At 39.6% G+C, this 57,377-nt stretch carries 64 protein-coding genes (2 of these 64 only partly in view); 14 read left to right on the plus strand and 50 right to left on the minus strand.

The features are described 5' to 3' along the window. The 7 genes from MHI18_RS05055 to spoIIM form a co-directional block, all read right to left on the minus strand. Positions 1-808, minus strand: the 5' portion of a protein-coding gene (locus MHI18_RS05055; RefSeq protein ID WP_340846307.1) for a pyrimidine-nucleoside phosphorylase. Its footprint begins 497 nt before the window's first position; only the first 808 of its 1,305 coding nucleotides appear in the window; its start codon is at positions 806-808; the stop codon falls past the left edge of the window. A 51-nt stretch (positions 809-859) separates the two neighbouring features. Further along, on the minus strand, positions 860-1,672 hold the full coding sequence (locus tag MHI18_RS05060; RefSeq protein WP_340846308.1) for a purine-nucleoside phosphorylase: 813 nt from the start codon (positions 1,670-1,672) through the stop codon (positions 860-862). Positions 1,673-1,684: 12 nt separating this feature from the next. Further along, the gene (gene deoB / locus MHI18_RS05065) at positions 1,685-2,872 is read right to left on the minus strand and encodes a phosphopentomutase (RefSeq protein WP_340846309.1); all 1,188 of its coding nucleotides are present in this window, start codon (positions 2,870-2,872) and stop codon (positions 1,685-1,687) included. Between the two features lie 223 nt (positions 2,873-3,095). Beyond that, positions 3,096-3,986 (minus strand): site-specific tyrosine recombinase XerD, encoded by an 891-nt coding sequence (gene xerD / locus MHI18_RS05070; protein ID WP_340846310.1) that lies wholly within the window; start codon positions 3,984-3,986, stop codon positions 3,096-3,098. Positions 3,987-3,991: 5 nt separating this feature from the next. Further along, on the minus strand, positions 3,992-4,219 hold the full coding sequence (locus MHI18_RS05075; protein WP_040375289.1) for a YqzK family protein: 228 nt from the start codon (positions 4,217-4,219) through the stop codon (positions 3,992-3,994). A 145-nt stretch (positions 4,220-4,364) separates the two neighbouring features. Continuing rightward, positions 4,365-4,835, minus strand: a complete 471-nt coding sequence (gene fur / locus MHI18_RS05080; RefSeq protein WP_340846311.1) for a ferric iron uptake transcriptional regulator — start codon at positions 4,833-4,835, stop codon at positions 4,365-4,367. Between the two features lie 104 nt (positions 4,836-4,939). Further along, a complete protein-coding gene (gene spoIIM, locus MHI18_RS05085) occupies positions 4,940-5,584 on the minus strand; it encodes a stage II sporulation protein M (RefSeq protein WP_340846312.1) in 645 nt (214 codons plus the stop codon). Positions 5,585-5,734: 150 nt separating this feature from the next. On the opposite strand from spoIIM, the gene MHI18_RS05090 reads away from it, so the two are divergent. Next, the gene (locus MHI18_RS05090) at positions 5,735-6,301 is read left to right on the plus strand and encodes a GNAT family N-acetyltransferase (RefSeq protein ID WP_340846313.1); all 567 of its coding nucleotides are present in this window, start codon (positions 5,735-5,737) and stop codon (positions 6,299-6,301) included. Between the two features lie 49 nt (positions 6,302-6,350). On the opposite strand, the gene MHI18_RS05095 is transcribed toward MHI18_RS05090, so the two are convergent. Together MHI18_RS05095 and MHI18_RS05100 are read right to left on the minus strand one after the other, a co-directional pair. Then, positions 6,351-7,523, minus strand: coding sequence for an endonuclease Q family protein (locus tag MHI18_RS05095; RefSeq protein WP_340846314.1), 1,173 nt, complete (start codon positions 7,521-7,523; stop codon positions 6,351-6,353). 1 nt (position 7,524) lies between these two features. Then, positions 7,525-8,076, minus strand: a complete 552-nt coding sequence (locus MHI18_RS05100) for an NUDIX hydrolase (protein ID WP_340846315.1) — start codon at positions 8,074-8,076, stop codon at positions 7,525-7,527. Positions 8,077-8,151: 75 nt separating this feature from the next. Here MHI18_RS05100 and mciZ point away from each other — a divergent pair, with 75 nt between their 5' ends. From mciZ to MHI18_RS05115, 3 genes are all read left to right on the plus strand, one after another. Next, positions 8,152-8,292, plus strand: coding sequence for a Z-ring formation inhibitor MciZ (gene mciZ, locus MHI18_RS05105; RefSeq protein ID WP_340846316.1), 141 nt, complete (start codon positions 8,152-8,154; stop codon positions 8,290-8,292). Between the two features lie 387 nt (positions 8,293-8,679). Beyond that, positions 8,680-9,156, plus strand: a complete 477-nt coding sequence (locus tag MHI18_RS05110; RefSeq protein WP_340846317.1) for a DUF559 domain-containing protein — start codon at positions 8,680-8,682, stop codon at positions 9,154-9,156. 111 nt (positions 9,157-9,267) lie between these two features. Further along, positions 9,268-9,411 carry a hypothetical protein gene (locus MHI18_RS05115; RefSeq protein ID WP_340846318.1) on the plus strand — a complete coding sequence of 48 codons (144 nt, stop codon included), beginning with the start codon at positions 9,268-9,270 and terminating at the stop codon, positions 9,409-9,411. Positions 9,412-9,455: 44 nt separating this feature from the next. Here MHI18_RS05115 and MHI18_RS05120 read toward each other — a convergent pair whose 3' ends face one another. Next, positions 9,456-9,578 carry a hypothetical protein gene (locus MHI18_RS05120; RefSeq protein WP_340846319.1) on the minus strand — a complete coding sequence of 41 codons (123 nt, stop codon included), beginning with the start codon at positions 9,576-9,578 and terminating at the stop codon, positions 9,456-9,458. Between the two features lie 347 nt (positions 9,579-9,925). Between MHI18_RS05120 and MHI18_RS05125 the strand changes: the two genes are divergently transcribed. After that, positions 9,926-10,891, plus strand: a complete 966-nt coding sequence (locus MHI18_RS05125; protein WP_340846320.1) for a hypothetical protein — start codon at positions 9,926-9,928, stop codon at positions 10,889-10,891. Between the two features lie 209 nt (positions 10,892-11,100). Here MHI18_RS05125 and MHI18_RS05130 read toward each other — a convergent pair whose 3' ends face one another. The 9 genes from MHI18_RS05130 to MHI18_RS05170 all read right to left on the minus strand — a co-directional run bounded on the left by MHI18_RS05130 (position 11,101) and on the right by MHI18_RS05170 (position 22,096). Further along, entirely contained in the window at positions 11,101-11,355 is a 255-nt protein-coding gene (locus MHI18_RS05130; RefSeq protein WP_340846321.1) for a hypothetical protein, read from the minus strand. Between the two features lie 1,030 nt (positions 11,356-12,385). Beyond that, on the minus strand, positions 12,386-13,213 hold the full coding sequence (locus tag MHI18_RS05135) for a hypothetical protein (RefSeq protein ID WP_340846322.1): 828 nt from the start codon (positions 13,211-13,213) through the stop codon (positions 12,386-12,388). 13 nt (positions 13,214-13,226) lie between these two features. Continuing rightward, positions 13,227-14,297: an extracellular solute-binding protein gene (locus MHI18_RS05140; RefSeq protein WP_340846323.1), complete on the minus strand. Its 1,071-nt coding sequence runs from the start codon at positions 14,295-14,297 to the stop codon at positions 13,227-13,229. A gap of 21 nt (positions 14,298-14,318) precedes the next feature. Then, positions 14,319-15,989 (minus strand): ABC transporter permease, encoded by a 1,671-nt coding sequence (locus MHI18_RS05145; protein WP_340846324.1) that lies wholly within the window; start codon positions 15,987-15,989, stop codon positions 14,319-14,321. Then, entirely contained in the window at positions 15,952-17,076 is a 1,125-nt protein-coding gene (locus tag MHI18_RS05150) for an ABC transporter ATP-binding protein (RefSeq protein WP_340846325.1), read from the minus strand. Before MHI18_RS05150 ends, MHI18_RS05145 begins: the two co-directional genes overlap by 38 nt. 89 nt (positions 17,077-17,165) lie before the next feature. Then, on the minus strand, positions 17,166-18,194 hold the full coding sequence (locus MHI18_RS05155; protein ID WP_340846326.1) for an ABC transporter substrate-binding protein: 1,029 nt from the start codon (positions 18,192-18,194) through the stop codon (positions 17,166-17,168). A gap of 78 nt (positions 18,195-18,272) precedes the next feature. Then, positions 18,273-19,403: a response regulator transcription factor gene (locus MHI18_RS05160; RefSeq protein ID WP_340846327.1), complete on the minus strand. Its 1,131-nt coding sequence runs from the start codon at positions 19,401-19,403 to the stop codon at positions 18,273-18,275. Positions 19,404-19,407: 4 nt separating this feature from the next. Beyond that, positions 19,408-21,183 carry a cache domain-containing sensor histidine kinase gene (locus MHI18_RS05165; protein ID WP_340846328.1) on the minus strand — a complete coding sequence of 592 codons (1,776 nt, stop codon included), beginning with the start codon at positions 21,181-21,183 and terminating at the stop codon, positions 19,408-19,410. 31 nt (positions 21,184-21,214) lie between these two features. Further along, positions 21,215-22,096 carry an endonuclease/exonuclease/phosphatase family protein gene (locus MHI18_RS05170; RefSeq protein WP_340846329.1) on the minus strand — a complete coding sequence of 294 codons (882 nt, stop codon included), beginning with the start codon at positions 22,094-22,096 and terminating at the stop codon, positions 21,215-21,217. A 206-nt stretch (positions 22,097-22,302) separates the two neighbouring features. On the opposite strand from MHI18_RS05170, the gene MHI18_RS05175 reads away from it, so the two are divergent. Further along, complete coding sequence (locus tag MHI18_RS05175; protein WP_340846330.1) at positions 22,303-23,220, plus strand: aldo/keto reductase; 918 nt, start codon at positions 22,303-22,305, stop codon at positions 23,218-23,220. A 157-nt stretch (positions 23,221-23,377) separates the two neighbouring features. Here MHI18_RS05175 and MHI18_RS05180 read toward each other — a convergent pair whose 3' ends face one another. Further along, positions 23,378-23,626, minus strand: coding sequence for a YqkE family protein (locus tag MHI18_RS05180; RefSeq protein WP_340846331.1), 249 nt, complete (start codon positions 23,624-23,626; stop codon positions 23,378-23,380). 136 nt (positions 23,627-23,762) lie between these two features. On the opposite strand from MHI18_RS05180, the gene MHI18_RS05185 reads away from it, so the two are divergent. Beyond that, positions 23,763-24,671, plus strand: coding sequence for an alpha/beta hydrolase (locus tag MHI18_RS05185; protein WP_340846332.1), 909 nt, complete (start codon positions 23,763-23,765; stop codon positions 24,669-24,671). A 40-nt stretch (positions 24,672-24,711) separates the two neighbouring features. Here MHI18_RS05185 and MHI18_RS05190 read toward each other — a convergent pair whose 3' ends face one another. The 3 genes from MHI18_RS05190 to MHI18_RS05200 all read right to left on the minus strand — a co-directional run bounded on the left by MHI18_RS05190 (position 24,712) and on the right by MHI18_RS05200 (position 26,722). Then, positions 24,712-25,041, minus strand: coding sequence for an iron-sulfur cluster biosynthesis family protein (locus tag MHI18_RS05190; protein ID WP_340846333.1), 330 nt, complete (start codon positions 25,039-25,041; stop codon positions 24,712-24,714). A gap of 71 nt (positions 25,042-25,112) precedes the next feature. Further along, on the minus strand, positions 25,113-25,445 hold the full coding sequence (locus MHI18_RS05195; RefSeq protein WP_340846334.1) for a YolD-like family protein: 333 nt from the start codon (positions 25,443-25,445) through the stop codon (positions 25,113-25,115). Positions 25,446-25,462: 17 nt separating this feature from the next. After that, positions 25,463-26,722 carry a Y-family DNA polymerase gene (locus MHI18_RS05200; RefSeq protein ID WP_340846335.1) on the minus strand — a complete coding sequence of 420 codons (1,260 nt, stop codon included), beginning with the start codon at positions 26,720-26,722 and terminating at the stop codon, positions 25,463-25,465. A 368-nt stretch (positions 26,723-27,090) separates the two neighbouring features. Between MHI18_RS05200 and MHI18_RS05205 the strand changes: the two genes are divergently transcribed. Continuing rightward, positions 27,091-27,747, plus strand: a complete 657-nt coding sequence (locus tag MHI18_RS05205) for a C40 family peptidase (RefSeq protein WP_340846336.1) — start codon at positions 27,091-27,093, stop codon at positions 27,745-27,747. 42 nt (positions 27,748-27,789) lie between these two features. On the opposite strand, the gene MHI18_RS05210 is transcribed toward MHI18_RS05205, so the two are convergent. From MHI18_RS05210 to MHI18_RS05230, 5 genes are all read right to left on the minus strand, one after another. Beyond that, positions 27,790-29,088, minus strand: coding sequence for a DUF4179 domain-containing protein (locus tag MHI18_RS05210; protein ID WP_340846337.1), 1,299 nt, complete (start codon positions 29,086-29,088; stop codon positions 27,790-27,792). Next, positions 29,081-29,596, minus strand: a complete 516-nt coding sequence (locus tag MHI18_RS05215) for a sigma-70 family RNA polymerase sigma factor (protein WP_340846338.1) — start codon at positions 29,594-29,596, stop codon at positions 29,081-29,083. The genes MHI18_RS05210 and MHI18_RS05215 overlap by 8 nt, the downstream gene beginning before the upstream one ends. A 95-nt stretch (positions 29,597-29,691) precedes the next feature. Then, positions 29,692-30,225, minus strand: a complete 534-nt coding sequence (locus tag MHI18_RS05220; protein WP_340846339.1) for a hypothetical protein — start codon at positions 30,223-30,225, stop codon at positions 29,692-29,694. A gap of 112 nt (positions 30,226-30,337) precedes the next feature. After that, entirely contained in the window at positions 30,338-31,132 is a 795-nt protein-coding gene (locus tag MHI18_RS05225) for an SDR family NAD(P)-dependent oxidoreductase (protein ID WP_340846340.1), read from the minus strand. A gap of 20 nt (positions 31,133-31,152) precedes the next feature. Next, the gene (locus MHI18_RS05230) at positions 31,153-32,115 is read right to left on the minus strand and encodes an MBL fold metallo-hydrolase (RefSeq protein WP_340846341.1); all 963 of its coding nucleotides are present in this window, start codon (positions 32,113-32,115) and stop codon (positions 31,153-31,155) included. A 352-nt stretch (positions 32,116-32,467) separates the two neighbouring features. Here MHI18_RS05230 and proC point away from each other — a divergent pair, with 352 nt between their 5' ends. Beyond that, the gene (proC, locus tag MHI18_RS05235; protein WP_340846342.1) at positions 32,468-33,322 is read left to right on the plus strand and encodes a pyrroline-5-carboxylate reductase; all 855 of its coding nucleotides are present in this window, start codon (positions 32,468-32,470) and stop codon (positions 33,320-33,322) included. Between the two features lie 73 nt (positions 33,323-33,395). After that, positions 33,396-34,412: an NADPH dehydrogenase NamA gene (gene namA, locus MHI18_RS05240; RefSeq protein ID WP_340846343.1), complete on the plus strand. Its 1,017-nt coding sequence runs from the start codon at positions 33,396-33,398 to the stop codon at positions 34,410-34,412. A gap of 66 nt (positions 34,413-34,478) precedes the next feature. On the opposite strand, the gene MHI18_RS05245 is transcribed toward namA, so the two are convergent. Further along, entirely contained in the window at positions 34,479-35,333 is an 855-nt protein-coding gene (locus MHI18_RS05245; RefSeq protein WP_340846344.1) for a manganese catalase family protein, read from the minus strand. A 188-nt stretch (positions 35,334-35,521) separates the two neighbouring features. On the opposite strand from MHI18_RS05245, the gene MHI18_RS05250 reads away from it, so the two are divergent. Continuing rightward, entirely contained in the window at positions 35,522-36,040 is a 519-nt protein-coding gene (locus MHI18_RS05250) for a MerR family transcriptional regulator (RefSeq protein ID WP_340846345.1), read from the plus strand. Positions 36,041-36,046: 6 nt separating this feature from the next. Here MHI18_RS05250 and MHI18_RS05255 read toward each other — a convergent pair whose 3' ends face one another. The 5 genes from MHI18_RS05255 to rnz form a co-directional block, all read right to left on the minus strand. Next, positions 36,047-36,841, minus strand: coding sequence for an ABC transporter ATP-binding protein (locus tag MHI18_RS05255; RefSeq protein WP_340846346.1), 795 nt, complete (start codon positions 36,839-36,841; stop codon positions 36,047-36,049). After that, positions 36,816-37,847, minus strand: a complete 1,032-nt coding sequence (locus MHI18_RS05260; protein ID WP_340847579.1) for an ABC transporter permease — start codon at positions 37,845-37,847, stop codon at positions 36,816-36,818. Before MHI18_RS05260 ends, MHI18_RS05255 begins: the two co-directional genes overlap by 26 nt. 88 nt (positions 37,848-37,935) lie before the next feature. Next, entirely contained in the window at positions 37,936-38,928 is a 993-nt protein-coding gene (locus MHI18_RS05265; RefSeq protein ID WP_340846347.1) for an ABC transporter substrate-binding protein, read from the minus strand. 153 nt (positions 38,929-39,081) lie between these two features. Then, positions 39,082-39,897, minus strand: coding sequence for a phytoene/squalene synthase family protein (locus MHI18_RS05270; protein WP_340846348.1), 816 nt, complete (start codon positions 39,895-39,897; stop codon positions 39,082-39,084). Positions 39,898-39,977: 80 nt separating this feature from the next. Beyond that, positions 39,978-40,901, minus strand: coding sequence for a ribonuclease Z (gene rnz / locus MHI18_RS05275; RefSeq protein ID WP_340846349.1), 924 nt, complete (start codon positions 40,899-40,901; stop codon positions 39,978-39,980). Between the two features lie 211 nt (positions 40,902-41,112). On the opposite strand from rnz, the gene zwf reads away from it, so the two are divergent. Further along, positions 41,113-42,612 carry a glucose-6-phosphate dehydrogenase gene (gene zwf / locus MHI18_RS05280; RefSeq protein WP_340846350.1) on the plus strand — a complete coding sequence of 500 codons (1,500 nt, stop codon included), beginning with the start codon at positions 41,113-41,115 and terminating at the stop codon, positions 42,610-42,612. Between the two features lie 39 nt (positions 42,613-42,651). Here zwf and MHI18_RS05285 read toward each other — a convergent pair whose 3' ends face one another. Beyond that, positions 42,652-42,828, minus strand: coding sequence for a hypothetical protein (locus MHI18_RS05285; RefSeq protein ID WP_340846351.1), 177 nt, complete (start codon positions 42,826-42,828; stop codon positions 42,652-42,654). 1,212 nt (positions 42,829-44,040) lie between these two features. On the opposite strand from MHI18_RS05285, the gene MHI18_RS05290 reads away from it, so the two are divergent. Then, entirely contained in the window at positions 44,041-44,214 is a 174-nt protein-coding gene (locus MHI18_RS05290) for an asparagine synthase (protein WP_340847580.1), read from the plus strand. A 32-nt stretch (positions 44,215-44,246) separates the two neighbouring features. Here MHI18_RS05290 and MHI18_RS05295 read toward each other — a convergent pair whose 3' ends face one another. The 7 genes from MHI18_RS05295 to mce all read right to left on the minus strand — a co-directional run bounded on the left by MHI18_RS05295 (position 44,247) and on the right by mce (position 50,980). After that, the gene (locus MHI18_RS05295; RefSeq protein ID WP_340846352.1) at positions 44,247-44,399 is read right to left on the minus strand and encodes a hypothetical protein; all 153 of its coding nucleotides are present in this window, start codon (positions 44,397-44,399) and stop codon (positions 44,247-44,249) included. 77 nt (positions 44,400-44,476) lie between these two features. Further along, positions 44,477-45,889, minus strand: coding sequence for an NADP-dependent phosphogluconate dehydrogenase (gene gndA / locus MHI18_RS05300; RefSeq protein ID WP_340846353.1), 1,413 nt, complete (start codon positions 45,887-45,889; stop codon positions 44,477-44,479). Positions 45,890-46,006: 117 nt separating this feature from the next. Further along, complete coding sequence (locus tag MHI18_RS05305; RefSeq protein WP_340846354.1) at positions 46,007-47,245, minus strand: DNA polymerase IV; 1,239 nt, start codon at positions 47,243-47,245, stop codon at positions 46,007-46,009. A gap of 51 nt (positions 47,246-47,296) precedes the next feature. After that, positions 47,297-47,752 carry a chemotaxis protein CheW gene (locus tag MHI18_RS05310; protein ID WP_340846355.1) on the minus strand — a complete coding sequence of 152 codons (456 nt, stop codon included), beginning with the start codon at positions 47,750-47,752 and terminating at the stop codon, positions 47,297-47,299. A gap of 65 nt (positions 47,753-47,817) precedes the next feature. After that, on the minus strand, positions 47,818-48,939 hold the full coding sequence (locus tag MHI18_RS05315; RefSeq protein WP_340846356.1) for a tripeptidase T: 1,122 nt from the start codon (positions 48,937-48,939) through the stop codon (positions 47,818-47,820). 73 nt (positions 48,940-49,012) lie between these two features. After that, entirely contained in the window at positions 49,013-50,563 is a 1,551-nt protein-coding gene (locus tag MHI18_RS05320; RefSeq protein ID WP_340846357.1) for an acyl-CoA carboxylase subunit beta, read from the minus strand. 12 nt (positions 50,564-50,575) lie between these two features. Further along, a complete protein-coding gene (gene mce, locus MHI18_RS05325) occupies positions 50,576-50,980 on the minus strand; it encodes a methylmalonyl-CoA epimerase (protein ID WP_340846358.1) in 405 nt (134 codons plus the stop codon). Positions 50,981-51,144: 164 nt separating this feature from the next. On the opposite strand from mce, the gene prli42 reads away from it, so the two are divergent. Further along, complete coding sequence (gene prli42, locus MHI18_RS05330) at positions 51,145-51,240, plus strand: stressosome-associated protein Prli42 (protein WP_340846359.1); 96 nt, start codon at positions 51,145-51,147, stop codon at positions 51,238-51,240. A gap of 37 nt (positions 51,241-51,277) precedes the next feature. On the opposite strand, the gene MHI18_RS05335 is transcribed toward prli42, so the two are convergent. The 8 genes from MHI18_RS05335 to meaB form a co-directional block, all read right to left on the minus strand. Then, positions 51,278-51,811, minus strand: a complete 534-nt coding sequence (locus MHI18_RS05335) for a dihydrofolate reductase family protein (RefSeq protein WP_340846360.1) — start codon at positions 51,809-51,811, stop codon at positions 51,278-51,280. Between the two features lie 60 nt (positions 51,812-51,871). Beyond that, positions 51,872-52,348: a L,D-transpeptidase gene (locus MHI18_RS05340; RefSeq protein WP_340847581.1), complete on the minus strand. Its 477-nt coding sequence runs from the start codon at positions 52,346-52,348 to the stop codon at positions 51,872-51,874. A gap of 57 nt (positions 52,349-52,405) precedes the next feature. Next, entirely contained in the window at positions 52,406-53,401 is a 996-nt protein-coding gene (locus MHI18_RS05345; RefSeq protein WP_340846361.1) for an aromatic acid exporter family protein, read from the minus strand. Positions 53,402-53,533: 132 nt separating this feature from the next. Next, positions 53,534-54,256 (minus strand): amino acid ABC transporter ATP-binding protein, encoded by a 723-nt coding sequence (locus MHI18_RS05350; RefSeq protein ID WP_340846362.1) that lies wholly within the window; start codon positions 54,254-54,256, stop codon positions 53,534-53,536. After that, the gene (locus tag MHI18_RS05355; protein ID WP_340846363.1) at positions 54,249-54,908 is read right to left on the minus strand and encodes an amino acid ABC transporter permease; all 660 of its coding nucleotides are present in this window, start codon (positions 54,906-54,908) and stop codon (positions 54,249-54,251) included. The genes MHI18_RS05350 and MHI18_RS05355 overlap by 8 nt, the downstream gene beginning before the upstream one ends. 110 nt (positions 54,909-55,018) lie before the next feature. Further along, positions 55,019-55,828, minus strand: a complete 810-nt coding sequence (locus MHI18_RS05360; RefSeq protein WP_445669983.1) for a transporter substrate-binding domain-containing protein — start codon at positions 55,826-55,828, stop codon at positions 55,019-55,021. A gap of 272 nt (positions 55,829-56,100) precedes the next feature. After that, entirely contained in the window at positions 56,101-56,538 is a 438-nt protein-coding gene (locus tag MHI18_RS05365) for a BrxA/BrxB family bacilliredoxin (protein WP_340846366.1), read from the minus strand. A 197-nt stretch (positions 56,539-56,735) separates the two neighbouring features. Further along, positions 56,736-57,377 carry the 3' portion of a methylmalonyl Co-A mutase-associated GTPase MeaB gene (gene meaB / locus MHI18_RS05370; protein WP_340846367.1) on the minus strand. It continues 474 nt past the right edge of the window, so the window shows 642 of its 1,116 coding nt (coding positions 475-1,116); the start codon falls outside the window, past its right edge — the gene reads right to left on this strand; its stop codon occupies positions 56,736-56,738.

The following is a 57,377-nucleotide window of genomic DNA, read 5'->3' on the forward strand; positions in this document are numbered from 1 at the left end:
CAGTTAAATCTTCTGGACCTTCACCTTTTAAAGTATCAATCGCTTCTTTCACTTCTAGCGCGTTTCCGATAGCATATCCAAGCGGTTGGCTCATATCAGAGATAATTGCCATAGTTTGACGACCGACATTGTTACCAATGCTCACCATCGCTTTTGCTAGTGCTACTGAATCATCAATCGTTTTCATAAATGCTCCTGCACCTGTTTTAACATCAAGAACAATTGCATCTGCACCTGCAGCAATTTTCTTACTCATGATTGAGCTTGAAATTAAAGCGATACTATCAACTGTCGCAGTAACATCGCGTAATGCATAAAGTTTCTTATCTGCAGGCGTTAAGTTACCACTTTGGCCAATTACAGCTAGTTTATTTTTGTTTACTAAACGAATGAATTCATCATTTTCAATTTCAACATGGAAACCTTCAACTGATTCAAGTTTATCAATTGTACCACCTGTATGCCCAAGTCCACGGCCAGACATTTTAGCTACCGGTACACCAACTGCTGCTACCAACGGTCCAAGTACTAACGTTGTTGTATCACCAACTCCGCCTGTACTATGTTTATCTACCTTAATACCTTCAATTGCAGTTAAATCGATAGTATCTCCAGAATTAACCATCGCCATTGTAAGGTCTGCACGCTCTTGTTCGTTCATTCCTTTAAAATAAATAGCCATGGAAAGAGCACTCATTTGATAATCTGGAATTGTACCTTCAGTGAAACCATCAATAATGAACTGAATTTCTTCTTTAGTTAATACATATCCATCACGTTTTTTTGCAATTAAGTCTACCATTCTCATTAGTAAGCCACCACTTTTTCTTTAAATTTGTATGTCTGATTTTGAAAGGACTTAAATCTTTTCTACAATTTGTTTAATAAAGCTCTTGAAACTAACTTTTACTAGTTCAGTCGTTTCAATCACCTCTTCATGTGACAACGGTTGATCAAGGATTCCTGCAGCCATATTTGTGATACAGGAAATTCCTAATACTTCCATACCACAATGCCCGGCTACAATTACTTCAGGAACAGTGGACATTCCCACTGCATCTCCGCCAATTGCACGTGCAAAGCGGATTTCAGCAGGGGTTTCATAAGTTGGCCCCGTGTTACCAACATACACGCCTTCTTTTAACTTTAGTTCAAGATCAGCGGCTACTTCTTTCGCTTTCATACGCAGTGATTTACTGTAGGCCTCTGACATATCCGGGAATCGTGGTCCAAATCGTTCATCATTGGCTCCGATTAGCGGATTCGTTCCCATATTATTAATATGATCTGTAATAATCATTAAATCTCCCGGCTTAAATGCTTCATTTACACCACCGGCAGCATTCGTAACGACTAATTTTTCCACACCGAGCAGCTTCATAACCCGGACTGGGAAGGTAACCATGTCCATATTGTAGCCTTCATAGAAATGAAAACGACCCTGCATTGCTACAACTTTTTTCCCGCTTAGCTCACCAATAATTAGTTTACCGGCATGTCCTGAAACAGTTGAAACCGGAAACTCAGGAATCTCTTCATAAGCTAGAACAACTGGGTTTTCGATATCGTCTGCTAAAACACCGAGTCCCGACCCTAAAATCAGGCCAATTTCAGGCGTTCCATTGATTTTGCTCCGTATAAAGGATGCAGCTTTTTCAAGGTTTTCATACATAGCAACCACTCCTTATTTAAGATCAGTTAAGATATTCTTACCGTATACAGGCATCTTCACATTGAAGTTAGCTGCAACCGTTGCACCGATATCTGCAAAGGTATCTCTAATCGGCAATTCTTGTCCTTGCTCAAAACGTTTTGAGTACATAAGTAACGGAACGTATTCTCTTGTATGATCTGTTCCTGCATGGGTTGGATCGTTCCCATGATCGGCAGTAATGATGACTAAGTCATCTTCGGTTACTTTTTCCATCACTTCGGCCATTCTCTCATCGAATTCTTCTAGTGCTTTACCATAACCTTCTGGATCGCGACGATGTCCAAATAAGGCATCGAAATCAACTAAATTCAAGAAGCTTAAGCCAGTGAAGTCCTGATCGATGGTCTGTAACAATTTGTCCATACCATCCATATTAGAGACTGTTCTCAACGATTCAGTTACACCTTCACCATCAAAAATATCAGAAATCTTCCCAATCGCTAATACGTCAAATCCACTGTCTTTCAGCTCGTCCATAACCGTACGATTGAATGGTTTCAAGGCGTAGTCATGACGATTTGATGTCCGTTTGAAGTTACCCGGTTCACCAAGGAATGGTCTAGCAATAACCCGTCCCACTTTGAATTGATCCTGCATGGTAAGTTCTCGAGCTATTTCACAAATTTTATATAGTTCCTCTAATGGGACTACTTCCTCGTGCGCAGCAATCTGTAATACAGAGTCAGCCGACGTATAGACAATCAGTGCTCCCGTTTTCAGATGTTCAGCACCCATTTCATCAAGAATTTCTGTACCACTTGCAGGTTTATTTCCAATAACCGGGCGACCTGTTTTTGCTTCAAGCTCGTGAATCAATAATTCTGGAAAGCCATCAGGAAATACTTGAAACGGCGTGCTGATATTAAGACCCATAATTTCCCAATGACCAGTCATCGTATCTTTTCCATTAGAGGCTTCCTTCATTTTGGTAAAGTAAGCTTGCGGAGCAGCCGCTTTTTCGATCCCTTTGATTTGACGGATATTACTTAAGCCAAGCTTGCCTAAATTCGGCATCTTCAACCCATTCATTCTCTCCGCAATATGACCTAATGTATCAGAACCTTTATCTCCAAATTCTTCAGCATCTGGAGCTTCGCCAATTCCTACTGAATCCATTACGATTACAAATATCCGTTTAAACGCTTTGTCTTCTCTCATTATTAATTGACCTCCTAATAAAATAAAACAACTTATAGAATTCATATTCCCCTTAAGACAGGTGAATTAACCTTAAAAAACTTTCAACCGATTTTTGATGTCGGAAGTCTGACATCTCCATTGTAAACGGTTTCGATTGGTTCTTCAATGATTATCTCCTATCCATTAAAAGAAATAGAAAAAACATTTTATTTCTTTCTATTCCTTCTAAACTATCATCCTATCAGGCACGAGGATGAAACTTCTTGTACACATCCTTTAACCGAACATTGGATACATGGGTATAAATTTGTGTGGTTGAGATATCAGCATGACCTAACATTTCCTGTACGGCGCGTAAATCCGCTCCATTGGTTAACAAATGAGTAGCAAAAGAATGACGCAAGGTATGCGGAGTCAACTCTTTCTCTATACGAGCATCCTTAGAAAGTTTTTTAAGTATTTTCCAGAATCCTTGTCTCGTTAACCGATTTCCATGATGATTTAAGAAAAGCGAATCTGTTTTATGCACACTTTGTAACTTAACTCGTCCATTAAGTAAATATTCCTCAATTGCTTCGAGTGCTGTATGCCCAATTGGAATAATCCGTTCTTTATTTCCCTTACCTATACAACGGACAAATCCCATTGTCGCATGAATATCACTCATATCTAAATTGATTAATTCACTCACACGCATGCCTGTGGCATAAAGGAGTTCAAGCATAGCTTTATCCCTATATCCATACTCATTCGTAAGTTTCGGAGCTTCGAGCAAGGCTTCCACTTCTTCCATACTAAGAACTTTTGGAAGGCTTCTTTCCTGTTTAGGTGATTCTATATGTATGGTAGGATCTTGGTCAGTAATCTTTTCACGGATAAGAAACTGATGAAAAGACCGCAATGAAGCAATGTGACGAGCCAGTGTCTTTGGTGATTTTCCCTGATCCTTTAATCTTGCTAGGAATTGAATGATTGAGGCCCGACGGACTTCATTCCAGGTATTCAGCTGTTCAACATTCTTCATATAAGCAAAATATGATTTTAAATCCCGCTCATATGAGATGAGCGTGTTTTTTGCCAAGCCCTTCTCGACTGTTAGAAAGTGGATAAAATCTCTTATATGATCTATCATTTACATTACTCCCCGTCTAAATAAAGCAACATCAATCTGCTCAGCCAGGTTTCTTCTTCAGAATCCCCAGCCTTCATCACTTTTATTGCTGCACCTTTAGGTTCGCTATAACGCTGGTACCCTTCATATTCCTGATTTAACCATACCATTCCTAAATAAAAAAGAACAGTAAAGCACACAAAAAGTAACAAAACCTTCATAATTTGAAAAAATAAATTAACCGAGGTTTTCATCCCTACATCCCCTTATAAACCCTTTTCTACAATCTATGCCCGATTGGTCCAAGTTTATACATGAAGAAAAAGGAACCTCTCTCTTATAAGCTTAAAGAACGTTAAAAAACAAAAAACCTTCTCCACGTGGAAAAGGTCAAGTGTATTATTCAGTATCCGATTCTGATTCAATATCCGGTTTATCGTGACATCTATGGCAAATGCCATGAAAGGTCAATCTATGATCTTTTATCTTGAAGTTCCAATCACGTTCAACTATCGCTTCGACATCTTCAAGTAAATCGTCTTGAATTTCATCCACAGCTCCACACTCAACACAAACAAGATGGTGGTGAAAATGAGCTGCTCCTTCTTGTCTTAAATCATAACGGGATACTCCATCACCAAAGTTAATTTTATCAACAATTTTCAATTCAGTTAACAGTTCTAAAGTCCGGTATACAGTTGCTAAACCAATCTCCGGCGACTTTTCTTTGACCAAGAGGTAAACGTCTTCAGCGCTTAAATGATCCTCTTCGTGTTCAAGTAAGACGCGGACGGTCGCTTCTCGCTGGGGTGTTAGTTTATAACTGGACGAGTGCAACTGCTTTTTAATTCTCTCAATTCTATTTTCCATTGTATTTCCCTCCCGCGCCGCTATCCTTACCATTATATCAAAAGAGGGAAAAGTGTCAAAATACAATTAGAGTTCAGCGATTTTTTTTACACCACCCACTTCTCTTATTTACTTAGAAGACTAACAACACTTTTCATAAGTGGAGGTGACAGATAAGCTTCAATCGCTCCAGCTGCAACCAAAAATAAAACAGCAGTAATAAAAGAATACATGTACCGGTAAACAAACGGCTTTAGTGGTTCCCTAGACTGCTTCAAAAAAATTCGGCGGGTCATTTTTATTGATAAGGAAACCGCCATTGCAGCAATAACGATAAAGACAGGAACAATGAAAATGTTTTGAGGAAGAATCGAAACGAATGATAACAAAAATCCGCTCCATCCCATTTGATTCACTAAGAATCCCACCGTAAACCCGACCACTACACCTTTTAAGAATAAAAGAATGAGGATAACCGGCAGCCCAATGACTGAAATACCTAGAATCCAGATTAAAGCAATATACTTTATATTATGAGCCGCACTCTGTACGAACATATCTTGGCTGCTGGCCATATTGTTTTCCGAAACTTGTCCGAAAAATTGAGATAAATAATAAAACAAATCTTCTTTTTGAGTAAAACTAAGACTATTCACTAGAATTGCCCCAAAGATTACCCCCATTAAAAAGAGGACGGTAATGAACAGATAAAGTGAGGAATGATCAGTTACATGTTTTACGGCGAATTTGGCTGCAGTTTTTTTCTTCATTTATCTTCCTCCCATTGATTGCTTACTAAATAGTATGTAAATTCCTTTTCTTTATGACAGTGAACTTTTCTACATACGATTTTCTGTTCAACCCTTTCAATCTATATGGTATAATTTTCATACTATTTAGTTAAAAGAGAGGGAATATAAATGAATGCCATTTTAAAAGAATTTCCAGAAGTAATTGAATCGGATCGAATCTATCTTCGTCCATGCCGGCGTGAAGACAGCTTCGCCGTCCATGCAGCAATCCACGCATCACAGCAGGAATTAAAGCAATGGCTTGCATTTGCCAAAACCCTAGCGACCATTGAAGAAACTGCCGAGAATCTTATTCAGTCACAAGCGGATTTTATCCTGCGCAAAGATTTGCGCTTCCTTATCTTTCGCAAAGAAGATGATGTGTTTATCGGATCAACCGGTCTTCACCGCATCAATTGGGACATCCCTAAATTTGAAATAGGCTACTGGATTGACACCCAATATAGTAAGCAGGGCTATATCACAGAATCTACAAAGGCACTGACCAATTTTGCTTTTGAACAGTTAGGCGCCAAACGAATTGAAATCCGCTGCGATTCAAAAAACACAGAAAGTCGTCGGATCCCCGAGAAATTAGGTTTTTCCCTTGAAGGTATCCTCCGCTCTGACAGTCTAGCTGTAGATGGATCCGTTCGTGATACATGTATTTTTGCAAAAACAACCGCAGGCAGTTAAATCACTCCAAAAAGGCTGTCGAGTATGTCGACAGCCAAGCATTGGTACTTTATGTTGATTTAATTTTTCCATATTTACCGCCGCCCCCGGCTGTAAAGGTCAAAAGGCCTTTTCTGGCGAGATCAATAAAAACGGCTGTTTTTTCTGGAACGACTTGCTGTAACTCATTTAGCGTTACTTTATGAAGAATATTCATTTCCGTACCAAATACTGCAAGCAGTCGTTCGAACGTTTTTGGACCAAGTCCTGGAATAAAATCGAGTGGGACTTGATGCACATAAGTTGGGCGATTCCGATGTGATTTTTCCAATGATAAACCCGCGATTTCTTTTATTCGATTCGCCACACCATTAATAATGCTCTTACTTCCACAGGACGAACACGGTGAACCCACAGCTCCCGGCTGCAAGCATTTACTGCAGACCGTTTGATGGTATTTTCCCAGTTCAGGATTTAACCCGTAATTAACCGCAATTTTCCGTCCCTCTATTTCCTTTAAGGCCTTTTCTAATTCAAAAAAGCTTGGCTGCTTCAACTCCATCTTTTGATATTCTCTGGCAATTTTCGCTAGTGAATGTGCGTCAGAATTCGTTAGAAAAACATAGGGATCCAACTCAATAATTTCCCGGGCCATAGTCGTATCAGAACTTAATCCTAATTCAATCCCATCAATTAGGTTCGGATTAAACACTTCAGTAAGGCTGAATTCGACACCTTTCCCATATAAACTTTTAAATGGGGTAAATACATGTGCTGGAATGAAAAGCCCGCCCAGCTCTTTTGTTTTTTCCTGCAGCGTGATGCCCTCACAATAAATCCTCTGTGAACTCAAATGAATATTTTTCATATAGTTGCTCATCCAAACGGATAATTCCTTCATTGCGTCTAATGTAGGCATATAAACAAGAACATGAATTGGACCTTGGCAGTACTGGTCATAGATTTCTATCTCTGAACCAAGAATCAATACCGTTTGTCCAAATTTTAAACCGCCCTCTTCAAGCTCTACCATCTCTTCTTTATCAATGAGCAGCTCTAGTTCTTCGATGACTTCAGGAGAATGGCAGTCAATAATCCCTACCATATCGAGACCCTTCCGCTCACTAGCCGTTTTTAAAACATTACGGAGTGTCAGTGAACGAGCTCCTGTAATTTTCACCGCTCTTCCCCGATGTGTCCTGCCAATATGAATATGAAGATCGACGTAATAGTCCTTCAGCATTTTAGTGTTCTAACGCTTTTTTCAGCTGTAAATACTGCACAGCATAAGCGGTTTTCGCATCTGCAATTTTTCCTTCCTCAATAAACCGCTGGGCTTCTTCAACCGTAAGCTCAATGAGTTCAACAAACTCATCCTCATCACAGGCCGCTGGATTTTCCTTTTTAGCCAAACCCGTTGCTACAAACAAATGGACCAATTCATCAGCAAAACCTGGTGATGTATAGAAAGAGATTAAATGCTTCATTTCGGCACTTTCATACCCAGTTTCTTCCTCTAATTCTCTTTCAGCACTCCGAAGTGGTTCCTCTCCCGGTTCCAATTTCCCTGCAGGGATCTCAACGAGACTCCTCTCCATCGCCTTTCGATATTGCTCAACCATAATCATTTTTCCTTCATCAGTAATCGCAATGACGGCGACTGCTCCGGGGTGCTTGATTATTTCCCGTTTACCCCTTTTTCCGTTTGGCAGTTCCACTTCATCAACCTGAAGACTAATCACTCTTCCTTTAAAAAGCATGTCACTCGACACTGTTTTTTCTTCAAACTTTTTCATTGTAGCCACTCCTTGTTCTAAAAATAGATATTTTTCCATACATTTTATCACATTAGGACTAGGAGGTACCTGTTTATGAAGGTGTATGTCTTAGAAAAAAGCATTGTCCTGTCGGGAAAGTGTTGGGAAGTACAGCAAAAGCTGAAGGAATATCAGAAACATTATTACTATGTCCATGACTGGATAACTGCAATTCATTCAAACAAAGAAAAATAACGAAAACAAAGACACCATCAGCGTCTGTCTACAGTACATTTCTTTTAAATTGCATAAATCAATTACAACAAAATATCGACCAGCAAATAAAAAGCTATACTAAGAAGATATAAATACGAAGAGGAAGATGCATAGGCCTCCTTCTCTCTACTGTTTTGTATATATAATTACTGAAATTACGGAGAAAATACCAATTGTCGAAAAGAATTGGTATTAAAAACTCACTCGGATCAATCTCAAAAACCAGCAAAAAAAGAAACAATAAAAGTTTTAACGGCATAATCTCCTAATATATTCATATATTTAGATTAGGAGAAACCGTGTGGAGAATTATAAAGGAAATAGTCCTTCAAATTCAAACCGTGTTTGGATATAGAAAGGATAAATATGTTTAATTCATCAAAGATTTTTAGATGGGGAAAAATTCACGATTTCATGGATAAAAATAAGATTAAACAACCCACCGATCATGCGATACTTCTAGGTGGGGAACTAATAAGTCAAGGTCATAAAGTGATATTTGAATGTCCAATTAGTAATATGCATACTGACTTATATGTCCCCACCTTGAATGAAAAAATTTTCATTGAAGTTGTCGGTGATATTAGGACTAAAGAACAATTAATTAAAGATCGGAATCGTGATGCATTTTTATCGTGTGAAGGATTCACTGTACTTCGATTCAACAATGAAAAGATTGAGAATTATGTTCAAGATCAAATTAACAAGTATTTTCTCGGAATCAATGCGTTCGAAAAACACTTAAATTATTGGCGGTTGAATGGAATTCCCAAAATACTAACAAAAAAAGAAGAACAAATGCAAGGTACCAGAAATGCGATTCTAGATTTAAAAGCTACTTGAGCTCTTCATAACGTCAATTTCATCCATGCTAGTAATTACAACTGGATACAAATGGATAATCTTGATATACTAATTATATTTCCATCTTGGGCGGAGGAGTGGTTCTTCTCCATGACGAAAAACCCTTTCTTTAAAGAGAGGGTTTTTCGCCGTTCAGCCAAACATCCTGTGCCTACATCATTTGTAGAGGCAATGATTGCAGGTGGGTTAGGATTCCATGATTCCATTGTGCCGACGATATTGCTGCAGTTATAGCAGCTGTATGGTATGTATAATAGGAAGTGTATAAAAATCATCACTTAGACTTCACCAAGTCCACCACAATTATCACATTGACCACCATCTCCAAAATCGTAACCACTACCATTACAATCTGGACAATCCTCTAATTCTTCATCTTCTGGACCTGAAAATCCGATCATACCGTCAACTCCTTCAACAGATTCTGCCCATCACAAAACATAATCATACTTATTACCCTTTAATCTACTTCCCCTTTTCAAAAAAATAATTCCAACATAACTTTCAAACACTAAAATAATTACCAAAATACTAATTTAGCAACAAATCAAACGAAATATATGGCAAAAGTATTATATTGATGTTATAAATAGAATAGTTAACCAGATATATAGGTTTTTAGGTTTATTTCCAGAGTGTGAGTAAACTACCACATTAAAAATCTTTTGAATCTGTTTTACAGGTGGAGGGTATTCTTCCACCTGTAGTTTTGTGTCAAAAAAAAAAAAAAAAAATCAGAGGTGGACAAATGAAAAAAATATTAAAGATACAAGTCTTATTATCAATTGTTATTATCTTATTTTTCTTCAATTTTAATGTAAGTACTACTAAAGCAGCATTCAGCGATAAGGATAATGGATTGTACCATAAACTATCAGAAATCGTTTATGATGCAGATAATCTAAAAAAAGTGAAAAAAAAATTAACCGACGCACATTATCCAGAACCAAAATTTAAAGTACTTGATGTACTGGATATCGATAATGACAAAACCCATCCTATAGGTAAAACAGCTAACGGTAAGGGAATTTATGGACTCCAGAGCACAGGGTTTAAAGCTATGGCTGTATTGGAAAAAAGTTCTAATAATGTGATTATAGCCTTTGCAGGAACTCAAAAAAATAATCCGAATGATGTTTTAACTGCTATAAATTCACTTACTAGCACCACCAGTGGTCAGAGTTTCCAAGCTCAACTCTATATGAATTACATTTTTAAAGCGAAGCTGGATAAGGATAAAAAATATAAGTTCTATCTTACAGGACATTCATTAGGTGGCTGGGTATCTACTAAACTGTATTTAGATATCCGTTCAGCAAATTGGTTAACCTCTAAGACAAAGTTTGAATATGGTGGTGCGATCATACCATCCATTAGTGGTGTTTACACATTCAACCCATTACCAATATCTAAAAAAAGTATATCTTCGGAACAATGGAAGGCGAACAAAAATAGGGTTTATGACAAGGATGTAAAAAACTTGTACATTAAAAATGAATGGTTAAATAGTACTCAACAGGGCCATTCAGATTCTTTGGCATATATAGGTACTCAAGGGGCCATTAATAAAAAGATAACCAGAAAAAATTATGTAACTACAGGAATCAAAGATACACTAATCCACTACTACACAAAGGATGACATGTCCGAATCACACAAAATTTGTAAACTAAAGAACTCTGTAACTCCTATTAACCAATCATGTGGGCAATAGGAGCAATAAAAAAAGCCAATGATCAAAATAAAATGTACCCTATAAGACGGACACTTTGAAAAATGTCCTCTTGTAGGGTACATTTTAAAAAAGGTGTGGTCTTTTGGTTTTTTATCGTTTTCGTTTGGCGTATCAATCAAAGTAATTTCCATAAGGAAGTCACTTAATTATAATCACTCACCATAAACCGAAGAAACGAAAGATAGAAACTAAAAAACTTTTACAGCCGTACGTTTGGTATTGATAATCATCTTCTTAGAAAAAACATATACCTTTTCTTGCGGCAGCTGTTTTTTCATCTTCTTGACAAGTTGATCCTTCATCTTGATTTTTTGACTAACAATGCCTCCCCAAGACGGCAAGCCGTTCAGGTTGTTAAATGTATTGATATATCCCCGTGATACTAGGTGTTGAATCTGTTGAACAAAACTAACCCAGTTACCTATTAAATACTTCTCGCTCATTTCGCGTCACCTCCCGATGATTAAAAAACAATGAACATAGCTCCCGCCATTCGGTTTCATTCCCCCAGGCTACCACGCCTGAAAGTCCCCCGTCAGGCTAAACCAGTTGAAAAAAACACATTTTGATGCCACCACAGCATCATCCATTTTAACGTAACCCTTCTCCCTTTCGACCACCCAAAACACGACACCACTCGTTTGTTTTATAAGGTTCACCTCACCACTACCGCAGCAGTTCAGTTCAAAGTCTAATCAGGTCTGCTCCCACCGTTGGCATTCTTTTATTTGTCTGGTACCACCCAAACAAACAGAGAACCCAGTACGACTTCCCACATTAGTACATTAAAGTTAATCATCACGTCACGTTTTCTCGTTACAGTCCCTACAGGTCTCTAAAAAGACCAGTGGTAGAATATAGAAAACCCACCTTACTACCCGATTTATCGGTTTCAGTTGGAAACTGTAAGTCATTGAAATTACGGTCTGAATACGTCTCGTGAATCATTTAGGAGTAAGAATCTTTTAATTATTTTTATAGCCAGTCAGACCCCTTTCAGTAAGACCTATCTTACTGTTGTAACGGTTGAGCTTTTTAGGCTATCCCTTTCGGAATATTAACCAATATGCCACATGGTATTTCTCCCATAAGACAGTGATTAGCGACCATCCCCGCACTCCAAAACGTCGTGGTATTTCTGCCACCCCGTTTTATGGATTTGTCCCAAAGGACTTACCACTTCTATAACATTCTTTGTATTATTACCTTATTTACAAATTATCGTTTCGTTATGCTATAACCTAATAGCTTTTAGACAAACGAACAACAATTTGAGGCAATGAAGGAATAAACCAAAATGCCCTCAAGAGATATATTAATGCTCGAATGATAGTAACGTTTAACCATAAAAGGATGAAGAAAAGATTCAGGAGGAAATCAATCAATAGGTACATTCTAAGAACTGTGAGGTTCGGAATGACCTCCCCTCTTTATCTACAAACTGAAAAGACAGCCATCAAAGGCTGTCTTCTTTCACCTTATCCGTATTTTTAAATAAAGTCGATCATCAAAGGACTGATTCCCTTTGATCAGTCCTTTTGACGATTTATATTGCCGAAAACATAAGGGATCTTCTTGTAGTATTTTTCGTAAACACTCTTCCGTTTCCTCAAGTGTAGATTTTAGCAAGGGGTATCCATCTGAAGCTAAAATGAGTTCTTCGGTTTCAGCAGGTACGTTGATGACTTTTACAGCCGAAGGGTCAATTGGATACCCATTGACGACTGCAAATCCATATTGATTGGCTGAATCATTTTGCAAATAATATTGCTGTTGAATAAGCGGCTGAATATATTCCCATCCCGTATCATGGACCAGCAGCTCGTCTATCGTTTTTCCCTTCTTCATTTCTGCTTCCAAGTACATGGATCTAGCATTTGCACTAATGCTGTCGATTTCCTTTTCATTTTTATATAGCTTACCATTCATCAATAATTGGCAATCACCGATCTGCCAGACTTCATGAAAAAAGCTGCTATAAACAAGCAGGCTTGCGGACGGTGCCATCCATCTCTCTTTTTCAATTTCTTGAATAAGGTCATATTCATTATAAGCCTGCTGCATATTTTTATTAATTGCCTCCAGCATCTCCTCAAGATTCGTTTGTGGTGGCAGGGTACTAACTGTCTCTTTAATGATCTCAGCGGCAAACCGGCCAGGTGCTTTTCCATGGATCAGTTTTCCTGTTACATTGGTTGCACCGTCCACTACCATGGCAAAATGGTCATTACAAAAAAATAAATCTTCACATTTCTCAGGATTCCCCAATTTCCCTTCGCTAAAGTTCACTAGTATTCTCATAAATGTCACCTCTTCATTCATCAGTGACTTGATTCCATCTCTTTTCGTCCTCAGATGTTAAATCAAAGCCCTGTTTACCTATGCTTTGTTTGATGCTAAGTTGATAAGCTGGATATTGCCGAAAATGACTAATATATTGCTCGGACTCAGCGACAGTCTTTATTGGAGGAATTAACGTTCCTTCCACTGACATTTTAAGTATGACATCCTTTTCTTGTACATAGGAGAAAAAGCTTTGTATTGTTTCTTTTGACGCATCCCTGTTTTGAAATACCGAAAGTCCGCTTCCATTGACCAGTAACCGTTCTGAGGAACTCGGAAATGCCATAGGCTCCCATGTAAATGTGCTGCCTATCAATTTCTCCAGTAGATGCAGTTTACTGGAAGAACTAATCAACACGCCAGCATGTCCATTCACAAAATCAGTTAAAGCCATCATTGATGAGTATTCCGAAAAAAACAGATCTTCGTCCTTCGATTGATCCGTTTCACTGAGATCAGGAGGGAGCATATTCAACTTATACCAAGGATACATAGCATCCGCTAAGATAATTTTTTTTGAATCCGACTTCTCCCATAGATCCTGCAGTGTCTGGATGTTCAGCTTATCTTTATACTTATTACGATTAACGTAAAGAATGGGTACTTCATATCCAAGCGGAAGGGCGTACAAGTTTTCATTAGTCGAAAACCGGACCTTGATCACCTCTATTAAACTTGCGGCGAATTCCTCTTCTACATATTCATCAACAGGCATAATAGACTGGTCCTCAACGAATGGAAAGATTCCATGTAGAGAGGGAATCTCCGCCATATCCGGTGTATTCCCTGATGAGTTCGCTAGTTTCAGTTCCTCTACTAAATGTTCAGCAGATTTCATTTTTTTCATAAAGATCACAACTTCAGGGTTTTCTTTCTTATACTCTTCAACACGGTTACTCAGCATAGAAGAATACACCCAAATGGTAAGTGTGCTGCTCCCATTCTCTTGCGATTGTATGGCTGGTTTTGGTTTTAATCCGAATAGATAGATCCCTATTAAGAAAATCACGATGATGCTGCTAATAAATAACGTTCTCTTCATAGAGGCCTTCCCTTCTGATTATTAAATTGGAATCCCCTTTTTTCCAGAAATAATTGTCACAATTATTAATGAAGCAATTGTACTTAAGGACAAAATAGAAGCCAGCGCTGCTGCAGTACCGTAGCTTGACGTAAAAACTTGTGAATAGATGGCAACCGTGATGGTTGAAGTAGCTCCTGTATAAAGAACAATCGTCGAACTCAGTTCATTAATGGTCGTCACCCAGCTTAGAATCGCTCCAGACAATACACCAGGCAGCATGAGGATTGCTGTAGTTTTAAAGAATGTTTTCATTGGCGGGACGCCTAAGCTGATAGACGCTTCCTCCACACTGCGGTCAATTTGGTAAAGGATGGCGGTACTTGACCTCATCGTATATGGCAGCTTTCTAATACTATAAGCAATGACCAGGATAATCCAGGTTCCTGTTAATTCAATCGGTGGCTTATTAAACGCTACAATAAAACTAATCCCTAACACCGTACCTGGTATAACATATGGAATCATGATCAGCGTATCTAACAGTGCACTGATTTTCGAGCTTCTTCTTACCACGATATAGGATAAGAGTAGTCCAGATATTACCATAAAAACAATGGCTAATGCCGAATAGCTGAATGTATTAATAATCGCTTGAGGCACTCTAAACAGTACTTCTCGATAACTATCTAAACTAAATTGATTGGTAAACACAGGGCCGTTTGTTTTCAGGAAAGAGGTTGTAATGACAGTGATTTGCGGAATTAAAGAAACTGCCAATACAAGCCAGACAAACAGCATGGCAAAGAATTTTTGAAGAGGTCTTAATTTAATAACCTTAGGTGGTCGCATGGAACTCATTGAATAGGATTTCCTCGTTACGAGATAGCGCTGTAAAAACAAGATACCCGTGCTGACAGACAGCAGGATCATACTTAATGTACTGGCCATCGCAGGATTTGATCCCATTTCATTGATAAATTGTTCATAAGCGAGAATGGGCAGCAACTTGATTCCTTGACCCAATAACATGGGTGTACCGAAATCTGCAAAAGAGGCCATAAACACCATTAAGGCTCCTGTAGATAAGGTTGGGAAGATCAACGGAAGCGTAACGGTGCGCAGTTTTCTCAGCTTATTGCTCCCTAAACTTTCCGAAGCTTCTTCAAGAGAGCTGTCCATCGTCTTTAAGGCTCCTGAAACGTACAAATAAATATGCGGATAAAATTGAACAGTAAATACCCAGATCATACCATGCAATCCATAAATGGACGGCGTATTTAAGCCGATACTATGTAAAAAATTCGTAAGAAACCCATTATTCCCAAGGATTAAAATCCAAGAATACGCACCAATAAAAGGGGGTGACAGTAACGTCAATATAATTAAAATATGGATGGTCTTCTTAAATGGAAGATCAAATCTAGTTAATAAATAGGCCATTGGGAAACCAATACAGATAGCGAAGATTGTCGCTAGTCCACAGACTAGTAAACTATTGGTCAATGAGCTGTAATAATACTTTAACGTGAAAAAGTCCTTATAATGCGAGAAATTAAACGACCCTTCGTAGAAAAAACTGTTGAGAAAAATATTGAATAATGGGTACACCATAAAAAGAATAATAAAGATAAACGCTATAATCGTGATAATATCCCAGGAATTCCATCTAAGTTTAAACCGGCTCGTAGACAGTGCTCGAGTAGTTGTCATGGATGTTTAAAACCTCCTCCCCATCTTCACTAAACAGAACGGCTTCTTCAGGATTCAAATACAGCTCTACATGCTCTCCTTTATTCATTAATAAATCATAATGAACCGCGTGTTCATTTACCTGAATGATTTCTGTCGTATTATTTAGTTGAACGTTGTACTCAACTTTTTCCCCTAAAAAGGTAGCCTCTACAATGACTCCTTTTACAAAGGGTCCGGCGCTGCTAGTTCGCTTTATTTTAATTTGCTCCGGCCTCACCGAATAAACAGCAGGACCGCTGTATGGTTTCTTTAACACAATCGGATATTCTTTATTGGCAACCGTAACAATGGATCCTTTGTTTACATCTTCACTTATCCTGGCTGTTAGGAAGTTAGTTGAACCAATAAAGTTGGCAACAAACTGGTTAACAGGACTTAAATAGATTTCATGAGGCTTGCCGATTTGTTGAATTTTCCCCTTTTTCAGAACGGCAATTCGATCTGAAACGGCTAATGCCTCTTCTTGATCATGCGTAACATAAATCGTTGTAATATTTAGTTTCTTTTGCAGATCACGAATGTCCGCCCTCATCTTTAAACGAAGCTTTGCATCCAAATTAGATAGAGGTTCATCCATTAGGAGTATTCCTGGATGGATAACAACCGCTCTTGCTAAGGCAATCCTCTGCTGCTGCCCGCCGCTTAATAAAGCAGGCTGACGATCTTGATAATCCTCAAGTTCAACCATTCTTAACGCCTCTAGGACTCTTTCTTTCATTTGGATTTTATTTACCTTCCGAGCCTTCAACCCATAAGCAACATTCTCAAAAACCGTTAAGTGGGGGAAAATCGAATAACTTTGGAAAACCATCCCGATATTTCTCTTGTAAGTGGGCAAATCATTTATACATTGATCACCGAAATAGACATTTCCTTCTTCTTGTTGATAAAATCCTGCTAAGGTTCGCAGTAAGGTTGTTTTACCGCAGCCGCTTGGACCGAGTAAGGTGAAAAATTCACCATCTTCTATTGTAAGATCTGCATTGTCTACTCCTTTTACTTCACCAAAGTACTTAGACACGTTTTCTATTCTCACCTTTGTCATTTTGACACATCCTTTTATGAAGTGAATAGAAGTATTAAATAGAAGGTTTCCCTTCTGTTTAATACTCCCAGTCAAGTATCACTCTTTACTTACTTTCCAATTAAAATATCTTGGAACTTCCCTAAAATATCTGTTTGATTACTAGATGCCCACTCAAGGTCATAATCGACCAATTTAATATCTGTTGTTTTAATCAGTCCCTCTGGGGGTTCTACATCGGTTCTTACTGAACGGCGATTAAATTCTTTTACCAGCATTTCCTGCACATCTTTTCCGGCAAGGAAGTTCATTAATTGCTGTGCATTGTCTACGTTTTTGGCTCCCTTGATAATCGCCATCCCATCCGGTACTGCTGAAGTTCCTTCTGTAGGATAAGATACCCCAACATTTGCTCCGCCCGTAATATATTGATATGCCCCTTGTTCATGCGTAAGGCCAATCGGGAACTCCCCATCCGCTACACCTTTTGGAGCCATACTAGAGCTGCTTAAAACTTTGCCGTCCATATTTTTTTGCAGCTTTTTAACAAAACTCCAGCCTTCTTCTCCTGCGTCCCCTTTTGCTTTAAGGATGGTGACCAATTGTGTAAAGGATGAGCCTGATTTAGCGGGATCCGCATACGCAATTTTCCCTTTCCACTTCGCATCCAGTAAGGATTCCCATGAATCTGGCACATCTGTTTCTTTTACCATATCTTTGTTATACATAATGACCATCGGCAACGCTGAAAAACCTGTCCAACTATTATCAGAACTCTTGTACACATCTAATATATTTTCGCTTTCACTCACTTCAAATGGTTCAAAGTTCTCTTTAAAAGCTTCCAGAGATTCAGCACCTCCGCCCCATAGTACATCTCCTAATGGTTTGCCTGATTCAGCCTTAATTCGATTGAGAAGTTCACCGCTTCCGCCAGTTACCAGCTCAACAGTGATCCCTGTTACTTCTTGAAACTCTTTAATAATAGGATTAATCAAGGTTGTTTCATGCGGAGAATATACCGTAACTTTCTTGCTGGTCGATTTCGTTCCATCGTCATTACTGCTTGTGTCCTCGGAGCAGGCAGCTAGTATAAAAACGAGCGCTATGATCCAAGTTAACAGGATATTTTTTTTCATAGTCAATCCCCCTTTAAAATCTATTTTCAGTATATAAAAACGAGGGTAAATAACAATAAACCAAAATTTCCGAAATGTTTAAATATTTTCATGCTTCAAGCTCTTCTTTTTAAATTCCGAGGGAACAAACCCTGTATACCTTTTGAAAATTTGACTGAAGTATCTTGCATTTGGATAACCAACGCTGCTACTCACTTCATTTGTTTTTAAATCGGTATGTTCAAGCAGCTGTTTGGCTTTATCGATACGTATCTCGGTTAGATAATCGATAAATTTCTTTCCTGTTTTCTCTTTGAAAATTCGACTAAAATAGCTATCCGATATATAGATACTTGATGCCAAATCATGAAGAGTAAGCGCCTTATGGTAATGATGGGTAATATACTGAATAATATCCGTTATATCTATATTTCCTGCTAACTCACTGAATTTTAAACACCCCTCTTGGCCCAGTGATTTATAATGATCTTTTGCTAGCTGCGCTTGGGCATAGAGCTTAGCTATGACTGAGAAATCAGAAGAATAGTCGCTCGCACCTCCAATAAATGATGACTTTATAAATTGTTGATGAATGGCTTCTAAACTAGCTGCTTCCTGCTCTTCAAAACCAATAAAATAACCAAGGTTTTTTTCATTTTGACCGTACACATTTTGCAAACCGTTACCAGTAAGAATCTTTTCAGGAGTCATTCCCGCGGCAGATTCCCATACCACTAAGAAATAACGAGAATATTGTTTCATTAAGTTTTCTAAAGACTGCGGAATCTCGTTGGATAGGTCTTTAACAAACTCATCGATTTTTCTTTTTTCTTTTTCAAGACCCGCAATTTGTTCCTCGTTAATTTCTTCTACGACTCTTTTAATGGTTATGTACAGCTCCTGATCATCTAATGGCTTTAATAAAAAATCCTTCACTCCTAACTTAATTGCATCCTGCGCATATGAAAAATCATTGTAGCCAGATAGGATAATCGTTTTAATATTCTTTTTTGCTTGATTGGCATGTTTGATTAATTCTAGTCCATTCAAACCTGGCATTCTGATATCAGTAAATAACAGATGCGGCTGATGTTTCTCTATCATTTCCAGCGCTTCTCTTCCGGTAGCTGCTTCTCCTACAATTTCAATTCCGAGCCTGTCCCACTCAATGCCATACTTGATCCCTTCTCGTATAAGCCTTTCATCATCAGCAATTACTAACTTGATCACGTATTCACTCCCCCTCTTTGGTTTCAGGCAGCTTCAAGGTAATGATCGTACCTTTATTTTCCTGACTTTTAATGGTGAGCCCATATTCTGCACCATAGTACAGGTTCAGCCTCTTCCTAACATTGGCTAATCCCACGCCTGGTCTTTGATTTTGGATGGTCTCCTTCTCATTCAGAACTTCTTGGATTCTATCCTCTGACATACCTAACCCGTCATCTTGTATTTTTATCCAGAGCGTTTTCTTAATACAATAAATGTTGATCTGTAGATGTCCCTGTGTTTCTTTTAATTCCAATCCATGAGATAGAGCGTTCTCCACCAACGGCTGAATTAAAAGAACTGGAATCATACATTTCCCTGCTTCTTCTTCCATATCAATCGTAACGATTATCTTATCCTCAAAACGAACTTCCTGAATAAATAAATAATGTCTTAGTAGTTCAACCTCTTCCTCTAATTTGACAAACTCCTTATCCTTATTTATTGAAAAACGAAAAATTTTTCCTAATGCTAGAGAAATATCACTGACAATTTTCACGCCTCTTAATTTAGAGATTGTGCTGATTGTTTCGAGAGTATTGTATAAAAAGTGGGGATTGATTTGTGCTCGTAATGTATGTAACTCCGCCTCTGTTAACCTAGTCTGTTTTTCAACGCTTTCATGGATTAAGGTATTCATTTGTGTCAGCATATGATTAAAGCGATTTCCTAAATTCCCAATTTCATCTGAATATTTAAAATGAAACCGAACAGACAGATCGCCCTTCTCTACCTTTTCCATTAAATGAATTAATTTATTTATTGGATTAGTCAGTGTTTTTGCAAAAAAGTAGGCTAGCCAAAGGCCAATTATTAAACCAATAATAAGTAAACTAATCGTTACATATCCAAATATCTTATTTTTCTCAATCACTTCATCTTCCGGGATAAAAGTTACCATTTTATATTGTGTTTCGAGTCCCGTATCGTAAACCATAATAGACGGTTCGTCTTGAAAAGTTGTTTTGGTAAATCCTTTTTCATTGGCAAGAACTGTTTCTGTCGACGAATGTTGAAATTTAAGCCCAACTGTTGATTTACTCGGATAACTTGAGATTACGTATCCTCCTTCATCTAGTAAAAACATATTCTGCGAAAACTGGCTCTCTTCCTGTTGGTAGATTCTAGAAATATCTGATTCTGTTATATCGATGATTAAATAGCCAAGAGGCTTGCCTGTCGAAGGCTCCTTTAGCAGTTGTCCCGCACTAAGTACCACTTCATTGGCATCAACTTTCCGAATCGTGTAATTCGTTTCCCAAACCAATGCGCCATTGGCTGCTTTAACTTTACGAAATATCCCCCAATTCTCCATATACTGATCATACTGTTTGGACAAATATTCACCAGTGAAATATCTATCATCATTTAAACCAATTAAGTAAATATCCAGATCCCAATTTTTTGAATCGGTTAACGTACTCAGCAGCTCTCTTACTTGTATAAAATCTTGATATTTTTCTTTCTCACTTCTCGTTTTTGGTTTTTCCAACGCATTCTGGACAATTTCACTGCGGTAAATAAAATGACTCAGCTGCTGGATATCTTGATTAAAAAATGTAAGATTGCGATTAATTTGGGTCATTCCCTCAAGAACCTGTTGACTGACTTGTTCTTTAGAAAGTTCAGAAGACTTTTGGTAGGTGAACACCCCTAATACAATAAGAGGAACGAAAGCTGAAATAATAAAAAAAATCATTAACCGCGTTTGAAAGGATAGATTCATAAATTTTGCATACATGGATATCACCTTTTCTATGACGTTCTACTAATTATATCATCCAAAATAAGTAAAAAACGGTTCCTTGGTAGGAAACCGTTTTAACTTTACTCAATTCAATTGTTGTAATGATTGGCAAGTGATCAGAGGCTTCTGTGAATAATACTCGTTGATTCGCAATGTTTATAAAATCACTGGTGAAAATATAGTCAATTTGCTTAATCGGGTTTGGGACTGGAAACGTATAGGGGTCATCTATTCCAGAAAAACTATCGATAAATTTAGATCCAGTTAAAAGCTTCTGGATTTCAGCCGTTTCGGGTGTTGTATTAAAATCTCCCATTAAAACAGATGGTCCTTCAAATTTATTGCTCTCTGTGATAATCTCTTCAATCTGGGTGGTTCTGCTCGCTTCATCCAAGCCTAAATGTGTATTGTAGATTTGAACATGATATCCTTTTACATTGACTGTCGCATGCAGCAGTCCGCGCTGTTCACCTACACTAGTGAGAAATGTATTCGTTGATTTAATAATTGGGTATTTACTTATAATAGCTGTCCCATATTCTCTTCGCTTTGTATCCCCAATATTCGGATCCAAATTTAAATTCGCTCCATATACATAGTGATTGTAGCCCAGTAATTTCGCGATTTTTTTTGTTTGGTCCTCAAAGTTACTCCGAGCACCATAATGTTTATCAACTTCCTGTAAACCGATGATTTCTGCCCCATTCTCTTTGATTACATTGGCTATTCGCCCTAAATCAAGCTGACTATCTGTGCCTACCCCATGATGAATATTATAAGACATAATATTTACTGGGATCGTCTCTTTTCCCTTTACTGAAGGATTTGTTTCTGCACCTGCAGGTGGTACAAGCGGTGTGAAGGTAAATAAAAGGCTGAATACGATTAACATGAATAATTTTTTCATTTCTAATCTCCTTTCCCCTAATTATTTTTATCTTATCTATCTTCTCCATTCCTATCAATACACTATTATTGATAGATTGTTCTATATTTTTCTGAATATACACAAAATTCATGATTCATCTTCTTTATATACGGCAAATTCTTTGAGTGTATCGCTAAACTCCTTTACAATGAACGTATAGATACATATTAAAGGAGTGAGTGTTTGTGAAAAAACGTCAGTTAGGAAATTCAAGTCTCCAAGTATCAGAAATTGGACTCGGCTGTATGTCACTTGGTAAGGATGCTGCACACGCGGAAACGATTATCTCTGCTGCTCTCGAAGAAGGCATCAACTATTTTGACACGGCCGATCTTTATGACTTTGGTGTCAATGAAAAAATCGTAGGTCAGGCTTTGAAACACGTTCGAGACGAAGTGATCATTGCCACGAAGGTCGGAAATCGCTGGAATGAAGCGAAGGATAACGTGAAGTGGGATGCCTCAGCTGCTTACATCAAAAGCGCAGTTAAGGACAGCTTAAGCCGGCTCGGAACGGATTATATCGATTTTTACCAGCTTCATGGCGGAATGATTGAAGATAATATAGAAGAAAGTATATCAGCTTTTGAGGAATTAAAAAAAGAAGGCTTGATTCGCTATTACGGAATCTCTTCCATTCGTCCCAATGTGATCAAGAAATATGCAGCTGACTCAGCTATTCAAGCAGTCATGATGCAGTATAGTCTCCTTGATCGCCGGCCAGAGGAATGGCAGCACCTGCTTGAAGAGAACCAAATCAGCCTTATTGCCAGAGGCCCAGTTGCTAAAGGTCTTCTCAGCAAAAAAATGTTGACGAAAGCATCCAACAACGTCAAAGAAAAGGGCTATCTTGATTACAGCTATGAAGAATTGGCTGCCTTGCTTCCTACTATTCAAGAAACGCTGCCGCGGCCGCTTACGGAAACCGCCCTGCAATATGTACTTGCCCATCCATCGGTCGCAACTGTAGTTGCTGGAGCCAGCTCCGTTGAACAGCTTCGCGAAAACTGCCAAGCTGTCCGCAGCCTTCCACTCACGGAGGAAGAACTTGCTGCTCTTAAAAAGCTAACGAAGGAAAGCGTCTATACCGCACACAGGGAATAATAATACCTGCCCTAAGGCTGTCGAGAAACCTCGACAGCCTTATTTAAACAGTAACTTTCAACACGATCTTTCCCTTCCGCCTTCATAGGTCCACCGTTATACATATACTACCCCCAAACAAAAAAATTGCAGAGAAAAATTCTCTACAATCTTAGGATTATTTATATTTTTTCCAGTCTAAATTACTCTCTCCAAGCAGCTCTTCAAACGATTTGTTTTTCTCGCGCAATCTACGCTCTTCTCGTTTTTTTTCTTCTTCAGCTTCTTTTTTTACTTGTTCTGCCTGCGATAGTTCTTTTTGTGTTTCACGAAGTTTTGCTAGGATATCTGAATTAATCATATCACCGAGTTTTGGAGACGTGTCTTCCTGTTTTTTTTGCGGTATCCGTTGTTGTTTTTTCTTCATATTTCGCCCCTCCTTGCCTTCTATTCTTTTATTATATCATGGCAGCAGTAAGACGATTCACCACTTTTTCTCGATTTGGAGTTTCGATTCTCAAATGGTAGGATAAGGTAAAATAACTTTTTTCAGGAGGATCATCATGAAGAAATGGTGGATAGCAGCTGCTGGCCTTACGGCTGCTTATACAGTCGGTATTGGTGTTTATTTTTCAAATCAAATTATGTACATGAAGAAAAAGGAAGATGACTTTATTAAAAACCGTGAAATCACGGCAAAGAGACTTGATCTTGCTGCTTTTACAAGGTTGCCGCAAACAGAGCACCTTATCTTTTCTCCAGCAGGCTATACGGTTAAAGCCATTTTTGTCGAACCCTATCAACATAATAAATGGGTCATTATTTGCCATGGAGTGACTGAAAACAAAACCAATTCCATTAAATATATGAACCTTTTTCTAAAATTAGGATTCAATGCGGTCATTTATGACCATCGCCGTCATGGAGAGTCAGGCGGAAAGACTAGCTCCTATGGTCATTATGAGAAAGATGATCTTAAAGCGGTTATTGATGAACTGAAGAAACAAAAAGGAGATCATCTTATCCTTGGCATACATGGAGAATCAATGGGTGCCGTCAGCATGCTGCTTTACGCAGGAATGATTGAAGACAGCGCCGATTTTTACATTGCCGACTGTCCGTTCTCAGATTTCGAAGAATTGTTGACCTATCAGCTTCAAGAAAAAATCCCGTTTCCACACAGGACCGTTCTTCCTATCGGCCGATTCTTTATCCGGCTGCGTGACAGCTACTGGACAAGTGAAGTCTCACCGCAACAGCATATCCAAAAGATAAAAAAACCAGTTCTCTTTATTCACAGCGAACCGGATACCTTTATTCCACCATCCATGACAAAAGAATTGTACGAGCTAAAGCTAGGACCTAAGCAGCTCTACCTCGCTCCCCGTGGAGCACATGCCCAGTCCTATATTGAAAACACGGAGGAATACGAAAAAGTTGTTTCGCAATTTATTGATCAGTATGTATTGTAATATAGCGCCGTGCCTAATTCTTGGCCGGCGCTCTTTGACATTATTTCGTACGATTCATAAAGCTTAACCGCGGATTCAACATTTGATTAGGACTTTTAAGCTGAAAGCTGTTAACTGCTGGTACGAAATCAATTTTCAACTCGTCATCCATAAATATCATCTTTGATTTTTCTACATACACCGGCATGAGATTCGTTGAGATTTCTATGTCTTCCTTTTCATCAAGTTCATCCATGAGCCATAAGGCTGTTACTCCGTTCATTACACATCCGTTACCTTCTGTATCATATTTCAATAGAAGATAACCTTCTCTATCGGCAATCTTCTCTGTTATCTTTTCAATAGCTGATTCTGTCCATTCAATTTTCATATGCATACCTCCTGTAATTTCTTAAGTATAAAGGAAGTATTCCTCACTGTTAACTTTTCAGCCTGCTCCAGCTAATCTGTAAACCGAATATCAACCATCCTGTTGAGGGCAATGTAGTGAGGCTGCTCAAAACAGTCGATGACATGCAGTTTTTGCTGTGTTTCATTATAGTAGTGGATAGTGCCAATCAGCAGCTGATAACGCCGCTGCTCATAATACGTAATCGTCACGGTCTTTCCCGTTTCCATTGCTTCTCCCATTGTCATATTCATTTCTTCGAGCTGTTGTTCGTCAAGCAGCCGTTCACTTTCATAGGAGTCTTCATGCGCCCATTCCCGGAGCATTGTAACGTGTTCTGGCAGCATCATTGCTGTCCATTTCATTCGTCCACGATCTTTCAGCATGGTGTATCCTCCTCCTTTTATGCCTTATGTCCGCCGAGCAGTTTACTTCGGTATACAGCCGTTCCTGCATCTGTATATGACACAGCCCGCAGTAACGCTTTTGAGCCGTATTTCGAGCGAATTCGGTCAACCGTATAGCCCAGCTCTCGTTTTTTCCAGCGCGATTTATCGAATAAACTAAGTTGCATTTCATTATCATCAACGATACTAGAAAGCGTAACTGCAATACTCCGTACCGTTTTACCACAGTAATTTTCTTTAAACAGCTGCAGGCAGACCCTATATAAGTCCATGGTGATATTTGTCGGGTCATCAATGGATCTCGAGCGCTGAAAACCGCCGCCGAATTCATCTTGACTATACCCAATCCCAAGACTAATCGTTCGCCCGGCTTTTGAGTGTGTACGTGCTCGTCTCGCCACTTCCTCGCATATTTCCAGAATCACCTGTTTGATTTCCCTCTCTTCCTTATAATCCCGCAGTAAAATTTGACTCTTGCCAAAACTAACCTGCCCTTCCATAATCGGTGCTCCTATTTCCGAGAGATCAATTCCCCAAGCATGGTAATACAGTTGATTTCCCATGACGCCGAATTTTTTTTCAAGCATTTCCAGACTGTAGTGTGCAAGCTGTTTGACCGTAAAGATTCCCATTCCGTTTAGGGTTTTCTGGAGCCTGCCGCCAATCCCCCACATTTTATTAAGGGGCGAAACAGGCCAAAGCTTTGACGGTACATCCTCGTACGTCCATTCGGCAATCCCTGTATGCTTAGCATCCAAATCTAGACATAGCTTTGCCAATAACATATTTGGTCCAATGCCGATTGCACAGGAAAGTTGAAATTCCCGTTCAATTTCATCTTTAATCTTCGCAGCAATCGTACGAGCATCTCCCCATAGCGAAGTGGCTCCGTCAACTCGAATAAAGCTTTCATCTACACTGTAGACATGAATGGCTTCCATTGGAACATACCGGTGAAACAAGCGGGTAATTTCGGTTGATATCCGCATATAGGTCGCCATTTTAGGCTCTTCTACCAGAATCCGCGGATCATTGGGAATCTCAAACATCCGTGAACCCGTCTTAATTCCAAAATCCTTTTTCAACCTTGGGGAAGCAGCCAGCACCACACTGCCCGTACGCTGCTTATCTCCTACAATCGCCAAATGACAATCCAAGGGATCAATCCCGAGCATGACAGCCGTACAACTTGCATAAAAGCTTTTCATATCAATGCACATAATCGACTGCTTTGGCATCTTTTCATAATCCACCATTTTTTCCACCTCAACAAGAATATACGTTCGCCTTTTTATTCTATCCTTATCTTAAGCGAATATGCGTTCGTATTCAATAGAAATTTTATAACAATCTTCAACATTTTACGGATACCTTCTTAAATAATATTATTTAGGAAAAATTTTCTTTACCTTCCAGCAATATTTTAAAATCAAGTAGTTTTGACGGATACACAAGAAAAAAATCTGGTTATAAGCCCATAATATCTAAAATACAGGAACTTATTACCTTGGTCCTTTTACCTATTATTTGTAATGAAAATGTAACCAATTTATCCATTAAAATATTGTAATATAGTAAAGTCATAGTTAAATAGAAATAGAGATCTCGAGGGGGACAATACAACATGAAAAAATGGATAGCTTCAGCTGCCATTGCTTCCGCTTTAATGCTTACACCAATTCATGCTTTTGCAAATATCGGAGATAAAACACTTAAACCGGCTACAACAAGCAACGATAATCGCCAGCTTCAAGAGCTGTTGAAAATAAAAGGTTACTTTACATACAGTGGTTCATTCACAACCTATTATGGCAGCTACACAACATCCGCCGTGAAGAAATTCCAAAAAGCAAAAGGACTTACTGCAGATGGAATTGCAGGTCCAGCAACTTTTAAAGCACTTGGCGTATACAACGTTAACAATACAACCCTAATTAAAAATGCGAAATCACTACTTGGTACTCCATATAAATGGGGCGGTACAACGACATCAGGATTTGATTGCTCTGGGCTGATCTATTATGTGTACAAGAAACAAGGAATTACACTGCCACGTACATCAGCATCGCTTTATAAAAACACAGGATTAAAGGTATCCTCTCCATCAAAAGGCGACCTAGTCTTCTTTGATACTTCTTCCAATAAAACCGGCGTCAATCATGTTGGTATTTTTATTGGAAACGGAGAATTTATCAGTGCCGCTTCATCAAAAGGAGTCAGCATTGCAAAAATGAACAATTCATATTGGAAAGCAGCCTATAAAGGCGCAAAAACACTATAAGTTCAACCAAAAGGCTGCCGATAATCATCGGCAGCCTTTCTTTTATTTAATTTTTAATTTTACATTTTTCTTAATAACCATCGGGTAATCAGAAATTTCTAAAATAATCGGCCCTGGCACAAGCTTTTCACGTTCATATCTGATTGACACCTCATGTACATCTGCCCCTTCCTCAGAATAGGTACTTGTCGAGCCGCCATAGATATCTTCACCCTTAGCATTTCGAATTCTTGAAGTAAGCTCGTAGCGAAGTTCACTGTCCATGTTCACTTTATAAATGACCTCAGACTTAGTCAACTTCACATCATACATCGCATGATCGGGTGGTCCCTGAAGCAGAACCCCTGTTTTTGGATCAATTTTAATCAGCAGCTGATCTTTGTCTAGCGCGCGGATTGAACTGAAAGTAAGATATAAATGATCCGGATTTTGAAAGTAATTGCTCTCAAGATAAAAAGTCCTCTTATCATTCTCTCCATGTGCGGTTATTCCGTTTTTAATTCCACTCCAGACTTCACCCTGTTCATTAACAATCCTCAGATCTTCAAAAGTAAACACCTTCTTCGTATTATCAGGATCAAATTCAACTTCAATCTCGGTACGGAGAGGATAGGTGGTTATGTTCTTAAATGTAATGTTTTGTCCACCCACTTCTATCGTTTTATTAACCGGATAGCTTTTCTTCTGTTTTTCGTAAGCAACCGGATCGAGCTTTAAAGGAAACATTAAGGCATGTTTTTCAGGCTTCAGAGTCAATAATAGTTTTAACTCTTTTTCGCGCTGAGGTTCATCAAAATAAAAAGTGACTTCCGAATCACCTTTACCATCCTCTAAATTAATGGTGGAAAATCCTGAAGATACTTCAAGGTCGTTTCCGTCCATTGTTTGGAGTGAGGGAATGATCTGGAGGTCTTCTTTTCTTGGTGTACCCTCAAAAGAATAAAAAACCTTCATTTGCTGCTTATCAACAATTATCGAATCAACTGTAATTTTAAGTCCATCATATTCATCTGTAACCCCAATTTCTTGGATATAATTATGGTTAACCGCATCCATCAATCCTTTATCAGTGGAGATTCGTTCGATAATTTTATCCATTCCAGGCAGGATAGATACGTAACTGGCAACCGCAGGCGAAACCCGAATAGCTGTTAAAAGTGACAGAATGAGGATGGCTGCCATCGAGATAGAAATAAGCCAAGGCTTCCACTTAGGATGTGCAGGCTGCTTTGCTTTCATCACTCCCCTTTGAATTGCAGCATCGAGGCGCTCGACAGGGATGTCCAGTTCATCATAATCTTCTTTCATCGTACGTAATCTCTCTTCTTCTTTTTCATACATTTGATGCATCCCCCTTTGCTTCAAGCTTGCTTTTTAGTATCTTCAATGCTTTATACAGGCGGGTTTTAACCGTTCCTTCTGGACACTGCCAAAGCTCAGCAATTTCCGTAATTTTCAACTCATGAAAATACTTTAATTCAAGAAGTTCGCGCTGCTTTGTCTCCATCTCTTTCATCGCCTGCTCAATTTCAATACTTTTATGATTCTGATAAACAGCTGCCTGTTCCATTTTTTCTATATCAACGATCATCCGTTTTTTGCTCTTTTGAACGTCCATACAGTAATTCAGTAGAATTCGGATCAGCCACGTGGAAAAGAAATCTGGATTTTTTATTTTTTTCAATGCACGATAGGCCCGAAAGGTAACTTCTTGAAGCGCTTCTACCGCATCATCTTCATTTCGTAAATACGAATAAGCCATTTTATATAATTGGATTTTATGACGATCCATCAGTTCGGTAAATGCTGCATCATCCCCTTCGACTGCACGCATAACCAAGTCTTTCATAAAACTTCCCCCTTTTTCTCTCTATACACATTAGACATCGGCAGGAGAGAAAAGTTTTAAAGAACAGAAAAAAACTTCCTATACGAGGAAGTTTTTTAATGCTGATCTAGTATTTCCTTTGTCTCACCGTCAACCATAACCGTGAACGATTCATCAAGATTAGAACGCTTCATCAATTCAATATCATAGATATCTTCTTCTGGAATATGAGTCAGCTTCAATACCATAAACTGCTGACTTTCACTTTTTTTCACATAGTCGATGGCAGAGGTAACCGCTTCCCTTTCCCGCAGACTCGATTCGTCTGTCAGCACAAGTACAAGCTTTGCTTGTCCCTTGTTGGGAAATGCTTTATTCAATTCCCCGGTATACCATGTCTTCACCTTCATGCCAATTTGCACGTCAGTCCAATCCAAAATTTCGCCATTCAAGTCCTTTATTTGCGCTTGATCGGTAATTTTGTAATAGGTGCTGTTAATTAATAACGTATTTGCTTCTGGATCTATGTTGGTGATAAACCCGTCTTCGCCCTTACCAATCGCTTCCGCACTTTGTTCAGATGTAAAGGGCTGGCAGCCAGAAAGTAGAAGTAAGCAAATTGATACCAAAAGAAGTATTCCTCGTTTCACTTTCGTCCCCCTCTCTTGTTTTGAACCTGGATATCACCTTATTACCAATATATCACATTTTTCAAAAGAGAGGGACAAACAAAACATTAAGTTCTTACCAAAACAGTTACCGTTACTTTTTAAAAAACGCGCCTTTTCCCAGCGTCTCAGCCGTTCTAGGAAAGAGATTATAAAATTTACTGGCAGCATTCATATATCCTGGTAGATTGATTTCACGTTTAGAAGTAAGCATTGCCGCAACAATTTTTTCTGCTACATCCCCAGGCTTAAGCATAAATTTAGCTATATTTTTTACATACGAACCCGTCTCATCCGCAATCTCAAAGAAATTCGTTTCAATAGGACCTGGGTTAACGGTCGTAACATGAATATTCGTCTCCATCATTTCCATACGCAGTGCATTTGAATAGCCAAGTACAGCAAATTTTGTTGCCGAATACAAAGAAGATTTAGGCGTCGCCATTTTTCCTGCTTGAGACGCTATGTTAATGATATGTCCTTGATTTCTTTGCAGCATGGGTGGAAGAACCATTTTCGTACAGGCCATTAAACCAATGACATTTACATTAAACATCGTTTCCGCTTCGTGGATTTCCGTATCAACCGCCTGTTTAAACATGCCAAATCCTGCATTATTGACGAGTACATCCACTTTGCCTGCATCTTGAAGGATTTTTGTAAAAACCACTTCAATATCTTTTGGGATACCTACATCAAGTTTGTACGCATAAAAATCCTGCTGTTTATATTGAATACTCAGTTCTTGCTTTAGCTGTTCTAGTTTTTCCAAACTTCTAGCAAGCAAGACTACCTTGGCCCCTCTTGCTGCCGCACGACGAGCAACTTCCATTCCAATTCCACCGGAGGCCCCAGTGATTACTACACATTTATCTTGTAAATTCCCCATTTATACACCTCATCATTTCATTAGCGAACTGAATAATATATGACGCCTGAATGAGTCTCATGTTTAATTTCACCTAAGTCTTCTAAATAATCCAATTGAGCAACACTTTCAGATAGAGTCAGGCCAAACTGCTTTTTATAGACCTTTGGAAATAACTGCATACAAACTTGAAGTCCTGTTAAAGGTGATTTTGTCAGCATTTCTTTTACTTGCATAGCCCGGCCATGCTGACGATTTAACTGTGATTGAATCACTTCAGGAATCTGAGTAATTTCAGCACCATGCCCTGAGTAAACAAGGGACACTGGAATATTCAGCAGTTTCTTCAAGGCTTCATTATATTGCAGCAGAGGCTTTGGACGGTCCGCCCCCGGTTCAAGAGCAGGTTCTAATATTGGATTGGGTGAAATCTTGGCTAATAGATGATCTCCGCCAATTAATACGCCATCCTTTTCACGAAAAAGAGAAATATGACTTTGCGCATGTCCTAGTGTTTCAATGACTCTCCATTCTGGCAGACCTGGCACCTCATCACCTTCCCGAACGCATGCACTTAACCCTCTTGTAGTAATCACTGAGCCAGGTCCGCGGTAATCAATTAATTTAGAATAATACTCCTCTGGTACGCCAAGTTCTCCCGCTAGTTGAGTGAAAAATCGGGTTAATTGTCCGACAAAGGTTTCCGACATATCCAGCCAGCGTTGATTCGTTGGATGACCATAAATTTGGCACTGATCACTAACAAACTCTAACCCTCCTGCATGGTCAGGATGATGATGGGTTAACACAACCTGTTCAATATCACTTAATTGTAAACCGAGAGTGTTCAGCTCCTGTTCAAGGGCTTCCCTTGACTGATCCGTTCTGACTCCTGAATCAATCATAGTCAAGGCCTCTCCTTTTATTACATAAACATTTACATCACCCACTGCAAAAGAAGTTGGTAATGTGATTTTCGCTATATTTCCTTGCCAACTAGTCATAGCCTATCTCCTTAAACATTATGGTTAAATTCTATGTACAAACAAACGATATAAACTACTTTAATTATTTCGTGCATTCATCATTAATTTTACCTCTGACAAGAAGAATTGTCATTATTTTCGCATAGTTTACTACTAGGATTACCTTTTAAAAAGAGACTCATTGGTATTGACAGAGATGCTGACTATCGTCGATAATCACAGTAACTAAAAAGATACGGCTGCCAAAACCACATTCGTTTTATGTATCGTAAGGTAACAAAGATGTCCCGTGGAAGGTCTTTCTTCCTCTTTTGGATGAGAGGCCTTTTTTCTATATTACAAAAACACAAGTATAAGGAAGTGAATAATCATGAGCAAAACGGCTTTTATCGGAGCAGGCTCAATGGCTGAGGCAATTTTTTCAGGAATGATTTCAAGAGGCGGAGTGGATCCATCCACAATTTATACGAGTAATCGAACAAATACAACTCGACTTGATGAGCTTCAAGAACAATACGGTGTGACTGGATGTCAATCACTTGAGAAGCTCTTAACAGGTGCTGACATTGTCGTCCTTGCCGTCAAGCCTAAGGACGTGCTTACAGTCTTGTCCGCAGCAAGGCCATACATAACAGAAGAAATGATGGTTATATCCGTAGCCGCAGGAGTTGATATAGCCAGTCTTGAGGGAATAATCTCTAAAAAGGTATCGATAATTCGAGCCATGCCGAATACATCTGCAGCTGTTGGTAAATCTGCAACAGCCATTGCTGCCAATAAACAAACGAAAGAAAAAAACTTAGCTGAAGCGATTGCTTTATTTAATGCGATTGGTACAGTCTCCCTTGTAGATGAATCCCAATTAGATGCCGTGACCGGTCTTTCCGGGAGCGGTCCAGCCTACATTTATTATTTAGTGGAGGCAATGGAGAAATCAGCAGGTGCGATTGGCCTTGATACTGATACCGCTAAGCAGCTGATTATCCAGACTCTAATTGGTGCTGCAGAAATGGTGAATCAATCATCAAAAACAGCTTATCAACTTCGAAAAGAAGTGACTTCACCGGGAGGTACAACAGAAGCGGGGCTAAAGGTCCTCGCAGCACACCAAGTCCAAGAAGCGTTTGTGAATTGTATCCAAGAGGCTGCCATGCAATCCAAAAGGATGGGCAGACAAATCAGCGAGGAAATAGAAGAATCCCTCCTTAAAAAGGAATCGTTATAAGCAGATTCTTGGTTGAATTTCTGTCTAGTTGCTATACTACTAACATCTTAAACAGTTAAGGGGATGGATAAGTATGGCAACAAAACTTTTTACTTCATATACTCTGAAAGACGTAACCTTAAAAAATCGTATTGTAATGTCTCCTATGTGCATGTATTCGAGTCACGAGAAAGATGGGAAAGTTCAAAACTTTCATAAGACACACTATACAAGCAGAGCCGTTGGTGGAGCAGGGTTATTGATTGTCGAAGCAACTGCCGTAACCCCGCAAGGACGAATCTCAGACCGTGATCTTGGAATCTGGGATGATGAGCACATTACAGGGTTACATGAGCTTGTCTCACTGATGAAAGAGGAAGGCGCTAAGACCGGCATTCAGTTGGCTCATGCCGGCAGAAAAGCTGTGGTTGACGGCGAGATTCTAGCACCGTCTCCAATTGCTTTTGACGAAACATATAAACAACCAAAAGAAATGAGCGTTGAAGACATAAAAGAAACCGTTGAAGCTTTTCGTCAGGGTGCCATTCGAGCTAAACAGGCCGGATTCGATATCATCGAACTTCATGGCGCACACGGATACCTGCTGAATGAATTTCTTTCGCCGATTACTAATAAACGTACCGACGAATATGGTGGATCGGCTGAAAACCGCTACCGTTTTCTCAAAGAAACCATTACAGCGGTTAAAGAAGTCTGGGAAGGACCCTTATTCGTACGAATCTCTGCCAATGATTATTTAGACGGCGGCATGGACCCAGAACAATATATTGAAATGACCCGTTGGATGAAACAAGATGGTGTGGATTTGATTGATGTCAGCTCCGGGGCCGTAGCTCCCGCTCGGATTAAAGCTTTCCCTGGGTACCAAGTTCCATTTAGCGATACTATTAAGCATGGTGCTGACATTCCTACTGGCGCCGTTGGCTTAATACTTTCTCCGGCCCAAGCAGATGAAATTATCCAAAACGATCGTGCAGATCTTATCTTGCTTGGCCGCGAATTACTTCGTGATCCTTATTGGCCTAGAACTGCAGCAAAAGAACTGAATTATGAAATCACGCCTCCTAAGCAATATGAACGTGGCTGGTAAGACCCGTGATGTCTGCAGGGTTTTTTTCAAAAAAGCGAGTGTCCTTTTAAGGACACCCGCTTTTTATTATGAATTCAGATCACTTAAGCCCGGACTATGTTCATTTGGCATTTCTGGCATATCAGGAACAGCAAATCCATTTGGCGGCGGGGTTACGGATAGGTCCCCTCCATTTCTACTAGGAGTTACCCCTTGGAAAACCTGGCCTATCATCGTATCATCTAATCGGAAATTAAACTGTGCATTATGATACCCGAGATCCACATACTTACGGCATTCAGGGTATTTATTTAAATCATAATTGGGAATAGGAAATAGTTTTCCCCATTCAACGCCTAGTGTTTCCAGCGCTTTCGCGAACGCATTTTGATGGGCATTATCTCGAACCATTAAAAAAGCTAATGTTTCACGGAAGGTTTTGTTCGAGCTCATCTCATAAATTCTTGATTTCTGCAGGACACCAGTTGATTCCAGAACCACATTATTGAGTAAATCAGCCGCTAAGTTTCCGTGACTGTACACCCACGATCCATTCCACGGATTTCCTCCAGCATCAACAGGCAGAGAACTCTGTGCAGCCATAATGTAGTGATGTGGATTGGCACTCTTCGTTGCAACTTCAAGAGGGGCTCCATTGGTTCCTCCATTCCCAACAGCATCCTCCCCAGACTCATTTAAAAGCTGATTAATCGTTGTTTGAACCAACTCTACATGGCTGATTTCTTCAAGGAAAACCCCACGGATTAAATCACGATATTGTTTTTTATTCCCACGAAAGTTCGCACTTTGAAAAGAATACTGCATCATCGTTCGCATTTCACCGAATTGACCGCCCAATGTTTCTTGGAGTACTTTAGCAGCTCCAGGATCAGGTTTGTCAGGAACAATCATATTGATTAAGTCTTCTTTATAAAAATACAAATTTCATTCCTCCTTGACTTTTGATTAGCATTTCACCCCTTTAGTATTATCCCTATTTTACTTTTTATCCTATAAGTTTCCATTTACAGAGGAAAACCACTTAATTTGTAGAAATGAAACTAGTTTTGTCAGCTGAGAAGGACATTAAAAGAAAACGAAGAATCCTTCTTCCTAAGGAGGGGACTAAGATGAATACAAACACAGTTGCAAAGGAGCTGGGTATTTCGCAGAGTACGGTCCAACGATGGGTAACCGGGGGGAATATACTAGTTGAACGAAATCAGCATGGACATTATGTCTTTTCAGAAGCTAACCTTGAAGCCCTTCGGCAAATAAAGAAGGAATTGAATAACAGCAGTGCCTCCCAGGAACAACGTGAAAAAAAAGTGAGGAAGGGTACCCTTCCAGCACAGCGTTCTGAAGAAATTCAAGCTGTCGTCACTGAAATAGAAAGAAAGCTTGATGAGAAGGCCGACAGTGTTGTATCTTATCAACTTCTCCAGCACCGAAGTGATATGGAAGAGCTGCAAGACTTAATTAAAAAGCTTGAAAAACGGATTCAAAAGCTTGAAAACAGTGAAATTGAAAACAGAAAAAGTGAAAGTCTAACCACTTTCAATGAAAACTTGCCTAAAAATAAGAAAGGACGAATCTTCCAATCAATGTTTGGGTTTAATAAGAAGGAACAAAAAAATCCCTCATGCTGAGGGATTTTAAATGAGAACAGCGCGGTCATTATTCATCTTTTCACCTTTAATGCGTTGAAATTCCTGAAGAAGCTTATCGACAGTCAGCTGTTTTTTATTGACCCCGCCTGCTTCAAATATAATTTCCCCTTTGTCCATCATAATTAAAGAATCTCCAAGATCGAGAGCCTGCTGCATATTATGAGTGACCATCAAAGTCGTAAGCTGGTATTGTCCAACGATTTTCTTCGTTAACTGGGTAATCAGCTCTGCTCTGGAGGGATCAAGTGCTGCTGTATGTTCATCAAGCAGCAGAATCTTAGGTTCAGTAAACGTGGCCATTAACAGGGATAATGCCTGCCGCTCCCCTCCTGACAGCATCCCTACCTTTGCGTTCATTCGGTCTTCAAGTCCGAGGTGCAGGGATTCGAGCCTTTCTTTGAAGAATCCTTTTCTCTTTTTCGTCACCCCAAAGCCAAAACCACGAGTATTGTTCCTTCCGAAAGCAATTGCTAGATTTTCTTCTATTGTCATATTAGGGGCTGTACCCGCCATTGGATCTTGGAATACCCGCCCAATCATTCTTGACCGAACATGTTCGGGTACTTGTGACACATTCTGCCCATCAATCTCTACTTCACCAGCATCAGGAAGTAACTTGCCGGCAACCATATTCATCAATGTCGATTTCCCGGCCCCATTGCTGCCGATGACCGTTAAAAACTCTCCCTTTTTTAATTCAAGCTGAAGATTTTGCAAAGCCAGTTTCTCATCCGGGGTTCCTTCATTAAATACCTTATAAAGTTGGTTTAATCGAAGCATCCGCTTCACTCTCCCTTTCAGAGGTAGTTAAATGAATCAATTGTAATTCTTTTAATCGTTTTCTCTTACGTCCTTTTTCTTTCCGATGGGCACGAAACTGCGGCACAATAAGAGCCAGGATAACGATAATCGCTGTAATTAGTTTAACATCACCCGTTTGAAGAAACTTAACCTGCAGAGCTAGTGTCACTACAAGACGGTAGACGACCGCTCCCCCTATAACAGCTAGCGTTGCCCGGCTAATCGTACTCGAACCGAACAGAGCTTCACCAATAATAACGGAAGCGAGTCCAATCACAATAATGCCAATTCCCATTCCTATATCACTAAAACCATTATATTGAGCGACAAGTGCTCCTGATAGCGCCACCAGTGCGTTTCCGATTGCTAACCCAAGTACCTTCATATTTTTTGTATTGGCTGAAAAACTCGTTACCATTGCTTCGTTATCACCAGTCGCCCGAAGTGCAAGGCCCACCTCTGTTTTTAAGAAATTCGACATAATTATTTTAATGAGGACAGCCAGAAGAAACATAATGATCAAAATCGACCATGTTTTTGGTAAGCTGTCACCCAATCCAATAAAGGTCAGCCCCTTATTCAGCGCTTCGTCTACCTTCGTTTTTGACCACATTTCTTGAATAGATGTCATTAAGGTAGCCTCAGACAGCAGGGGAATATTGGATTTTCCCATAATCCGTAAATTAATGGAGTAAAGCGCAATCATCATCAGGATGCCTGATAAAAGAGGATTAATATTCCCTCTCGTATGCAGCAGCCCTGTAATCGTACCTGCGGCAAATCCTGCTAACAAAGCTGCTGCTGTAGCTATGAGCGGTGAATATCCATTGATAATCATGATCGCGGATAATGATGCTCCAGTAACAAAGCTGCCATCCACTGTTAAGTCCGGAAAGTCGAGTATACGAAACGTCAAATAAACGCCAAGAGCCATAATCGCATAGATCATTCCGGATTCAACTGAACTAAATAATGCAGGGAACATCGTAGTCATCCTTTCTCTTACAAAGCACAAACCTTTCAGGAATACTAGACAGTATTTAGAAGGGTTTGTACTCTCGTTATGAAGTCATTTATTTTACAAGCTCTGCTTCTGATTTCCATTCTTCTTTGATTTCTATTCCCATTTCTTTTGCGGCTGTTTCATTAATAACCAATTTTAGTTTTTGTGGATATTGAACAGCCAGTTCTGAAGGTTTCTTGCCATCCTTCAGAATTTCGGCTGCCTTTTCTCCAGCTTCATAGCCAATATCATAGTAACTGAAGCCGAAAGCTGCAAACCCGCCGCGTCCGACAGAATCTAATTCACCTACGAAGAGTGGAATGTCTTTGTCATTAGCAACCATAACTACCGATTCAAGAGCAGAGACAACTGTATTATCCGTGATAATATAAAAGGCATCTACTTTGCCAATCAGTGACTCTGTTGCTTGTTTAACTTCTGCTGAAGTAGATACAGAGGCTTCGACAATTTCAACCCCCGCCTTTTTAGCTTCTTCCTTTAAGGCATCGACCTGAACAACGGAATTTTGTTCACCCGCGTTGTAAATGGTCCCGATTTTCTTTGCACTAAGTTCATCCGCAAGGAAGGCAATAGATTTAGGAATCGCTTCTGGATGATAGTCTGTTGTTCCTGTCACGTTACCACCGGGAGCTTCCATTGATTGAACCAATTTGGTTACAACAGGATCTGTTACAGAAGTAAACACAATCGGAATATCCTTCGTCGCATTTAATGCACTTAACGCACTAGGAGTCGAATTTGCAAAAATTAAATCTACTTTATCATTCACAAAATTTGTCGCGATTGTCTGGCTGTTATTTGGATCACCTTGCGCGTTCTGTTCATCGAACTCTGCATCTATCTTTTGATCCTCTAACGCTTTTTTAAATCCTTTAAAAGCTTCATCCAGTGAAGCATGCTGGACAATCTGAGTGACGCCGATTGTCACCTTTTCTTGTTTTTCCCCCGACGAATCATCTTTTTCAGCTGTGTCAGTGCACCCCGAAAGAAAAACACCGGCCAATATGAGTGATGCACCTGTTTTCAACCAGTTCTTTTTCATCTTTTATCCCCCTACATCCTTTTTATTATGTATAAAATTATAGTCATATTGGACAAACATTTACAATCTATTTTTTGTTTTTTTAAAATATTCTAACTATTAAAACAAAAAAACGACTCTCATTTAAGAGAGCCGGATTTTATTATTTCCTTATTACTTATTAATAGCGTTATCCACGATTTCATTTACCTCAGTCCGGTTAATTTTTTCCCGTCCTTCAAGTAAAGCCTTTAACGTTCCATGGGCAAGGGCTAACGGAATATTACAGAAATTTCGAACCACCTGAGACTTAATTTCTGTTAAATAGGTATCAGCTAAGCCTAAATTCTTCTGGGTATAAGCAAGCATTTCCTCAAATCCCCAGCCTTGCGGATAAAAGTTAACCCCGCGTTCAGAATCTTCCCCTTTGTTGCGAAGAATATTAACTGCCTGCAGCCCGCGTCCAAATGCTATAGCCAGCTCTTTATCCGCTTCGGTTTCGTCATACCATTTCCAGATATCTGTAAGCATCACACCTACAAGTCCTGCCACATAATAGGTGTACTCATCAAGATCCTCAACACTAGTAATTTCCCAGTTTTTCTCCGTCCATTTAGCCATCCCACCTGCCATAATCGCTGTTGATTCAAGAACCTTTTCGGAAATCGAATCAGGACAGAGACTAATCCAGTCATGCAGCAGGAGAGTCACTTCTGGAAGTAACGAGTGGTACGGCTCAAATAACGCCTCAATGGATTCTTTTGAAACGTCTTCCTGGAGCAGCTTGCTTAATTCAGTCAATAGCTTGATTTTCAGCTCAGAAGGAAGTTCCGGATGATCTTCAATCTCATCTATAGCTCTCATACAAAGGTAAGCAGCCCCCACTGTATCTTGCAGTTCACCTGGAAGGTGACTGATTGGGATAAAGAATGTCCTGCTCGTCTTCAATAAAAAATCAATCGCCTTAGTATGTAGTGTATCCTTGCTCATATTAATAGCTCCTTTTAATAGCATTTCGATCTATGATTATAGTATAGCCTTTTTAACTATTCAGCTCTAGTTCTTTCCCTTTAATTTAAGGGGATTTTCACTGACAATAGGTCTTCAGCAATCATTGTTTCAGGAAAAACAGCAGCGGCTTCATTTTGCAGCTGGATGATATCGTCTGCTAGATAGCGTGAACTAATATGCGTCAAGATTAACTGTTTCACTCCAGCGCGACTAGCAGTTTCAGCTGCCTGGACAGTAGTGGAATGATAATAATCATGTGCAATCTTCACATCTTTTTCAGAAAAAGTCGCTTCATGTACGAGGTAATCCGCATTTTCAGCTAAGATATCTACTGCCTCACATGGTCTCGTGTCACCTAAAATGGTAATCACTCTTCCCTTTTGCGGTTCTCCCAGATAATTCTTCCCACTCAGAATTCTCCCATCCTCAAGCTGTACATCCTCGCCATTTTTCAAGCGCTTGAATAACGGGCCGGGCTTTATTCCTTCTGATCGTAATTTATCAACAAGCAGCACACCTGGACGGTCCTTTTCGACGATTCGATATCCAAGACAAAATATACCATGATCAAGCGGCATAGCAGTCACGATAAACGTTTCATCTTCAAACACAACCCCTTCTGTAACCTCTACAAATTGCAAAGGATACAAAACTCGGGTTCCACTAACCCTTAGGCTTGTTAACACAAATTCTTCAATGCCTGTTGGTCCATATATGATTAATTCCTCTGTCCCGCCTTGAAACGAACGGCTGCTTAAAAGTCCTGGCAGACCGAAGATATGATCGCCGTGCAAATGAGTAATGAAAATCTTTTCAATTCGTCTCGGTTTCACTGGAGTCCTTAATATCTGATGTTGAGTAGCCTCTCCACAATCAAATAACCAAACAGCACCCCGTTCTTCAAGCAGTTCTAGGGCAATGGCAGATACATTTCTTGCTTTAGCCGGTATTCCTGCACCTGTTCCTAAAAAAACAAAATCCACAATACACCCTCCGATTAAACAATTATTCTTACCGTTAAATATATCATAAACCACCAGGAACATAAATTAGCAGCATTAAGGGAAAAATAAAGGCCAGCCTCTATAAAATTAAGAAGTCTAGGTCCAATTGATTGCGTTAAAGCAAAACAATCATTAAAATGATGTAGTTGATAGTACACATGTATTTTATAGAAAAGAGAGGTTTTTTATTGTGACAACAGCGAATAAACCGACTGCATTAATCGTCATCTTCGGTGCTACTGGTGATTTAGCGAAGCGGAAATTATTTCCTTCCATCTATCGGTTGTTCCAAAAAGAGAAAATGGGTAACTTTGCTGTCGTTGGTGTAGCAAGAAGACCATTAACCGAAGAAGAGTTCCAAGCAAATGTGAAAGATTCAGTAACAACATTCGCAGGAGCTACAGAAAACATCGATGAGTTTGCTTCCCATTTCTATTATCATTCTCATGATGTAACCAATGAAGCATCCTACATAAAACTTCGGGAAATGGCAGAAAGTCTAGATGAGCAGTATAAATTATCAGGTAATCGTATTTTTTACCTAGCGATGGCTCCTGAATTTTTCGGAACAATTGCTGAGCAATTAAAAGCCCAAAACTTGACCGAAACAAAGGGTTATAAACGTCTGGTTATCGAAAAACCATTTGGCACAAGCTTCGAATCGGCTCAAATATTAAACGCTAAAATCCGGACTGCCTTTTCAGAAGATGAAATTTATCGAATCGACCATTATCTTGGTAAAGAAATGGTCCAAAATATAGAAGTTATTCGCTTCTCCAATGCTTTATTTGAACCGCTTTGGAACAGCCGTTACATTTCTAACATCCAAGTCACATCTAGTGAGGTTCTTGGCGTGGAAGAACGGGGCCGTTACTACGAAACCAGCGGTGCACTGCGTGATATGGTGCAAAACCATTTAATGCAAATGGTTGCGCTTCTTGCAATGGAACCGCCAATCCGCTTAGAAACTGAAGAGATCCGGAGTGAAAAAGTACGTGCTCTTCGTTCGCTTCGCCCGCTCAAAGAAGATGAGGTTGGCCAATACTTTGTCCGTGGACAGTACGACGAAGGTGTCGTGGATGGAGAAACATTACCTGCCTATCGTAATGAACATATGGTAGATCCTCATTCAAACACGGAAACATTTGTAGCTGGTAAGCTGATGATTGACAATTTCCGTTGGGCTGGCGTTCCTTTTTACATCCGTACAGGAAAAAGAATGGAAGCTAAATCAACAAGAATTGTTGTTCAATTTAAAGATATTCCTATGAATTTGTATTACAAGCCTAATGAAACGTTAAACCCGAATCTGCTTGTCATTCACATTCAGCCAGAGGAAGGAATCACACTTCACCTTAACGCGAAAAAATCCGGTAAAAACATTGAAACACAGCCTGTTCAATTGGCATACTCCAGCAGTAAAGTCGACCGCATCAACACTCCAGAAGCATATGAAAAGCTTCTGTTTGACAGTATGCGCGGCGATGCAACTAACTTCACTCATTGGGATGAAGTAGCCCTATCTTGGAAATTTGTCGATACGATTTCTGAAGTATGGGAAAACACAAAAGAAACAAGCTTCCCGAATTATCCAGCCGGCAGCACCGGTCCAAAAAGTGCTGATCAACTTCTAGAAGAAGACGGAAACTTCTGGTGGCATATTGATAAATTTGAACCTAAAGATTGTTAATACTCAAAAGCAGACACCCGCGGGTGTCTGCTTTTTATTTTAGGAGACATCCCTTTTTTGAAGTTTCCCCTTAAAAAAACCATGTTTTTCTTTACTTCTTACTTTCTTCTCCTCCGTTACGTTCTTTACTGATCCAAAATTCAACCAAAAGGAAATACTCGTTTCAATTAAAATCATTAGTAGGAAGAAAACAGCTGCCAGCCATACAACCTGCATGAATCAACCTCTCCTTTTATTACCGACTCTCAAGAAAAGTATATGCACTAAACAATTTGCCATGAAGAAAAATGATGATACTCTTCTACCCGTAGGAACTGTCGCTTAAACCCTGCTCAATCTTACTCCGATTTATTCTCCCCATTCGCGCCATCATTCTGCCCCAACCCCAGCTGATTCTCCCCTACTGTTTTTTGCTTGAATTGGCTGAGCTCTTTTTCCATCTTCATTCAGCCTGACTAGTCTAAGCAGGTCATATCCACTCTTTCTGAAGCACCCCGATGAGCTTGTGATACTCTTGAACTTTAGTCATTCGGCCCAAAGTGGGAAACATTAGGCCCATTCAGCAATTTATTCTGCCCAAACTCGAGATCTTCGCCCCATGCGGCAATACATTCGGCCCTACCCTTTTTAGATACTCTTTCTGGAAGACCCCCGATCCACAGAAAACGTCTCTATAGACAAATTCCTTTTCTGGGCTCTTAAAAATGAGTATCTTTCTCTTTTTCTGTCTCATTAAGCAGGTTTTCTTAGAATTCCCTCTTTCACAAGCACCCGGATGGGCTTTAGATTCATTTGAACTTTGATCATTCGGCCCAAAGTGGGAAACATTAGGCCCTTTCAGCAATTTATTCGGCCCAAACTCGAGATCATTCGGCCCATTCGGCAATACATTCGGCCCTACACCTTTTTAAATACTCTTTCTGGAAAACCCCGCTTCTCAGAAAACGCCTCTATAGATAAATACCTTCTCTGGGCTCTTAAAAATGAGTATCTTTCTCTTTTTCTGTCTCATCAAGCAGGTTTTCTTAGAATTCCCTCTTTCTTAAGCACCCGGATGGGCTTTAGATTCCCTTGAACATAGTCATTCGGCCCAAACTGGGAAACATTCGGCCCATTCAGTAATTTATTCGTCCCAAACTGGAGATCATTCGGCCCTTTTTGCAAAACATTCGTCCCTACACCTTTTTAGATACTCTTTCTGGAAGACCCCGCTTCTCAGAAAAGCTTCCCGAACTACAACTGATTCTTCCCTACTGTTTTTTTGCTTGAATTGGCTCTTTTATCATCTTCGTTCGATTCTGGTTTGGTACCGCCTTCCTTAATTAGAAAATGCAGCTAGGGTTATTTCACTGTGCAAAGGTCAAACTAACAGGGATGCATGAATACGCATCACATCAAGTACAAATACCAACTGGGAGGGAACTAACGATGGATATTCGTGAAGGCGCAATTCCTGCTGCACTTGGAACAGCTGTTACCGCGGCTGGTTATGCAATGAAACAAACGCGGGGTTCAAATAAGATGATCGCAAATACCATCTTTGGCTTCGGCCTGGCACATGTCGTACTCGGTGTAATTGACTTAGTCGAGCACCGCCATTAATAAGTGAAAAACTAGGGGAGCCCTTGGCTCCTCTACAATAATCGATAAGCTCTTCGCTCAGCATATTCCGAACATGGCAGACAGACTTTCATCACTTTTCCTTGATCATTTGTATAGGTACGTAATGGTTTAATTTTCCTCTTACATATCCCGCATTTAGTCGTAAAAACATCGAATATTCCCATGGCTCCTCCTCATCTTATCGTTTTTATATTACATTCTGGTCAACAAAAAAACGCCACCGATTGGTGACGTTTATAAATTATTTTTCCATCCATTCTGTATGGAATGTTCCTTCTTTATCAACACGTTGGTACGTATGAGCACCAAAGTAATCACGTTGGGCCTGAATCAGGTTTGCGGGCAGCGTTTCTGTCCGGTAGCTGTCAAAGTAAGATAAGGCAGCAGATAATCCTGGAACAGGAATTCCGTTAAGTACAGCTGAAGAAACGACTTCTCTAAGCGCCCCTTGGTAGCCTTCCACAATATTCTGGAAGTACGGATCAAGAAGCAGGTTATTAAGATTCGCATCACGATCGAAAGCATCTTTAATCTTTTGTAAGAATTGTGCGCGGATAATACATCCACCCCGGAAGATCATGGCGATTTCACCATAACTTAAATTCCAATTGTACTCCTCTGAAGCTGCTTTCATTTGGGCAAATCCTTGAGCATATGAACAAATCTTACTCATGTAAAGAGCCTTCCGAACACTTTCGATATAGACGGCTTTGTCTCCGTCAAACGCAGAAATAGTTGGACCGCTTAACAGCTTGCTTGCTGCTGTACGTTCGTCTTTAAGACTAGAAATATAGCGGGCAAATACTGATTCTGTAATAATCGGAAGCGGTACACCAAGGTCAAGCGCGCTCTGACTTGTCCATTTACCAGTGCCTTTTTGTCCTGCTTTATCAAGAATGACATCTACCATCGGCTTACCAGTTTCTTCATCGTACTTCTTGAAGATATCTGCCGTAATTTCTATTAGATAGCTGTCTAATTCTCCTTTATTCCACTCTGCAAATACTTCATGCAATTCCTCGGCTGAAAGACCGACTACATGTTTCAAAAGGAAATAGACCTCAGAGATCAACTGCATATCTCCATATTCAATTCCGTTATGTACCATTTTTACATAATGGCCCGCACCATCGGGTCCGATATATGTACAGCACGCATCTCCGTCAACTTTGGCAGAAATGGCTTTTAAAATCGGTGCAACAAGTTCATATGCTTCTAGTTGACCGCCAGGCATGATAGAAGGACCCGTTAATGCACCCTCTTCTCCGCCTGATACACCCGTTCCAATGAAATGGATACCAAGCTTGCTTAACTCATCATTACGGCGCTGAGTATCTCTGAAGAAGGTATTCCCTCCATCGATCACAATATCGCCTTTATCTAGAAGCGGTTTTAACTGTTCGATGGTCGCATCAGTCGGTCCACCCGCCTTAACCATAAGTAAAATCTTACGTGGTTTTTCAAGGGAAGCAACAAAGTCTTCCATTGTGTAAGCAGGATAAACATTTTTTCCTTCTGCTTCTTTCATCATATCTTCCGTTTTTTCTTTCGAACGATTATAAACGGAAATAGAATATCCTCTGCTTTCAATATTAAAGGCTAAATTTTTACCCATTACTGCGAGTCCAATTACACCTATTTGCTGTTTAGTCAACGTCATCTACTCCATTCTTGGCTTGATTTATCTAGAAGAGTACTTTCCCCCTCTATTTTACACGTTACGCGAGAAAAACAAACGAAAAACCCTTGTATATTGGAACTAATTTCTTATTTAATCAAGAAAATCTTTACTGAAGCTTGTATCTGCCTGACCGGTTTTACGAACGGGAGGAAGTCCTTTTTTTATTATTCCCTTGCCATATTTGCTCTGCAGCTGCTGCATTACATTATACAACGGTTCCTTAACAGCTTCCTTTTCATATGAAAATAAATCCAGCTGTTTATAAGCTGATTCCTTTTCGATTACCTCGAAAGCTGTGACACCAAGGAGCCGGACGTCTTCACCATTCCAATGTTTGGTGAATAACTCGATCGCTAGTGCATGAATTTCTTCACTCTCTGAAAAAGCATTGGCGACCAATCTGCTCCGTGTAACCGTTCGGCGATCCTTATAACGAATCGTAACACCGATCTTGTGACCGACCAAACTTTTATTCTTCAACCGCTGGGCAACTTTTAATGAGAGTCTTCCCAGAACAGCTGTCAGCTCCTTTTGACTATTTGTATCCTTTGGAAGCGTAGTCGAATTACCAATACTCTTATGTTCATAAATAGATTCTGGGTCCACCAAGCGATCATCAATACCCATTGCCCTATTTTTCAATCTTGTCCCATTTATGCCAAGCAGCTGCTTCATGAGACCATCAGGGGCATGTGCCAGATCACCGATCGTCCGAATCCCCACAGCGTTTAACTTTTCCGCTGTCTTATTCCCGATTCCATGCATCTCGCCCACTTCATATGGCCACAGAATTTTAGGTACATCCCTTTTCCTTAAAATCGTTATCCCAAGCGGTTTTTTCATATCAGAAGCCGTTTTAGCTAGAAATTTATTAGGTGCAATTCCAATACTGCAAGGCAGATCCATGGTTTGAAGGATGCGGTTTTGGATTGTTTCGGCAATCTCAATTGGTGTCCCCATTTCCGCACAATCACTTATATCAAGGTACCCTTCATCAATCGATACCGGCTCAACCTGTTCAGTAATCGATCGTAAGAGGTCAAAAATTGCAGATGAAGCCGTTCGATACCGTTCGAAATTAGGTTTCATCACAACTAGACTAGGACAAAGCTTTTTAGCTTCCCAAAGCGGCATCGTTGTTTTAACGCCGAATTTTCGTGCCTCATAGCTGCAAGTCACAATAATTCCCCGTCGTTCCTCTACATTGCCTGCTACTGCCAGCGGTTTTCCCTTTAACATGGGGTTATGGGCCATTTCAACAGATGCATAAAAGCTATTCATATCAACATGTAGAATGACTCTGCCATTTTTCGGATACATCTGATTCATTATTGTCACATCCTTAGTCTAGCTGTTGCCTTTAAAAAAACAGCCCTCCTGTTAAGGATGACTGTGCGTGTTTAGATTTTCTACTCCATTCAGCATAAATAACTTTTGGGGATCCATAATCGTAATTAAACGGGCATTCACATTCGCTACACCAAGAAAATAATTTCGGTTAGCAAGTCCGAGCATTCCCAATTGTTTAACCTCGATGCCTGAGATATCCAAGATTTCTTTGGCTTCATCAACGATTAACCCCACTTGCTGCTGGTCTAGACTTAAAATGATCCATTTAAGCTGACCATCCTTGTTCCCTTTAAAGGAATCAAATAGTCTTTGTGTATGAACTAAGGGAAGGATTTCCCCTCTTACTACACACATTCCAGCTATGTAATCAGGAGCTTGTGCAGGTGTAATGTCTCCAGGATTTTCAATTGATTGTACACACTCAATCGGCAGGGCATATTCTGCACCTCCAACCATGAACACTACTACTTTCGTTAGCTTGCTCATCCATTCAACCTCACTATCTTAAAAAAACGGGGATTTTCTATGAAAGCAAAATCCCAATTTTCCCTTTATTCGCCCGCAGTTTCAGCAATAATGGCAAGAACCATTTCAGCAAGCTTGCTTAGTTCTTCAACAGGAATTTTTTCATTGGTTGTATGAATCTCTTCATAACCTACAGCAAGGTTAACCGTTGGAATACCGAAGCCTGCAATAACGTTAGCATCGCTGCCGCCGCCGCTCTTCTGAAGTGTTCCAGGACGGCCAATTTTAGCTGCCGCTTTTTTAGCTACCTCAACAACATGGTCATCTGCTCCATATTTAAAACCAGGATACATAACTTTTACTTCGACTTCTGCTTTGCCGCCAAGCTCTGCTGCAGCTGATTCGAAGGCATCCTTCATTTTTTGAACTTGCTGTTCCATTTTTTCTGGAACAAGTGAACGTGCTTCAGCTAAAATCTCTACATAATCACAAACAATATTCGTCTGTTGTCCGCCCTCAAAGCGACCAATATTTGCAGTTGTTTCTTCATCAATACGACCAAGCGGCATTTTTGAAATGGCTTTAGAAGCAATGGTGATAGCAGAAACTCCTTTTTCTGGTGCTACACCTGCATGAGCCGTTTTACCGTAAATACGTGCGCCTACTTTTGCTTGTGTTGGAGCCGCCACAACAATTTCGCCCACTTTTCCATCACTATCAAGAGCATAGCCGAATTTAGCCGTAACAAGGGAACGATCTAGAACTTTAGCACCCACAAGTCCTGATTCTTCACCAACCGTTATAATAAATTCAATCGTCCCATGGGTGATATTATCTTCTTTTATAACACGCAAGGTTTCAAGCATAACAGCTAAACCAGCTTTATCATCAGCACCCAAAATCGTTGTTCCATCAGAAACGATATAGCCGTCTTTAATCGAAGGCTTAATGCCTTTTCCTGGTACAACCGTATCCATGTGTGACGTGAAATAGATAGTATCTACGCCTTCTTTATTACCTTTTAATGTGCAGACAAGATTTCCTGCTCCATGTCCAGTCTGACTTGTTGTATCGTCTTCAAAAACGTCTACCCCAAGGGAAGAAAACTTTTCTTTTAAGACTTTAGCAATGTCAGCTTCATGTTTTGTTTCAGAATCGATTTGTACTAATTCAAAAAATTCACTTACTAAGCGTTCTTGATTAATCATACTCGTCTAACCTCCAATAATTATCTCCAATTAAGTATACGTCTAATGTTGAAAACCAGCAAATCTTGCAGTCTTATAGAGGGATATTGCCATGTTTTTTATATGGCCGGCTATCTTTTTTATTACGAAGCATGTCAAGTGACTGGATGAGTTTAATCCTCGTTTCGCGTGGATCAATGACATCATCAACCATCCCTTGTTTGGCTGCTACATAAGGATTCGCAAATTTTTCGCGATATTCTTCTATTTTCTGTGCACGCGTTTCTTCAGGGTTTTCACTATTTTGAATTTCACGGGCAAAGATGATATTTGCTGCTCCTTGAGGGCCCATTACAGCGATTTCAGCATTTGGCCAAGCAAATACCATATCAGCACCAATAGACTTACTGTTAAGGGCTACATAAGCGCCTCCATATGCCTTACGAAGAATCACTGTCATTTTCGGTACCGTTGCTTCAGAATAAGCATAAAGAATTTTTGCACCATGGCGGATGATTCCCCCATGCTCTTGTTTAACGCCAGGGAAGAAACCAGAAACATCTTCAAACGTAATCAACGGAATATTGAATGAATCACAGAAACGAATAAATCGTGCGGCTTTATCCGAGGAGTTAATATCCAATCCTCCAGCAAGAACCTTCGGCTGATTGCAGATTAATCCAACGACTTCACCCTTAATCCGTGCTAGTCCGATCACAATATTCTTAGCAAAGTCCTTTTGAACTTCCATAAAACTGTTTTGATCGACAACTTGATCGATAACTTTCCTGACATCATACGGTCTTAAACCATCAAATGGAATAACATCTGTTAAATCAGGGCGGTAGTCCTCCTCTAAATCCGCTTCAAGCCTCGGAGGTTTCTCTTCATTATTCTGAGGCAAATAACTTAATAATTCTCGGACTTGAGCAAGAACCTTCTCTTCTGTTTCACCTTGAAAATGAGCATTGCCACTGATACTATTATGTACTCCTGCACCACCTAAATCCTCAGAACTAATTTTTTCTCCCGTAACCGTTTCAATAACCTTTGGTCCTGTAATAAACATTTGGCTTGTTTTCTCAACCATGAATACAAAATCCGTAATTGCTGGTGAATAAACAGCTCCACCTGCACAAGGTCCCATAATGACTGATATCTGTGGAATCACACCTGAATAAATGGCATTACGATAAAAAATATGACCATATCCATCCAGTGAAACGACACCTTCTTGTATCCTGGCTCCGCCTGAATCATTTAACCCTATAAACGGTGCTCCATTCTTTGCGGCAAGATCCATTACATTTGCAATTTTCTTCGCGTGCATCTCCCCTAATGCACCGCCAAAGACAGTGAAATCTTGAGAAAACAAATAAATGGGCCGTCCATTCACTTTTCCATATCCCGTGACAACCCCGTCACCTGGCCCCTTGACCTGATCAAGACCAAAATCTACACTCCGATGTTCAATAAAAGGATTTAACTCAACAAAAGTTCCGGGATCGACTAAAAGTTCAATTCTCTCTCTTGCCGTTAACTTTCCTTTCTCATGCTGTTTAGCAATTCGTTCATCTCCGCCCCCATTTTCAACTTCTCTTCTTCTATCGTATAAATCGTTAATTGTTTCATAGATATCAGTCATGTTTACTCCCCCTTATTTTTGCTGTTCACATAGTTCGAATAATACGCGTGCTGTTGATTTTGGATGGATAAAGGCCACTTTGGCCTCATGTGCCCCTATTCGAGACGTATCATCAATCATCGTAATCCCCTGCTCTTTCAATTCCTTAATTCTACTTTCGATTCCCTCTACCCCTAATGCAATGTGATGGATCCCTTCTCCACGTTTGGCTATGTATCCAGCAATCGGACTATCATCTGATAACGCTTCCAATAATTCTAGTCGTGTATTCCCTGCAAACAAGAACGCTACCTTAACCCCTTGGTTTTCTACGGTCTCGATTGCTTCTAACTTCATCCCAAAGACATCTGTATACAGTGGAAGAGCGTCATTTATTGAATAAACGGCAATTCCAATATGATCAATTTTCTGCATCATCTTTGCATCTCCCCCTCTACCATTATCTAACTATAACAATATTCTATCTATTCTGACGACATAACACCAGCAATAATTGTTAAAAACCTCTAGAACTTCTGCTTGTTTATCTTTTTTATACACGTTAAAATAAATATAATCACTTCCCGAAAGAGGAGATGTCCATGAAGAATAAAAAAAGCAGAAAAATCGTTGTCTATTTAATGCTCGCTTGCATGCTTCTGACTACACTGTTTTCCGGAATCGCCGTTTTCTTATAAAACGTCAAAGAGGCTGCCCTTCATGGGACAGCCTCTTTCACTTATGGACAATATAATGTAATTCCACAAATTGATTAAAGGTTCTAGTACCTTTTAACGAAAGATCCAGTTCATAATCCCCTGTCTTAAATAAAGGAATTCCTTCTCCGATAATTGTTGGGGCTACAGTCACGATTAGTTCATCAACTAATTTTTCTTTTAAAAATGTATGTAATAAATCACCGCCGCCAACCATCCAAATATTTCTTCCTTCTTCCTTTTTCAAGTTATTAGTAAAGGTAACACTGTCTTCATTTACAAATTTAACATGATCTGTATTGGCTAAGTCTGACCTAGAAAAAACGTAACAGTCCTTTGCTTGATAAGGAAATTGACCGTTTTCCTGTTCCATTATCCAATCATACGTTCGTTTGCCCATTATGACCGTATCTACCGTTTCGAAGAATTCCGAATAACCGTTATCCCCTTCCCCTTCCACCCTAAATAACCAGTCTAACGAGTCGCCTTTTGCTGCAATATACCCATCCAAGCTTTGGGCAATAAACAATACAATTTTTCTCTGGTTCTTCATGCTATCCCTCCTAAAAAAAAGCAGTCAGATTCTGATATGAAATCCACTGCTTTTATATCTTTATTTAATTGCTCCCTGTTCTTTAGCAAGGGTCTTGAAATCTTTTGAGGAACTAGTAATCAGCACCTGTGTTCCGATAGGCACTTGATCATATAGTTTTTCGATATTCTCTTTCGAAAGCCGGACACAGCCATTAGAGATGTATTTGCCAATCGATTGTGGTTGGTTGGTTCCGTGAATTCCATAAATCCGGCCATCAGTATTTAACGCATCAAACCCAATCCATCTTGAGCCAAGCGGATTCCGTGGATCCCCGCCAGGGATATTTTTCTTCCGATAATAGGGATTTACAGCTTTTACTGTTACCGTAAATAATCCCTCAGGAGTCAGCTCTTTGCTTTTTCCAGTACCTGCTGAAAATACCTCCTGAACTTTGTTTCCATTAATAAATGCAACTTTGTTCACCGCCTTGTTAACGATGACAAGCGGCTCGCCAGGTGCCACGGCCGGCACATCATGAAGAACAGGAAAAAGCATAGCGGTCAAAACAATCGATAAAAATAATTTCATTGTAAACATCCTTATCGTTTTTGTTTAGTTTTGGCCTGTCCGTCTCTTTTGATGCATGCTTTGTTTAACAGGGAGTCCTTTAAAGTTTCGTTTAATCAGCAGGTACTCTTCTATTTCTTTCATCAGCTGCAACAGGGCTGCTCTAGATTCAAATTCCTCCCGCGTGCTTGGAAGCTTCATTTCTTTAAAAACAGCATCCATTTCTTTTAATTTTCCCAAATAAACAATCGCTGTATTTTGCGGGTGAACATTTTCACCAAGTTCGGCAATAAATTCGGCCAGCATTCCGCTTTGTTTGACACGTAAGGGTAAATTCGCAACTAACGGAAGAATCCGTTCAATGATGGAAAATTGTTTTTCTCTCATCTTAAAATAATGATAATAAATATCTTCCTCACGTAAGAAATGATTTTCAACATCACGGAAAGCTAAGGTCTTAGCTTCAGCTAATAATTTCCCTGTTTCCGTAATTTCCCTGCCGTCCCATTCACTATCCTCATTCCTTAAATAGAGAGAGACTTCTTTAAGGATCTTGGAAAAATTCTCCTCAATTTTTTCTTGAAAAACAATTAACTTATTATCGAGGCTCGGCATATACCAGTTAACCAAAAGCGCTACACCTATCCCTATACTTATCAGGGCTGCCTCATTAAGAAGCAGCTTCCAGGTGATTTCCCCCGCTGTATATAGATGGAGGATGATAACGCTGCTCGTTACAATCCCCTCATTGACTTTTAAAGCAACGGTCGTAGGAATAAATAGCAGCAGCATCAATCCGATAACCCATGCATGAAATCCTAAGACTTGAAATAAAACAGCTGAAAAAACGATGGCAATCATACAGGCAATTAAACGTGAAATAGACGCCCTTAATGATTTCTTTTTTGATACTTGGATACAAAGAATTGTGATAATTCCAGCCCCTGAAAAACTATTTAAGCCAAGCAGCTGAGCAAGAAAAATGGCTGCTGTAACACCGACTGCTGTTTTAATTGTCCGATAACCAATCTTAAATGCCATGCTGTATCACCCTGATTCATTAGTGTTATCCTAATAGTACCAGCAAATGGTTTATCAATCATCTTTTACTAATTAAATAAAAAAATAAGCCTCACTGTATCAGGATATCCTGTACAGTGAGGCTTACGCTTTTTATAGTACTTTTTCGAGAAAATCTTGGGCACGTTGACTTTTCGGTGTGGAGAAGAATTCTTCTGGGGATGCATCTTCAACCAGCTTCCCTCCGTCAAGGAACAGAATTCGATCCGCAACCTCGCGGGCAAAGCCCATTTCGTGAGTAACAATTGCCATTGTCATTCCTGAATCCGCCAGTGATTTCATAACGGCAAGTACTTCTTTAACCATTTCTGGATCTAGTGCTGAAGTTGGTTCATCAAAGAGCATAACTTCAGGTTTCATAGCTAATGCTCTAGCAATCGCAACACGCTGCTTTTGACCGCCGGATAATTTATTGGGATATTGATTTTCTTTTGCAGCCAGTCCAACCATTTCTAAAAGCTCCCGGCCTTGCTTTTCCGCTTCAGTCTTTGAGATACCCTTGACCTTCATCGGAGCATAGATGATGTTACCAAGGACGGTCTTATGCGGGAATAAGTTAAAATGCTGGAACACCATTCCTACATTTTCACGCACCTTTGAAATGTCTACCCCTTTTGTCGTGATTTCGTTATCTTTGATCCAAATTTGACCTTTTGTCGGTGTTTCCAGCAAGTTCAAACAACGAAGGAAAGTCGATTTACCTGAACCAGATGGTCCGATAATGGCGACAACTTCCCCCTCTTTAATAGTTGTATGAATTCCTTTTAATACATCCAGCTTACCAAAGCTTTTATGGAGGTTCTCTATTTTAATCACTACGTCTCATTCTCCCTTCAATGACCTTCCCGATAATAGTCAGGATCATAACCATGACATAATAAATCAAGCCGGCAATTAAGATGGGTTCGAAGAATTTATATGTCTCTCCACCAACAATATATGAACGACGCATAATATCTCCGAGACCGATGATGGTCACTACGGCTGATTCCTTAGTAAGGGTAATTAGCTCATTCATTAATGCTGGCAAAATATTTTTAAACGCTTGCGGTAAAATGATATTCAGCATACTGCTTTTGTATGGAACACCCAATGCTTGTGCTGCTTCCATCTGACCTTTATCAACTGCCATAATTCCGCCGCGGATTACTTCAGATATGTAGGCAGCCGAATTTAACCCGAAAGATAAGAAGGCTGCCTCGAAAGCATCAATTTGGACACCGAATAGCTGCGGTGAACCAAAATAAATCAGCATTAATTGTAAAACAAGCGGTGTCCCGCGAAAGATTGATGTATAAAAATCAGCAATCCAGTTTAATGGCTTTACTTTACTTATTTTCATTAAGGATAGCAAAATCCCTAAAACAAACCCAATCACGGCTGCAATTCCTACAACCTGTAAGGTAATCGGAATTCCTTCCAAAATATAAGGAATCGAAGGCATGATTCTTTCAAAATCTAAATTCAAAACTCTCTTCCTCCCTCAGCTTCTACTTTCTGATAATACAGATTATAAGGCCTCATGGAAAAACGTTCAAAAGGCCGGCCTTTTGAACGTCTCCCACTCTTCTATGCTGCTTATTTTGCTGCTCCGTCTCCGAACCATTTTAGAACTAATTCTTCTACTTCGCCATTTTCTTTCATTTCTTTCAGTTGTTCATTAAATTCATCTTTAAGCTTACTATCCTTTTTAAAGGCGATTGCGGAACCTGCATCTTCGCTTCCGTCTTCAATCAACGTACCATCTAGTTCTTTATTATCTGCTAAATAACCTTTTGAAACAGTATCTTCAATCACAGCTGCATCGTAACGGCCAGAAATGATTTGCTGGACAATTTCAGGAATACGATTTAGCTTTTCAACTTTAATATCTACCTTTTCTTCTTTCACTAGGTCTGTAACAAGTCCTTCTTGAATAGAAGCTAATTGTACACCTACTGTTTTGCCTTCAAGGTCAGCGGTTGTTTTTATATCACTGCCTTTTTTCGTAATAAGCATGTTCCTAGACGTATAGTACGTATCACTAAAATCAACTGTTTTGAGTCGCTCAGGAGTCGGTGTCATTCCTGCTAGCACTAAATCTGCTTGTCCGTTTTCTAGTGCTGGAATTAAGCCGTTAAAATCAATATCCTTCGGTTTCACTTCATAGCCTAGCTTTTTCCCTATGGCTTTCGCTAGATCTACATCAAATCCCTTAATCTCTTCTCCTGTAGCTGTTTCAACAAATTCGAATGGCGGGTAATCCGCTGAAGTTCCCATAATTAACACTTTGTCATTTGTATCGCTGTCGCTGCCAGTTGATGATTCATCCTTATCCGATGTTCCACATGCTGTAAGTACTCCTGCTAAGATAACAGAAGTAAACACAAGGCCAAATCTTCTCTTCAATTTCATGTTGTCTTTCCTCCAATTAAAAAAATTATTAGATCAATATCATTATTATTTTCAAGATATTTTTGTCCTATCCATTCGCTAAAATTATTTTAACATATTTCTATATTTATTCAATATTATTTATAAATAAAAATGGGAAAAACGAAATAAATCGTATTGATTACTGTGTTTAACAGCTTTTTGGTATATTTTTCATATACACAATATACTTATAGGAACAAAACAATGTATAAAAAAAAGCAAAAAAAAAGCCCGGTATACCAGGCTTAGATTTCTTCACAATATTGTTCGAAATACGTTTGTAGTTTATTCACGACTGACATTGGATCATGACCTTCAATTTCGTGCCGCTCTACCATAGTTAAGAACTGACCATCTTTTAAAAGTGCGAATGATGGAGATGAAGGCGGATATCCTTCAAAATAATCACGAGCCTTATCAGTAGCTTCTTTATCTTGTCCAGCAAAAACAGTGACAAGATGATCTGGACGTTTATCATAATGAATAGAATGTGCAGCTGCAGGTCTTGCAATTCCTCCAGCACATCCGCATACAGAATTAATCATGACAAGTGTTGTACCTTTTTGAGCAAATGCTGAGTCAACATCTTCTGGTGTTGTAAGCTCTGTATATCCAGCCGTTTTGATTTCCTCACGGGCATTTTTGACCACGTCATTCATTAAAAAATTAAAATCCATATTCATGTGAGTGCTCCTTCCATCCTTCTTCTATGTTCCATAACATCATATCAAGATGTGTCCTTTCAATCAATCTTTTTACCTATCAACAAAAATAAGTGAAAAAAATAGGTTTATACTAGTTGGCAAAGGGTAAAACACAAATACCCCTAAATTATATACTCACAATGGATAGCAGAAATTTCTGCTATCCTCTTTTTATGTTAGGATTCATTGTCCTTATAAAAGTTCGTGAAGGCCTCCTGTACAGCCTGTGTCACGGTTTTTTTACCGGCAATGACTTCATTTTCTAATTGGGGAAGCATCCGTTTTATTCGTTCATTTTGAAAGAAGAGCGTTTGAAGCTGCTCATTCACAAGGGAATACAGCCATTCCTTTGCCTGCATCCTCCGACGTTCTTCAAACACACCTGATTGCTTCGTTAATCCAGTGAATTCACCAATGACCTCCCATAGGGCAGGTATTCCCTCACCATTTAATGATGAACAAGTCAATGACTTCGCTTGCCAGCCTTTTGTTGGTGACTTAAGAAAATGGAGAATGCGGCTATACTCAGATTTCGTTCTCAATGCAGCCGTTTTGTTCGAACCGTCCGCTTTATTAACAACAATTACATCAACCAGTTCAAGAATCCCCTTTTTCATCCCTTGCAGTTCATCCCCTGCTCCGGTTAAAGCCAGCAAGAGAAAAAAGTCAACCATCCCACGGACAATGGCTTCACTCTGCCCGACACCAACGGTTTCTACAAGAATTACATCAAAACCCGCGGCTTCACACAAAAGCATCGTTTCGCGGGTCTTGCGATGGACACCGCCAAGCGTGCCTTCTGACGGAGAAGGACGAAT

It is taken from the genome of Peribacillus sp. FSL H8-0477 (assembly GCF_038002765.1).
Lineage (GTDB): Bacteria > Bacillota > Bacilli > Bacillales > DSM-1321 > Peribacillus.

Excerpts from the sequence above, each read along its gene's own strand:
- MHI18_RS05060 (WP_340846308.1), bottom strand. The coding sequence starts at position 1,672 with ATGTATGAAAACCTTGAAAAAGCTGCATCCTTTATACGGAGCAAAATC.
- deoB (WP_340846309.1), bottom strand. The coding sequence starts at position 2,872 with ATGAGAGAAGACAAAGCGTTTAAACGGATATTTGTAATCGTAATGGAT.
- xerD (WP_340846310.1), bottom strand. The coding sequence starts at position 3,986 with ATGATAGATCATATAAGAGATTTTATCCACTTTCTAACAGTCGAGAAG.
- MHI18_RS05075 (WP_040375289.1), bottom strand. The coding sequence starts at position 4,219 with ATGAAAACCTCGGTTAATTTATTTTTTCAAATTATGAAGGTTTTGTTA.
- fur (WP_340846311.1), bottom strand. The coding sequence starts at position 4,835 with ATGGAAAATAGAATTGAGAGAATTAAAAAGCAGTTGCACTCGTCCAGT.
- spoIIM (WP_340846312.1), bottom strand. The coding sequence starts at position 5,584 with ATGAAGAAAAAAACTGCAGCCAAATTCGCCGTAAAACATGTAACTGAT.
- MHI18_RS05090 (WP_340846313.1), top strand. The coding sequence starts at position 5,735 with ATGAATGCCATTTTAAAAGAATTTCCAGAAGTAATTGAATCGGATCGA.
- MHI18_RS05095 (WP_340846314.1), bottom strand. The coding sequence starts at position 7,523 with ATGCTGAAGGACTATTACGTCGATCTTCATATTCATATTGGCAGGACA.
- MHI18_RS05100 (WP_340846315.1), bottom strand. The coding sequence starts at position 8,076 with ATGAAAAAGTTTGAAGAAAAAACAGTGTCGAGTGACATGCTTTTTAAA.
- mciZ (WP_340846316.1), top strand. The coding sequence starts at position 8,152 with ATGAAGGTGTATGTCTTAGAAAAAAGCATTGTCCTGTCGGGAAAGTGT.
- MHI18_RS05110 (WP_340846317.1), top strand. The coding sequence starts at position 8,680 with ATGTTTAATTCATCAAAGATTTTTAGATGGGGAAAAATTCACGATTTC.
- MHI18_RS05115 (WP_340846318.1), top strand. The coding sequence starts at position 9,268 with ATGACGAAAAACCCTTTCTTTAAAGAGAGGGTTTTTCGCCGTTCAGCC.
- MHI18_RS05120 (WP_340846319.1), bottom strand. The coding sequence starts at position 9,578 with ATGATCGGATTTTCAGGTCCAGAAGATGAAGAATTAGAGGATTGTCCA.
- MHI18_RS05125 (WP_340846320.1), top strand. The coding sequence starts at position 9,926 with ATGAAAAAAATATTAAAGATACAAGTCTTATTATCAATTGTTATTATC.
- MHI18_RS05130 (WP_340846321.1), bottom strand. The coding sequence starts at position 11,355 with ATGAGCGAGAAGTATTTAATAGGTAACTGGGTTAGTTTTGTTCAACAG.
- MHI18_RS05135 (WP_340846322.1), bottom strand. The coding sequence starts at position 13,213 with ATGAGAATACTAGTGAACTTTAGCGAAGGGAAATTGGGGAATCCTGAG.
- MHI18_RS05140 (WP_340846323.1), bottom strand. The coding sequence starts at position 14,297 with ATGAAGAGAACGTTATTTATTAGCAGCATCATCGTGATTTTCTTAATA.
- MHI18_RS05145 (WP_340846324.1), bottom strand. The coding sequence starts at position 15,989 with ATGACAACTACTCGAGCACTGTCTACGAGCCGGTTTAAACTTAGATGG.
- MHI18_RS05150 (WP_340846325.1), bottom strand. The coding sequence starts at position 17,076 with ATGACAAAGGTGAGAATAGAAAACGTGTCTAAGTACTTTGGTGAAGTA.
- MHI18_RS05155 (WP_340846326.1), bottom strand. The coding sequence starts at position 18,194 with ATGAAAAAAAATATCCTGTTAACTTGGATCATAGCGCTCGTTTTTATA.
- MHI18_RS05165 (WP_340846328.1), bottom strand. The coding sequence starts at position 21,183 with ATGTATGCAAAATTTATGAATCTATCCTTTCAAACGCGGTTAATGATT.
- MHI18_RS05170 (WP_340846329.1), bottom strand. The coding sequence starts at position 22,096 with ATGAAAAAATTATTCATGTTAATCGTATTCAGCCTTTTATTTACCTTC.
- MHI18_RS05180 (WP_340846331.1), bottom strand. The coding sequence starts at position 23,626 with ATGAAGAAAAAACAACAACGGATACCGCAAAAAAAACAGGAAGACACG.
- MHI18_RS05185 (WP_340846332.1), top strand. The coding sequence starts at position 23,763 with ATGAAGAAATGGTGGATAGCAGCTGCTGGCCTTACGGCTGCTTATACA.
- MHI18_RS05190 (WP_340846333.1), bottom strand. The coding sequence starts at position 25,041 with ATGAAAATTGAATGGACAGAATCAGCTATTGAAAAGATAACAGAGAAG.
- MHI18_RS05195 (WP_340846334.1), bottom strand. The coding sequence starts at position 25,445 with ATGCTGAAAGATCGTGGACGAATGAAATGGACAGCAATGATGCTGCCA.
- MHI18_RS05200 (WP_340846335.1), bottom strand. The coding sequence starts at position 26,722 with ATGGTGGATTATGAAAAGATGCCAAAGCAGTCGATTATGTGCATTGAT.
- MHI18_RS05205 (WP_340846336.1), top strand. The coding sequence starts at position 27,091 with ATGAAAAAATGGATAGCTTCAGCTGCCATTGCTTCCGCTTTAATGCTT.
- MHI18_RS05210 (WP_340846337.1), bottom strand. The coding sequence starts at position 29,088 with ATGTATGAAAAAGAAGAAGAGAGATTACGTACGATGAAAGAAGATTAT.
- MHI18_RS05215 (WP_340846338.1), bottom strand. The coding sequence starts at position 29,596 with ATGAAAGACTTGGTTATGCGTGCAGTCGAAGGGGATGATGCAGCATTT.
- MHI18_RS05225 (WP_340846340.1), bottom strand. The coding sequence starts at position 31,132 with ATGGGGAATTTACAAGATAAATGTGTAGTAATCACTGGGGCCTCCGGT.
- MHI18_RS05230 (WP_340846341.1), bottom strand. The coding sequence starts at position 32,115 with ATGACTAGTTGGCAAGGAAATATAGCGAAAATCACATTACCAACTTCT.
- proC (WP_340846342.1), top strand. The coding sequence starts at position 32,468 with ATGAGCAAAACGGCTTTTATCGGAGCAGGCTCAATGGCTGAGGCAATT.
- namA (WP_340846343.1), top strand. The coding sequence starts at position 33,396 with ATGGCAACAAAACTTTTTACTTCATATACTCTGAAAGACGTAACCTTA.
- MHI18_RS05250 (WP_340846345.1), top strand. The coding sequence starts at position 35,522 with ATGAATACAAACACAGTTGCAAAGGAGCTGGGTATTTCGCAGAGTACG.
- MHI18_RS05255 (WP_340846346.1), bottom strand. The coding sequence starts at position 36,841 with ATGCTTCGATTAAACCAACTTTATAAGGTATTTAATGAAGGAACCCCG.
- MHI18_RS05260 (WP_340847579.1), bottom strand. The coding sequence starts at position 37,847 with ATGTTCCCTGCATTATTTAGTTCAGTTGAATCCGGAATGATCTATGCG.
- MHI18_RS05265 (WP_340846347.1), bottom strand. The coding sequence starts at position 38,928 with ATGAAAAAGAACTGGTTGAAAACAGGTGCATCACTCATATTGGCCGGT.
- MHI18_RS05270 (WP_340846348.1), bottom strand. The coding sequence starts at position 39,897 with ATGAGCAAGGATACACTACATACTAAGGCGATTGATTTTTTATTGAAG.
- MHI18_RS05285 (WP_340846351.1), bottom strand. The coding sequence starts at position 42,828 with ATGCAGGTTGTATGGCTGGCAGCTGTTTTCTTCCTACTAATGATTTTA.
- MHI18_RS05290 (WP_340847580.1), top strand. The coding sequence starts at position 44,041 with ATGGATATTCGTGAAGGCGCAATTCCTGCTGCACTTGGAACAGCTGTT.
- MHI18_RS05295 (WP_340846352.1), bottom strand. The coding sequence starts at position 44,399 with ATGGGAATATTCGATGTTTTTACGACTAAATGCGGGATATGTAAGAGG.
- MHI18_RS05305 (WP_340846354.1), bottom strand. The coding sequence starts at position 47,245 with ATGAATCAGATGTATCCGAAAAATGGCAGAGTCATTCTACATGTTGAT.
- MHI18_RS05310 (WP_340846355.1), bottom strand. The coding sequence starts at position 47,752 with ATGAGCAAGCTAACGAAAGTAGTAGTGTTCATGGTTGGAGGTGCAGAA.
- MHI18_RS05315 (WP_340846356.1), bottom strand. The coding sequence starts at position 48,939 with ATGATTAATCAAGAACGCTTAGTAAGTGAATTTTTTGAATTAGTACAA.
- MHI18_RS05320 (WP_340846357.1), bottom strand. The coding sequence starts at position 50,563 with ATGACTGATATCTATGAAACAATTAACGATTTATACGATAGAAGAAGA.
- mce (WP_340846358.1), bottom strand. The coding sequence starts at position 50,980 with ATGATGCAGAAAATTGATCATATTGGAATTGCCGTTTATTCAATAAAT.
- prli42 (WP_340846359.1), top strand. The coding sequence starts at position 51,145 with ATGAAGAATAAAAAAAGCAGAAAAATCGTTGTCTATTTAATGCTCGCT.
- MHI18_RS05335 (WP_340846360.1), bottom strand. The coding sequence starts at position 51,811 with ATGAAGAACCAGAGAAAAATTGTATTGTTTATTGCCCAAAGCTTGGAT.
- MHI18_RS05340 (WP_340847581.1), bottom strand. The coding sequence starts at position 52,348 with ATGCTTTTTCCTGTTCTTCATGATGTGCCGGCCGTGGCACCTGGCGAG.
- MHI18_RS05345 (WP_340846361.1), bottom strand. The coding sequence starts at position 53,401 with ATGGCATTTAAGATTGGTTATCGGACAATTAAAACAGCAGTCGGTGTT.
- MHI18_RS05365 (WP_340846366.1), bottom strand. The coding sequence starts at position 56,538 with ATGAATATGGATTTTAATTTTTTAATGAATGACGTGGTCAAAAATGCC.